Annotated in this window: 49 protein-coding genes (2 of these 49 running past the window's edge); 22 read left to right on the forward strand and 27 right to left on the reverse strand. The window is 34.3% G+C overall.

Features of this window, described 5'->3' with window-relative positions:
• Positions 1–628: the 3' end of a galactose-binding domain-containing protein gene (locus tag HGP29_RS01930; RefSeq protein WP_168880624.1), read on the forward strand. It extends 2,219 nt beyond the left edge of the window; the window shows 628 of its 2,847 coding nt (coding positions 2,220–2,847); its start codon lies beyond the left edge, outside the window; its stop codon occupies positions 626–628.
• A 67-nt stretch (positions 629–695) separates the two neighbouring features.
• Here HGP29_RS01930 and HGP29_RS01935 read toward each other — a convergent pair whose 3' ends face one another.
• Both HGP29_RS01935 and HGP29_RS01940 read right to left on the reverse strand, forming a co-directional pair.
• Positions 696–2,246, reverse strand: a complete 1,551-nt coding sequence (locus HGP29_RS01935) for a DUF6377 domain-containing protein (RefSeq protein WP_211093173.1) — start codon at positions 2,244–2,246, stop codon at positions 696–698.
• A gap of 199 nt (positions 2,247–2,445) precedes the next feature.
• A complete protein-coding gene (locus HGP29_RS01940; protein ID WP_168880626.1) occupies positions 2,446–3,507 on the reverse strand; it encodes a metal-dependent hydrolase in 1,062 nt (353 codons plus the stop codon).
• 219 nt (positions 3,508–3,726) lie between these two features.
• Between HGP29_RS01940 and HGP29_RS01945 the strand changes: the two genes are divergently transcribed.
• The gene (locus HGP29_RS01945) at positions 3,727–3,933 is read left to right on the forward strand and encodes a hypothetical protein (protein ID WP_168880627.1); all 207 of its coding nucleotides are present in this window, start codon (positions 3,727–3,729) and stop codon (positions 3,931–3,933) included.
• Positions 3,934–4,248: 315 nt separating this feature from the next.
• Positions 4,249–6,732 (forward strand): TonB-dependent receptor family protein, encoded by a 2,484-nt coding sequence (locus tag HGP29_RS01950; RefSeq protein WP_168880628.1) that lies wholly within the window; start codon positions 4,249–4,251, stop codon positions 6,730–6,732.
• A gap of 60 nt (positions 6,733–6,792) precedes the next feature.
• On the opposite strand, the gene HGP29_RS01955 is transcribed toward HGP29_RS01950, so the two are convergent.
• Complete coding sequence (locus HGP29_RS01955) at positions 6,793–7,581, reverse strand: enoyl-CoA hydratase/isomerase family protein (RefSeq protein WP_168880629.1); 789 nt, start codon at positions 7,579–7,581, stop codon at positions 6,793–6,795.
• Between the two features lie 118 nt (positions 7,582–7,699).
• Between HGP29_RS01955 and HGP29_RS01960 the strand changes: the two genes are divergently transcribed.
• Positions 7,700–9,370 (forward strand): formate--tetrahydrofolate ligase, encoded by a 1,671-nt coding sequence (locus HGP29_RS01960; protein WP_168880630.1) that lies wholly within the window; start codon positions 7,700–7,702, stop codon positions 9,368–9,370.
• Between the two features lie 56 nt (positions 9,371–9,426).
• Here HGP29_RS01960 and HGP29_RS01965 read toward each other — a convergent pair whose 3' ends face one another.
• The 6 genes from HGP29_RS01965 to HGP29_RS01990 form a co-directional block, all read right to left on the reverse strand.
• Positions 9,427–10,044 carry a TerD family protein gene (locus tag HGP29_RS01965; protein ID WP_168880631.1) on the reverse strand — a complete coding sequence of 206 codons (618 nt, stop codon included), beginning with the start codon at positions 10,042–10,044 and terminating at the stop codon, positions 9,427–9,429.
• A gap of 41 nt (positions 10,045–10,085) precedes the next feature.
• Positions 10,086–10,652, reverse strand: coding sequence for a TerD family protein (locus HGP29_RS01970; RefSeq protein WP_168880632.1), 567 nt, complete (start codon positions 10,650–10,652; stop codon positions 10,086–10,088).
• 84 nt (positions 10,653–10,736) lie between these two features.
• Positions 10,737–11,477, reverse strand: a complete 741-nt coding sequence (locus tag HGP29_RS01975; protein ID WP_168880633.1) for a hypothetical protein — start codon at positions 11,475–11,477, stop codon at positions 10,737–10,739.
• A 28-nt stretch (positions 11,478–11,505) separates the two neighbouring features.
• Positions 11,506–12,315, reverse strand: a complete 810-nt coding sequence (locus tag HGP29_RS01980; RefSeq protein WP_168880634.1) for a patatin-like phospholipase family protein — start codon at positions 12,313–12,315, stop codon at positions 11,506–11,508.
• Positions 12,299–13,663 carry a 1-acyl-sn-glycerol-3-phosphate acyltransferase gene (locus HGP29_RS01985; RefSeq protein WP_168880635.1) on the reverse strand — a complete coding sequence of 455 codons (1,365 nt, stop codon included), beginning with the start codon at positions 13,661–13,663 and terminating at the stop codon, positions 12,299–12,301. The genes HGP29_RS01980 and HGP29_RS01985 overlap by 17 nt, the downstream gene beginning before the upstream one ends.
• A gap of 12 nt (positions 13,664–13,675) precedes the next feature.
• The gene (locus tag HGP29_RS01990; protein WP_168880636.1) at positions 13,676–14,515 is read right to left on the reverse strand and encodes an exonuclease domain-containing protein; all 840 of its coding nucleotides are present in this window, start codon (positions 14,513–14,515) and stop codon (positions 13,676–13,678) included.
• 198 nt (positions 14,516–14,713) lie between these two features.
• On the opposite strand from HGP29_RS01990, the gene HGP29_RS01995 reads away from it, so the two are divergent.
• Positions 14,714–14,968, forward strand: a complete 255-nt coding sequence (locus tag HGP29_RS01995) for an autorepressor SdpR family transcription factor (RefSeq protein WP_168880637.1) — start codon at positions 14,714–14,716, stop codon at positions 14,966–14,968.
• Positions 14,969–14,973: 5 nt separating this feature from the next.
• Positions 14,974–15,630, forward strand: a complete 657-nt coding sequence (locus tag HGP29_RS02000) for an SdpI family protein (RefSeq protein ID WP_168880638.1) — start codon at positions 14,974–14,976, stop codon at positions 15,628–15,630.
• Between the two features lie 136 nt (positions 15,631–15,766).
• Here the strand turns inward: HGP29_RS02000 and cysS are convergent, their stop codons facing one another.
• A complete protein-coding gene (cysS, locus tag HGP29_RS02005; protein ID WP_168880639.1) occupies positions 15,767–17,272 on the reverse strand; it encodes a cysteine--tRNA ligase in 1,506 nt (501 codons plus the stop codon).
• Positions 17,273–17,552: 280 nt separating this feature from the next.
• Between cysS and HGP29_RS02010 the strand changes: the two genes are divergently transcribed.
• The gene (locus HGP29_RS02010) at positions 17,553–18,245 is read left to right on the forward strand and encodes a Dph6-related ATP pyrophosphatase (RefSeq protein ID WP_168880640.1); all 693 of its coding nucleotides are present in this window, start codon (positions 17,553–17,555) and stop codon (positions 18,243–18,245) included.
• A 12-nt stretch (positions 18,246–18,257) separates the two neighbouring features.
• Here HGP29_RS02010 and HGP29_RS02015 read toward each other — a convergent pair whose 3' ends face one another.
• Both HGP29_RS02015 and HGP29_RS02020 read right to left on the reverse strand, forming a co-directional pair.
• Entirely contained in the window at positions 18,258–19,136 is an 879-nt protein-coding gene (locus HGP29_RS02015; RefSeq protein WP_168880641.1) for an NmrA family NAD(P)-binding protein, read from the reverse strand.
• Positions 19,137–19,372: 236 nt separating this feature from the next.
• On the reverse strand, positions 19,373–22,306 hold the full coding sequence (locus HGP29_RS02020; RefSeq protein ID WP_168880642.1) for an FAD-binding and (Fe-S)-binding domain-containing protein: 2,934 nt from the start codon (positions 22,304–22,306) through the stop codon (positions 19,373–19,375).
• 261 nt (positions 22,307–22,567) lie between these two features.
• Between HGP29_RS02020 and HGP29_RS02025 the strand changes: the two genes are divergently transcribed.
• On the forward strand, positions 22,568–23,113 hold the full coding sequence (locus HGP29_RS02025; protein WP_168880643.1) for a hypothetical protein: 546 nt from the start codon (positions 22,568–22,570) through the stop codon (positions 23,111–23,113).
• 43 nt (positions 23,114–23,156) lie between these two features.
• On the opposite strand, the gene HGP29_RS02030 is transcribed toward HGP29_RS02025, so the two are convergent.
• Positions 23,157–24,101, reverse strand: coding sequence for a hydrogen peroxide-inducible genes activator (locus HGP29_RS02030; RefSeq protein WP_168880644.1), 945 nt, complete (start codon positions 24,099–24,101; stop codon positions 23,157–23,159).
• 299 nt (positions 24,102–24,400) lie between these two features.
• Here HGP29_RS02030 and HGP29_RS02035 point away from each other — a divergent pair, with 299 nt between their 5' ends.
• The 4 genes from HGP29_RS02035 (at position 24,401) to HGP29_RS02050 (ending at position 26,754) form a co-directional block, all read left to right on the forward strand.
• Positions 24,401–24,811, forward strand: coding sequence for a 6-pyruvoyl trahydropterin synthase family protein (locus tag HGP29_RS02035; protein WP_168880645.1), 411 nt, complete (start codon positions 24,401–24,403; stop codon positions 24,809–24,811).
• Complete coding sequence (gene folE, locus HGP29_RS02040) at positions 24,771–25,502, forward strand: GTP cyclohydrolase I FolE (RefSeq protein ID WP_168880646.1); 732 nt, start codon at positions 24,771–24,773, stop codon at positions 25,500–25,502. Before HGP29_RS02035 ends, folE begins: the two co-directional genes overlap by 41 nt.
• A 160-nt stretch (positions 25,503–25,662) precedes the next feature.
• Positions 25,663–26,202 carry a hypothetical protein gene (locus HGP29_RS02045; RefSeq protein WP_168880647.1) on the forward strand — a complete coding sequence of 180 codons (540 nt, stop codon included), beginning with the start codon at positions 25,663–25,665 and terminating at the stop codon, positions 26,200–26,202.
• A 36-nt stretch (positions 26,203–26,238) separates the two neighbouring features.
• The gene (locus HGP29_RS02050) at positions 26,239–26,754 is read left to right on the forward strand and encodes a hypothetical protein (protein WP_168880648.1); all 516 of its coding nucleotides are present in this window, start codon (positions 26,239–26,241) and stop codon (positions 26,752–26,754) included.
• A 318-nt stretch (positions 26,755–27,072) separates the two neighbouring features.
• Here the strand turns inward: HGP29_RS02050 and HGP29_RS02055 are convergent, their stop codons facing one another.
• On the reverse strand, positions 27,073–27,888 hold the full coding sequence (locus HGP29_RS02055; protein WP_168880649.1) for an alpha/beta fold hydrolase: 816 nt from the start codon (positions 27,886–27,888) through the stop codon (positions 27,073–27,075).
• Positions 27,889–28,086: 198 nt separating this feature from the next.
• Here HGP29_RS02055 and HGP29_RS02060 point away from each other — a divergent pair, with 198 nt between their 5' ends.
• Genes HGP29_RS02060 through HGP29_RS02085 form a run of 6 tightly spaced genes read left to right on the forward strand, consistent with a single transcriptional unit; the run spans position 28,087 to position 36,796 of the window.
• Positions 28,087–29,133 (forward strand): hypothetical protein, encoded by a 1,047-nt coding sequence (locus HGP29_RS02060; RefSeq protein WP_168880650.1) that lies wholly within the window; start codon positions 28,087–28,089, stop codon positions 29,131–29,133.
• 29 nt (positions 29,134–29,162) lie between these two features.
• Positions 29,163–30,533: a C4-dicarboxylate transporter DcuC gene (dcuC, locus tag HGP29_RS02065; RefSeq protein WP_168880651.1), complete on the forward strand. Its 1,371-nt coding sequence runs from the start codon at positions 29,163–29,165 to the stop codon at positions 30,531–30,533.
• On the forward strand, positions 30,533–31,870 hold the full coding sequence (locus HGP29_RS02070; protein WP_168880652.1) for a porin: 1,338 nt from the start codon (positions 30,533–30,535) through the stop codon (positions 31,868–31,870). The genes dcuC and HGP29_RS02070 overlap by 1 nt, the downstream gene beginning before the upstream one ends.
• Before the next feature lie 11 nt (positions 31,871–31,881).
• The gene (locus HGP29_RS02075; protein ID WP_168880653.1) at positions 31,882–33,435 is read left to right on the forward strand and encodes a M14 family zinc carboxypeptidase; all 1,554 of its coding nucleotides are present in this window, start codon (positions 31,882–31,884) and stop codon (positions 33,433–33,435) included.
• Between the two features lie 11 nt (positions 33,436–33,446).
• A complete protein-coding gene (locus tag HGP29_RS02080) occupies positions 33,447–34,748 on the forward strand; it encodes a hypothetical protein (RefSeq protein WP_168880654.1) in 1,302 nt (433 codons plus the stop codon).
• Positions 34,749–34,765: 17 nt separating this feature from the next.
• Positions 34,766–36,796 (forward strand): lamin tail domain-containing protein, encoded by a 2,031-nt coding sequence (locus HGP29_RS02085; RefSeq protein WP_168880655.1) that lies wholly within the window; start codon positions 34,766–34,768, stop codon positions 36,794–36,796.
• An 88-nt stretch (positions 36,797–36,884) separates the two neighbouring features.
• On the opposite strand, the gene HGP29_RS02090 is transcribed toward HGP29_RS02085, so the two are convergent.
• The 3 genes from HGP29_RS02090 to HGP29_RS02100 all read right to left on the reverse strand — a co-directional run bounded on the left by HGP29_RS02090 (position 36,885) and on the right by HGP29_RS02100 (position 39,740).
• Positions 36,885–38,189, reverse strand: coding sequence for a hypothetical protein (locus HGP29_RS02090; protein ID WP_168880656.1), 1,305 nt, complete (start codon positions 38,187–38,189; stop codon positions 36,885–36,887).
• A gap of 93 nt (positions 38,190–38,282) precedes the next feature.
• The gene (radC, locus tag HGP29_RS02095) at positions 38,283–38,987 is read right to left on the reverse strand and encodes a RadC family protein (protein ID WP_168880657.1); all 705 of its coding nucleotides are present in this window, start codon (positions 38,985–38,987) and stop codon (positions 38,283–38,285) included.
• A gap of 138 nt (positions 38,988–39,125) precedes the next feature.
• Positions 39,126–39,740, reverse strand: a complete 615-nt coding sequence (locus tag HGP29_RS02100) for a hypothetical protein (RefSeq protein ID WP_168880658.1) — start codon at positions 39,738–39,740, stop codon at positions 39,126–39,128.
• 1,064 nt (positions 39,741–40,804) lie between these two features.
• Between HGP29_RS02100 and ctlX the strand changes: the two genes are divergently transcribed.
• On the forward strand, positions 40,805–41,746 hold the full coding sequence (gene ctlX, locus HGP29_RS02105) for a citrulline utilization hydrolase CtlX (RefSeq protein WP_211093174.1): 942 nt from the start codon (positions 40,805–40,807) through the stop codon (positions 41,744–41,746).
• Here ctlX and HGP29_RS02110 read toward each other — a convergent pair.
• From HGP29_RS02110 to HGP29_RS02140, 7 genes are all read right to left on the reverse strand, one after another.
• Positions 41,719–42,993 carry a hypothetical protein gene (locus tag HGP29_RS02110; protein ID WP_168880659.1) on the reverse strand — a complete coding sequence of 425 codons (1,275 nt, stop codon included), beginning with the start codon at positions 42,991–42,993 and terminating at the stop codon, positions 41,719–41,721. The genes ctlX and HGP29_RS02110 overlap by 28 nt on opposite strands.
• Before the next feature lie 64 nt (positions 42,994–43,057).
• Positions 43,058–44,017 (reverse strand): methylenetetrahydrofolate reductase [NAD(P)H], encoded by a 960-nt coding sequence (metF, locus tag HGP29_RS02115; RefSeq protein ID WP_168880660.1) that lies wholly within the window; start codon positions 44,015–44,017, stop codon positions 43,058–43,060.
• Between the two features lie 202 nt (positions 44,018–44,219).
• The gene (locus tag HGP29_RS02120; protein ID WP_168880661.1) at positions 44,220–44,921 is read right to left on the reverse strand and encodes a phosphatase; all 702 of its coding nucleotides are present in this window, start codon (positions 44,919–44,921) and stop codon (positions 44,220–44,222) included.
• A 9-nt stretch (positions 44,922–44,930) separates the two neighbouring features.
• Entirely contained in the window at positions 44,931–45,947 is a 1,017-nt protein-coding gene (locus HGP29_RS02125; RefSeq protein ID WP_168880662.1) for a transaldolase family protein, read from the reverse strand.
• Positions 45,948–45,998: 51 nt separating this feature from the next.
• On the reverse strand, positions 45,999–46,832 hold the full coding sequence (gene kdsA / locus HGP29_RS02130) for a 3-deoxy-8-phosphooctulonate synthase (RefSeq protein ID WP_168880663.1): 834 nt from the start codon (positions 46,830–46,832) through the stop codon (positions 45,999–46,001).
• Positions 46,833–46,953: 121 nt separating this feature from the next.
• Positions 46,954–47,709 (reverse strand): 3-deoxy-manno-octulosonate cytidylyltransferase, encoded by a 756-nt coding sequence (gene kdsB, locus HGP29_RS02135; protein WP_168880664.1) that lies wholly within the window; start codon positions 47,707–47,709, stop codon positions 46,954–46,956.
• A gap of 126 nt (positions 47,710–47,835) precedes the next feature.
• The gene (locus tag HGP29_RS02140) at positions 47,836–51,381 is read right to left on the reverse strand and encodes a S8 family serine peptidase (protein WP_168880665.1); all 3,546 of its coding nucleotides are present in this window, start codon (positions 51,379–51,381) and stop codon (positions 47,836–47,838) included.
• 400 nt (positions 51,382–51,781) lie between these two features.
• Here HGP29_RS02140 and HGP29_RS02145 point away from each other — a divergent pair, with 400 nt between their 5' ends.
• Positions 51,782–53,002 (forward strand): Nramp family divalent metal transporter, encoded by a 1,221-nt coding sequence (locus HGP29_RS02145; RefSeq protein ID WP_168880666.1) that lies wholly within the window; start codon positions 51,782–51,784, stop codon positions 53,000–53,002.
• 9 nt (positions 53,003–53,011) lie between these two features.
• Positions 53,012–53,896 carry a cation diffusion facilitator family transporter gene (locus HGP29_RS02150; RefSeq protein WP_168880667.1) on the forward strand — a complete coding sequence of 295 codons (885 nt, stop codon included), beginning with the start codon at positions 53,012–53,014 and terminating at the stop codon, positions 53,894–53,896.
• Here HGP29_RS02150 and HGP29_RS02155 read toward each other — a convergent pair.
• The gene (locus HGP29_RS02155; protein ID WP_168880668.1) at positions 53,893–54,576 is read right to left on the reverse strand and encodes a PD-(D/E)XK nuclease-like domain-containing protein; all 684 of its coding nucleotides are present in this window, start codon (positions 54,574–54,576) and stop codon (positions 53,893–53,895) included. The two genes, HGP29_RS02150 and HGP29_RS02155, sit on opposite strands and share 4 nt — an antisense overlap.
• Before the next feature lie 199 nt (positions 54,577–54,775).
• On the opposite strand from HGP29_RS02155, the gene HGP29_RS02160 reads away from it, so the two are divergent.
• On the forward strand, positions 54,776–55,843 hold the full coding sequence (locus tag HGP29_RS02160; protein WP_168880669.1) for a hypothetical protein: 1,068 nt from the start codon (positions 54,776–54,778) through the stop codon (positions 55,841–55,843).
• A 43-nt stretch (positions 55,844–55,886) separates the two neighbouring features.
• On the opposite strand, the gene HGP29_RS02165 is transcribed toward HGP29_RS02160, so the two are convergent.
• Both HGP29_RS02165 and ricT read right to left on the reverse strand, forming a co-directional pair.
• Positions 55,887–56,408, reverse strand: coding sequence for a gliding motility lipoprotein GldH (locus HGP29_RS02165; RefSeq protein WP_168880670.1), 522 nt, complete (start codon positions 56,406–56,408; stop codon positions 55,887–55,889).
• On the reverse strand, positions 56,401–57,671 hold the 3' portion of the coding sequence (ricT, locus tag HGP29_RS02170) for a PSP1 domain-containing protein (RefSeq protein WP_168880671.1). Its footprint extends 187 nt past the window's final position; only the last 1,271 of its 1,458 coding nucleotides appear in the window; the start codon falls outside the window, past its right edge; it ends in the stop codon at positions 56,401–56,403. The genes HGP29_RS02165 and ricT overlap by 8 nt, the downstream gene beginning before the upstream one ends.

The following is a 57,671-nucleotide window of genomic DNA, read 5'->3' on the forward strand; positions in this document are numbered from 1 at the left end:
GAGTGTTTCTCAAGGAAATCAAGGCAGTAATGCGGTTGATGGTGATGGAAACACACGTTGGGAATCGAATCATTCCGATAATGAGTGGTTGTATGTCGATTTGGGAGCATCTTACGATTTAAGTAAAGTAGAAATCGATTGGGAAGCTGCCTATTCTTCTTCTTATAAAATCGAATTATCCAATGATGCAAGCAATTGGACAGAAGTGTATAGTACCTCTTCTGGAAACGGTGGATCAGAACAAATTACAATATCAGGAAGTGGTCGATATGTTCGTTTATACGGACAACAAAGAGCCACAGGCTGGGGACATTCTTTGTATGAAATTAGAGTCTATGGAAATCCACTTTCAAACACAAGAACGATTCCTCATCAGGTTACAGGTGAACCAGTGTTTAAAGTTTTCCCTAACCCAGCTTCTACTCATTTAACGATAAAAACATCCCTTCATGAAGCATCTCAAAAAATAGCAAAGTTAATCAACTTCCAAGGAGCTTTAGTTGCACAAATGCCTATTGAAATGGAAATAACTGAACTAGATGTGAATGATATTCCTGATGGAGTATATATTCTATTAATTGAGCGAAATGGTGAAATAGAAAGTAGACAGAAGATAATAATAAAATAGCTGTGTGATATATATTCTTTGGCGTAAGTGTCAAAAGGCTATCTCTTTTTTTGAGATAGCCTTTCTTTTATTTAAAAGTTCCGATTTCTTTCACATCTTCTTCAAAATTGTCTCTTATTTCTTTAGCATTATTCTTCACTTTCGCTCTATAATTATAGATGGTATTTACAGAGTAACGAAGCAAATGGGCAATCTTAGAACTATCAGTAATACCTATGCGGATCAAGGCAAAAATTCGAAGTTCTGTATTCAACATTTGTCCTTTTTTAAGGGTGATTTGTGCATCATCTTTAAGGAGGCTATTGAATTCCTCAACAAACTCAGGATAGATATCCAAGAAGGCCTTATCAAATATAGAATAGAATTTATTGATCTCGATTTCTATATGTTCGTCGTTTTTAGAAATGTTCAATAGTTCCTGATGTTTCTTAGCGACTACTAAACTTTTTACCTTCAATCGATAATCATTTAGCTTGTCGATAAACTCAGAATAGATCTTGATAAAGTTACCGATATAAGCCTCCTTCACACTATTTGATTCTGAAATACGATTGTAGGAATTTTTTAGTTGTAACATCGTATTTTCTAACTGATCGTTTACCTCTTTTAATTGGGAATTGATATCTGTTAGTTCATTTCTTGCCTTGGCAATATTTTGTTTCTGACGGAACAAAGAAATCAAACTCAAGGCCAATATTATTGCAAGGATAGTGATGATCCCCATCACAAGGTATAAGCTCTTTTGCTGTTCTGTTTTCTTTAATTGAAATGCTTCTAGTATTAATGAAAACAACTTGGTTATTTCTGTAGATCTTACTTTTGAATTAAAGAAAATTGCATCTTCAAATGAAAATTTAATGTATTCATAGGCTTCATCTACCTTTTGTTCGTAATAGATAATTTTAGCCAATTTTGTTAGAGATATATTATCTTTTCTAGCGGCTTTAATATCAGAAATAGCCGAAATAATCAGGTATTTTTTCTCCTTTTCTCTCATTCTTGCCATTTCATAGATTAAGGCCCTTTGAAAAGTGACATATGAGAATTTTTCTGTTCCCATCTCGGCATCAGCCAAACGTACAGAATTAACAGCTAACGATTCTTTATATTTTTTCTGATCGAGTAATTCCCATTCTTTCGAGTAAAGGTATTCATCAGTTTGTTTTTCCAATAAGGCTATCAAAGAGTCAGTATAAAGCTTGTATTCATAGGCATAAGCTTTTCGAGCATCATAGGTAAATGAAAAGTAGTCCAAATCAGAATATACTTTTCGGTAGCAGTTATAATATAGTTTAAGTAGTTCTTTGTTTAATTCAGAAGAATTAATTTTTAATAATAAATCCTCTGATTGTTTATAATGTCCAGAAGACGCTAAACTATATGCCAGCTGTAGCCTTGTCTCGTTTATAAGAAGTTGATTATTAAGTGCTTTTGCAACTTTCTTATTATGTTCAATATACCTAAGTGTAGAATCAAAAGAATAGGCGGAGTATTCTTTAATGATTTTTTTATTGATTTGATAAAGTTGTTCATTCGAAAGATCACTTTCTTGTTTTAACTGCTTTAACTCATTGATCTTATTTTTTCTGATGTTGTCGTAATATTCCCTTTTTTGCATGTTTTGTTCTAAAACAACAAGTAAGGAATCAATTTCTTTTTGATCAGCAAGAATGGTGAATGGTAAAAAAAATAATGATAGTAGTATTAATAGTATCTTATTTAAATATTTCATCTATTATCTAAAAAATGAGATGTACATCTCTATGTATAATTCAAAAAGTATCATTTCTAATTAGATCAAAGATAACGTATTCTTATTATTTGACCGCTGAATCCCTATACTTTACACCATAAACTCTACTGAAATATTGCTTAAAGTAGTCCAATCCTTCAATTTTTTTATAACTCTTTTGTGTGAATTGTTGTACATACTGACCAGGACGATGAGGATCTTCGGTTAAATTCATTTGATAAACAAACACAATTTTTCCTTCGCCTTTGCCTTTCCATCCATCAAAACTACCAAAACGTAAATCGTTAATATTATATGTAGTATCATCTATTTTTTCTACAGTATAATACCCTTTAGTCACATAAAGAAGATCTTTTAGCTTTGGAGTTAACTCTATATTATTTAAGAGATCATGGTGTTTGGGAGAGGAGCTAAAAGTTACCTCTTCATCGTTATCAAAAACGGAATAGAACCCTGTATAATATTCATCTTCTGAGTTTACACTGGCAGACCATAGCCAAATATTCATCGGAGTGGTTTTTACAATCATGTCACTATATTGAATATTTTCTTCTTGTAATGCTTGTGTAAAAACATTCTTCGCTTTGTGTTGCATGACAAAACCTAATGCTAAATACGAAGTGCTAATGATTAAGCCGGCATAATTCAATTGTCTTCTGATTTTACTTCTTTTAGGTTTACATAATGACCATATCAGAAGTATCATAAAAGGCAATGTGTAATGTGGATCTACAACAAATACAGAATAAGTGGCAAAACCATAAGATGAAAATGGATATAAAAGTTGTGTGCCCCAAGTAGTACATGTATCCAACATAGAGTGAGTTAGAAACCCTAAGAAAAATAACAAAGTCCAGTCTTTGAAAGTATCTTGATCTTTACCATAAATTCTATGCAGTAAATAGCCAAAAAGAGGGGAAGCCAGGAAACAGAAAAGTAATGAGTGGGTGATACTTCTATGGAAAGTAAGTTCCCCGACGGTATCTAAAAAAGGATTAGCCAGAACATCTAAATCTGGGATGGTGCCTGCTATTGCTCCAAAAATACTTGCCCTAATTCCAATTTTTTTTCCTAGTACTGCTTCGCCAACCGATGCCCCTAATACTACTTGTGTTAGTGAGTCCATTTACACTTGTTAAACATTATTAAATTAAAGTCCTGATTTTCACATATAAAAAGATAACATGATGTACTTTTTTTATGCTCAAAATTTAGGAGGAATATTTGTTTTGCTAACGCTGTTGTTAGTTAAGTAAATTTTTTAAATAATCAATTTTCTTTTTCAATCATACTTAGTTCTTACTAGCAACTTAAATCAATTTTCAATCTAACTAATGCTATTATTATGAAATTTAGTCAATTCATCATCGCGACAATCTTTACTATCAGTGCAGTATCATGTGCACAAGAAGCCAAAAAAGAAGAAGTAAAAGAAGTAGAAACAGAGGTAGAGGTAGTTGAAGTGAAAGAAGAAGTTGTTGTTGAAAACGATTCTGCTGCAGTGGTTGCAGAAGAAGTAGTCGTTGAAACAGAGGAAGTAAAATCTGAGTAATTATCATTACTAATAATCAAATGATAACACATCAAGTATTTTTTAATTTAAGGTTTATATAAGGGATACATACTTGATGTTGCTCAATGAAGAGAAGTCAGTAATCGACTTCTCTTTTTTTGTTTTTTATAATGTGTGTGGTGTTAATCGAAGAACCAATTGATGTAAATGGAGGAAAAATCGCCGTTGGTTGAATAAATCCGAACTTTTATTGAATTTATTTTTTCTAAAGCTTTGAAAGGTAAATCTTTGCAGTAGAAAACATAACTTTCACGACCTAATTTATTTATAAAGCGCCTTATTCTATCAAGAGCAATGAAACTGAAGATATTAATCACATTATTAATCTTACCAACCCTAGTATTTTCACAAAGACCCGATGGTGGTAAAAATGGAAAAAATGGGCAACGTCCTAAAATTGGAACTGTTACCGGTAAAATTTCAGATGCAGATACTCAAGATAATCTTGAATTTGTAACTGTTGCACTCTACGCTGTTAGAGACACTTCATTTATTACTGGAGCATCGTCCGATCAACAAGGTCGCTTTAAAGTGAGTGAGGTACCTGCAGGTAAAATGTTTGCAAAGATCTCTTTTATAGGGTATGATGAATACATTTCAGAACCCTTTATCATAAAACCTGATCAAAAGGATAAGTTTCTTGGGAATATCACTTTACAATCTTCTGCTAAAAGTTTAGACGAAGTAACAGTAACAGCAGAGAGAGATGTAATGGAGTTAGGTATTGATAGAAAAACATTTAATGTGAGTCAGGACCTTAATTCGGTAGGAGGTTCTATGACTGATGCCTTAAAAAATATTCCTTCAATAGATGTAGATTCTGAAGGAACATTAAGCCTTAGAGGTAGCGAAAATGTGACTATTTTTATTGATGGTAAACCTTCAAACTTAACCAGTTCTTCTGATGCTGATATATTGGATCAAATTCCGGCGAGTTCTATTGAAAGAGTTGAAGTGATTACCAATCCATCTGCAAAGTATGATCCTGAAGGCACAAGTGGTATTATCAATATTATTTTAAAGAAAGATAGAAAAGGAGGAATTAATGGTAATGTTTCAGCTAGTGTCGGTAACAATAATAAATATAATCTTTCTGCAGGTGTGAATGCCAGAGTGAGTAAAGTAAATGTTTACGCAAATTATTCAGGCAGATACCAAGAGCGCTATGTAGATAAAACACAACATCAGAATAATCTTGATGCTAACGGTAATATCACTGACTATAACAATCAGACATCACATAGAGATGACCAGAGGTATTCTCACTTATTTAAAGGGGGAATAGATTACGATATCAATGATTACAATAATGTATACTTTTCTGCTACTTATAATACAGGATATAATAACAAAAATGAGCAGTTGAATTTGGATTATTTTAATGCTGATGGTTCGGTAATAGATAAAGTATATAGAGTCAACGAAACCAATAGAAATTCTGAAAATCAAGAATATAATTTTGGGTACCGAAAGACCTTTGTTAACCCAGGTCAAAGCTTGGATATCTCCGGACAATATTCTGATGGTTTAAGAACTACAGATGGTTTTTATACAGAGTATGATAACACAAATGGGTTAGTCTCTGACCCTATGTTTGAGCAACGCAATAATAGCCCTGAAAGAAATAAAATCTACTTAGGACAAATTGATTATGTACAACCTATTGGAGAGAAAGGAACGCTAGAAACGGGTTGGAGATCAACAGGAAGAGATATTGAAACAGACTTCTTTTCTGAAAGTATGAATGGTGGAATGTGGACTCCTGATGATTCCTTGAACAATAATTTTAACTACAGCGAACAAGTACATGCGTTGTATGTAATGTATCGACATGACTTTGGTAATTGGGGATTACAAGGTGGTTTAAGAGCGGAACAGGCGTATACAACATCTCAACTTGAAGATAATGCAGTAACTGAAGCACAGACAGTTCATAACGACTATTTTGCTTTATATCCGACATTACATATCGCTTATAAATTCTCTGATATGCGTGAAGCATCTATTGGTTATAGCCGTAGAGTAAATCGTCCAAGGGGTAGAACATTAAATCCATTTCCCGATTACTCAAACCCACAATCACTGAGACAAGGTAACCCTTATCTACAGCCAGAATTTATTGATGCATTAGAAGCTACTTACCAGCATGGTTGGGAAAATATTACACTTACGGGTAGTCTTTATTATAGATATACACATGATGCCATTCAGAGAGTACAGTCTGCTAGACCAGATGGTGTGATGGTCATGACTTGGGATAATGTGGATAACTCACAAAGTTATGGAGCAGAAGCGATTGCCACATACAATATGACAAGTTGGTGGAAGTTTACAGGTAGTGCCAATGTTTATAATCTTATTATTTCTGGTGATGCCGGAGATTTAGATCTATCCAATCAAGCTTGGGCAATGACAGGTAAATTGATGTCATCAACTAATTTAACCAAGACGCTATCTTTACAAGTAACAGGAAGATTTAGCTCGAAAAGAGCAACAGCACAAGGATATATTGCTCCGATGGGAGGAGTAGATATGGCTGTTTCTCAAAAATTATTTAAAGGCAAGGGTACTTTACAAGCGAGGGTGACCGATGTATTCAATACTTATAAATTCAACGTTTACAGCGAAGGTATCGGATTTAATTCAGATATGACTTACGATTGGGAATCGAGAGTAGGCTATCTAACTTTCTCTTATAGATTTGGTCAGGCAGCGAAGAAGCCAAAGAAAAAGGGGAAAAGCTCAAGTTCAGAAGACTCCATGGATATGATGGATTAATCTTACCAATGGATCAAAACAAAAAAAGCTCATGAGGAAAACCATGAGCTTTTTTTGTGACTATTCATCCCATTGTAATTTTTCCTTATTTAAGAAGGAGGCAATACCTTTTTTACAGTCATCGGTAGCCCTTGCAGCAGCATTTGCTTTAACAGCCACATTGAGAGCGTCTTCGATCGGTAAATGCCATGTGGTATGTATAAGATGTTTAGTATTTGCTTTGGCTTCCATTGAGGTTTCTTTAATTAACTTCTTAGCAAAAGCAACCACTTCATCTTCTAAATCTTCATCCGAACAAATACCGTTGATAAGACCATATTCTAAAGCCTTATTTGCCATAATAATTTGTCCAGAAAGCAATAGTTGCATGGCTTTTCCTTCTCCTACTTTTCTAGTAAGAAAAATACTAACTATGGCAGGGATGAATCCTATTTTTACTTCAGAATAACTGAACTTTGTACTTTCCGATGCAAAAGCAAAATCGCATAAAGTAGCCAACCCACAACCACCGGCTATAGCAGCTCCATGTACTTGAGAGATGATTACTTTTGGAAAGGAGTAAATGCTTAGAAATAGCTCTTTCAAAGCTTCTGAATCTGCTAAGTTTTCCTCATAAGAAAACTTCTGAAGGTCTTGGATGTATTGTAAATCTGCTCCTGCACAAAATACTTTTCCTTCTCCTTTTAGGATGACAACCTGCACAGAATCATCATTTTCTATTTCAGATAAGACCAATGTGAGTTCCTGAACCATCTGTGCATTAAGTGCATTTCTTTTTTCAGGACGGTTTAATTGAATTATACCAATACGTTCTGTTTTATTATAAATAATAGTTTGGTATTGAGACATGCGTTTAAGTAAGTTTATGGTGTATAAATGGTTAGCTGTTTATATCTACTAATATCAAAGTTTTAGAACCCTATTCAAAGAATAAAAATTAAAAACCTATCTAGGCACATACTTACATATGAAAACAGACATACAAATTGCTCGCGAAACCAAATTAAAAAGAATCAGTGAAATAGCGTCTTCAGTAGGAATTACTGATGAAAATTTAATCCCATATGGACATCATATGGCAAAAATTCCTTACTCAGCTATTGATGAAGAAAAGGTAAAAAAGAGTAAGCTAATTCTTGTTACTGCCATTACACCAACAAGGGCTGGAATTGGAAAAACGACAACCTCGGTAGGTTTAGCATTAGGCTTACAAAAAATAGGAAAGAACGCAATTCCTGCATTAAGAGAGCCTTCTTTAGGGGTTTGTTTTGGGATGAAAGGCGGGGCTGCCGGTGGTGGTCATGCTCAAGTTTTACCGATGGAAGACATCAACCTTCATTTTACCGGAGATTTTCATGCAGTGACCTCTGCTAATAATATGATTTCTGCATTGGTAGATAACCATCAACATTTTCATAGAGCAGAAGGCAAACATCTTAAAAATGTACTTTGGAGAAGAGTATTGGATGTAAATGATAGAAGTTTACGAAATATCGTTACGGGCCTTGGAGGTTTTGTCAATGGTGAAGTGGCTGAAGCGGGCTTTGATATCACTCCGGCTTCTGAATTAATGGCAATTCTTTGTCTTGCTAAAGACAGAGAGGATTTACAAGAGAGAGTAGGGAATATCTATTTAGGTTTTGATCATGATAATCAACCAGTATACGTTAGAGATCTAGGTATTGAGGGAGCTATTGCAGTATTAATGAAGGATGCGATTAACCCTAACTTAGTACAGACCACTGAAAATACGCCTGCATTTATTCATGGTGGACCTTTTGCAAATATCGCTCATGGTTGTAATTCAATATTAGCCACAAAAATGTGTATGTCTCATGCGGATTATACAATTACAGAGGCAGGATTTGGAGCTGATTTAGGAGCAGAAAAATTCTTTAATATCAAGTGTAGAAATGCTGGAATTAGTCCTGCACTAACAGTTATTGTTGCTACATCACAAGCATTAAAGTTACATGGTGGAGTTGCACTAGAAGATATTAAGGAACCAAATTTAGAAGGTCTAAAAGCAGGATTACCAAACCTTAAACGTCATATTGAAAATATGAAAGGATTTGGTCAAACTGTATTGGTAACTTTCAATCAATATGCATTTGATACAAAGGAGGAAATGACTTTTGTAGAAGGCTGGTGTAAAGAACAAGGAGTGGAGTTTGCCATCAATAACAGTTTTGTTGAAGGAGGAGAAGGTGCAGTAGACCTTGCGAATAAAGTAGTAGATTTAATCGAGAAAAAAACTTCTGGTCCATTGCAATTTACTTATGATTTGGAAGATAGTATCTATGATAAACTAGATAAAATTGCCAAAAATATCTATAAAGCAGATGGAATAAAATTGGACAACAAAGCCAGGTTAAAGCTAAAGAGAATTGAAAAGTACGGTTTAACAAACTTACCGGTTTGTATCGCTAAAACACAAAGTTCGTTTACCGATAATGCGAAGATATTAAATGCACCAGAAGGAGGATTCGATATTCATTTTGAAGATCTTATTATTAACTCTGGAGCTGGGTTTATTGTAGCTAGAGCGGGTAGTATTATGCGTATGCCAGGATTACCAAAAGTACCTCAGGCCAATCAAATCAGATTTGTAGATGGTGAAATTGAAGGGCTGTCTTAAATAAAAAAATCGCTAGTAATAAGTAGGAAGTACTACTATTTACTAGCGATTTATCTTTATCCGAATTTTATCTGTAAATAAGTGATCGTCCCTTCAATATCCTTCGATTGGATCGGTTCACCTAGTGCTTCAAACTTCCAGTTACCTTCAATCTTATACAGTCTACCCATAATCATTGAAACGTAGCCTGCATAATCCGGATTAGATGCCATATTGAATGTGGCCAATACATCATTTTTTGTATACATTCTTACTTCTGCAAAAGGGATAGTGGCAAAATCTTGCTTTTTGTAAGAGTTAAGATATAAGAAAATCTGATCTACATCCGGTTGTACTTCATTAAGATGAATCTGAATGGTTTCGTTGTCTAATCCATCATCTTCTCCTGCATCACCCACTAAGTCATCTCCTGTATGTGTGACAGCACCGTCAGGCGATACAAGTTCATTGTAATAGACAGTATAAATTTCATTCATCTCTCTATCAAAAGCACTAATAGATGCATCTAAATCTACATTTACCTGATGGTTGATAAGTCCAAATAGTGCTTTACCTTGAATAGCTCCCCAGTTTACACCTACGCGTAGGTATTCTAGTTTACCGCCATCATCTTTTAGCAAGGAAATTTTACTTCCTTTCTTCAGAGAGATTCCAGAACTTTTACTCAGTTCCATATGTTTTATTCAGTTTAAAAGTACAAGTTTAAAAAAGATATTTAGGTAGTATATTGATCTACATAACCTTGTAAACCAATTTTTGAGCCACTTCCAGAAGCAATGAAATTCCATTCGTTATTTACTCGTTTAAGCCTACCAAATTCCATATCAGTAAACTTATCGAAATTCTTTTTATCTAAGTCATAGCGACAAATTTCTCTGTGTGTGTCAATATCTACAATTCGAATGTAAGCATTCTGAAGCATTCCAAAGTGGTGCCTCAATACTTCTGAATTATGAATGGTTACTACAAAGATAAGTTCGTCAATGACATCTGAAATTTTTGATAGATGAGCAAGAATCATTTCATCATCTCCATCACCCTTACCGGTTCTGTTATCTCCTGTGTGTTCAATACTTTGGTCGGGTGATTTTAGGTTATTAAAGAAAACGAAAAATTCATCAGCAGGGATCTTTCCTTTATTATTGATCATGAATACAGATGCATCCAAATCTAAGGTATTGCCTGGAATCAAATCCCAACCTAACCCTAACATAATTTTATCTAATGAGGAAGAATCTTTAGAAAGATTGAATTTACCGCCTTTTGAGAGGTTGATACCCATGAGTATAGTGAATTTTTGAAAATTAAGTTTGTTCTATAAGAACGTCTTTACTATAAAGTTATTGTTTTATTATTGTTGTGTCAACTAATCTTTTCTATTAAAAAAGTCATCAATCTTTTTTTGCTTTTCCTTTTCAGCATCCGTGGTAAAGAAGTTGCTAAACTTGTTGCTACTCGTTTGATTATTAGGAGTATGGTGGTTTTGGAAAAACTGATTGATTTTCTCTTGTTTCTCTTGAATAGAATGTATTGTTGCAGATTGTTGGGTAGAGAACGGATTGAAAATAGAATGAGTACTTTCTTTATTTTCAAGTGCTAACGTGATTTCCATATTTACAAGGTCATTATCTTCTGACGTCGCATTGAGGGCATCCGTATAGATTTTATCTAAAAACTCCTCGACACTAAAAGATTCAATGGGGCAATCTTTGGGTAATAGAAGTAATTGTGTCGCTAAACTTTCTTTTTGATGATTGAGCCTAGATTGATCTTTTCGAACTCCTAATAACTCATTTTCAATAGTATGTGCTAGAGTTTCGTAATTGGTGAGCTCATTTTGTAAGGTACTAACGTAAGCATTCAGATGAACAGCTCTTTCCTGATTGTTTTGTGTGAGTTGACCTTTTAATTCAAACAAAGATTTTTTTAACTCCTTATTTGTAGTTTGATATTGTTCTTTGAGGTTTTTCAGTTTTGAAATCAGTCGGAATTTTTGGTCATCAAGACGTAGTCCTTGAAGTTCAAGCTTATCTTGAGCCTCAAGAAGTAATAGATTGGCAGTTTTGTTCTCTTTCTTAGAGCGATTTTTTTTAAAAGGTCTCCACATGTTAATCAGTGAAAATAACAGCAGTGTATTATTGCTGTAATTCTTTTCTCAGGTGAATCAATTTGTCGTGATGTTTTTCCGCTTCCTCATAACCGATTTCTACGATATCATATAATTTCTTAGAATCGGTGTCGAATGTGCTAAATTTAATCAAATCTTGAGGGAATATTGCTATATCACAGTCATTTAATTTCGCTAATTCGGCCTTGTCACCTTTTAAAGACATCGCTCTCAATGCAATTTGTTGTACATTTTGAAGTTCATCTTTTTCGTAAACGCGAATAGGAGAGACATATACTCCAATAATTTTTTCACATTGTTCTCTCAAAACATCTACCGGAAAATGATTTAGGATACCACCATCACTGTAAATAGCACCATCAATTTCAACGGGAGCAAAAACAAAGGGATAGGCACTAGAGGCCAATACAGCTTCTGTAATAGACCCTGATGTGAAGACTTTTTCCTCGGCAGTTTGCATATTGGTTGCTACAACATAAAGGTCTTTTTGTGTTTTGGAGAAGTCATCATGAGGAATCATTTTTTGAAGCTGATCTTTAAAAGATCGAGGGTCTACAATTCCTTTTACGCTAAAATTATTTCTAAAGAAACCTCTTGCCTTCCATTGAAATAAGTCCGTTTCATGAAAGAAATTATGCATCTGCGTTAATGGAGTGCCATAAGCATACATGGCAGCAACCATAGAGCCTGCACTAGTTCCTGCAATAGCATCAGGTACAATTCCCAACTCTTTTAAGTAAAATAAAACACCAATATGGGCTAACCCTTTAGCTCCTCCTCCAGACAGAACTAATCCTAGTTTATACTTTTTCTTCATCTTCAGTGGCATCAATAATGGTATTAATATTGGAAATAATCCTTTCTCTTAAAGTAGCGATGGAGTTAAATTCATTCTTTTTATTGTATGACAAATATGCTAAGCGTACATCAGAAAATAGTTTTTTCTGTGTTTCATGCATAAAGAAAGATACATAAGTAAAGAAAGGGAAAAGTACTAGTAGCACAATTCTAACCCACCAAGATAACGGATAAAAGTAATGGATTACTCCAATAGTAATTACGTAAGTAATACTAAAAAAGAAAGCCAAGAAGACAATCAAATTTGCTCCCCAAACTTCTACCTCTTTAGATGTTTTTTGAGCTAAAAACTTGCTAAACTTATAAGGAAAATAATTAAATAACCAACTACTTGCTTGGATAGGCAATACAACAAGATGAAGCACCATTCTTAGCAATAAAGTAATGGGAGCGGTCCAGCTTACTCTCGTTTTCCACAAACTAAAATCTTGTATTTTCCTTTTTTTAAGCTGATGATTGTAGTTTATAATGTTTTCTTTTAAAGCATTTAAAGTGGATTGATCTTTAGTATTTTGGATGATATGCTCGGCGGCAATCAATCGATCAAAATACTTTTTTAATGAGTTTTTCCTAGACCATCCTTCTTTAGGCGTTTCATTATACATCACAACAGCATCTTTAATTAAATCTTCATGTGATGAATCTTCAATCGTAAAATATCGCTCAAGAATACGTTCTCTAATTGTTGTGGTGATTTCCTTAGCCACTAAGGATGGATTTTCCTTGAATTGCTCTTTGTGTTGATTTACTTCTATAGCAGGAGCTACATCAATGGAAACACTAGGGAAATAAGACGTAACATAAGTATAATTTAAGGCGACAGGTACGATATGAACACCTAGATTAAAATCATTCTCATTTTCAGCTTCTAAAGCGATTCTAGCTGTCCCCGTCTTTAATTCTCTTAGTTTTCTTTCCCAAATACTAGTGCCTTCAGAAAATATTAGGATACAATTGTTCTGCTCTAACGTTTTTATACAATTGATAAACATGTCTTTATTGGAAAACTTTCCTCCCTTAGGGCCATCTTGTTTTCTAACTACAGGGATCATGTTCATTTTACCAAACAGCCATCTTTTAAATTTTGTATTGAAAACAGTTGATTTGGTAATAAAGTGTAGCGGTCTATTAAAAGAACAACCAAGTACCACAGCATCCACATACATAAGAGGATGTGTTACAGCAAAGATAATAGGTTTGTTATCGGGAATATTTTCCCAACCGTTCTTCTCAATTTTGTAGAATACAAATTTCAGATACAAGTACTTGATTAAATTCTTTACAACAGAATATAATCCAAGGTTCATTTTTAATAGTATTTACTCTTCTAAGACTTCAAAAATTTCTTTGATGTCTTGCTCATTTAATTTTTGGATATGTTTACCTTGTTGGTTGTACATATCCACTTTTTTTAGCTTACTAGGTCCAGGATCGCTCCCTACCAATACCATATTGGTCTGACCAGAAATATTCGTATTTATTTTTGCACCTAGCCCTTTTAATTTATAAGCTAGTTCGTAGCGTTCCCATTGGTTAAAAAGTCCAGTAATGACTACTTTCTGTTTGTAGAAAGGACTCTCTGGATCTGCATTTTCAAAATCAGGTTTTAAGATATCTCCAGACAATTGAGTTCTGAATGGATTCGTACCTTTTTTCTTTTTAAATGGATTTTTTTCGAATACAGGTAATTCTCTTTCCCTGTGTAATTCTATATACAATTTAGCACATGCTTCTGCATCTGCCAAAGCATCATGGTGTTTTAACTCCCAACCGAAGGTATAGCAAACATCATCCAATGCTACTCCTGTTCTTTTGTAAGTACAGTCGTAGTCAAAAACGGGAATGTCAATATCGTATAATTCCAATGTTTGTTCTAAAGCACTTACATCAAAACCAGCATTATGGGCAACAATCAACTGACCTTCAATGTATGGGATGATTTCATCCCAAACCTGATAGAAGCTAGGGGCATCTATTGTCATTTCTGGTGTAATACCATGTATAGATGTATTAAAAGAATGGTATCGGTTATCTGGCGGACGAATTAATGATTCGTATCGGTCAACAATAACCCCATTTTTTACTTTTACTATACCTACCTGACAAATACTCCACCTAGCACCATGTGCCGTTTCAAAGTCGATTGCTGTAAATTCCATAAATAATTTCCAATGAGTCTGCAAAGAAAAAGATTTTGTGTGAATTATAACAATGACAATTGACAAGTTATAGATGTATTGTCGATAATGATTGATAATAATTATTGCACTTAGAAAAGAAAGTACGTCAATCTGATTTTAATTATTTGCTTTTTTATTTAGATAATTAGATATTTATCTAAATATTTAAATTAATCTATGAATCAGATTTTCAAAGCATTAAATGATCAGACGAGAAGAGATATCATTGAAATGCTGAAAGAAAAAGATATGAATGCTGGTGAAATTGCTAATGCGTTTAATATTTCAAAACCGAGCATATCTCATCATTTAGATATACTTAAAAGAGCAGATCTTATTGTGGGGGTAAAGAAAGGTCAGTTTGTTGAATATTCTTTGAACACTACAATTGTGGAGGAGCTGCTTTCCTGGGTGCTTACACTTAAAAAATAACTATCATGAAAACTCTAAAAAAAGACTTGCTATTGCTCTTAGTTGTTATCGCTCCTATGGCGTATACCGCTTTTATATGGGATAAATTACCAGAAAAAGTACCAATGCATTGGAATGTTTATGGAGAAGTAGATCGATATGGAGAAAGATCAGAATTAGCAGCATTAGTGGTGATATTACCATTGATCTCTTACTTATTATTTTTAGTAATACCCTATATAGATCCAAAGAAGAGAATTAAGGAAATGGGAGGGAAGTATAACTCTTTGAATTGGATTATTACAGGAACGATGTCGTGGATTTCATTTATGATTATTTATCATGCAATCAATGAATCAACAAACCTTGGTAGTGGTATTTTTATTGGTATCGGAATTATGATTATGCTGCTTGGAAATTACTTCAAGACCATTAGGCCTAATTACTTTGTTGGAATCCGTACACCTTGGACCTTAGAAAGTGATCAGGTGTGGAAAGAAACTCATGCATTATCAGGTAAAATATGGATGGTAGGAGGAGTAGTTTTGATACTCACAGCTTTAATTCCTAATAAAATAATAAGCTTTACTCTGTTTATGTTAACTATCGCAGTTATTGTAATTATCCCTTTTGTTTATTCTTACCGCAGATATAAAAAAGAAATGGAATTGAAGCATGAATAATTTAACAATTATGGACTTGTGATTTCATTATTCAGTTCATAGATTTGGCGATGTATTTTCACCTATACACAAAAAAACGAGTCCTAGAATATTAATTCCAGAACTCGTTTTTTATTTATTCTATTTATGATAAAGACTAAGCTTCGTCATAAGACCATTCTACACCATTTTTAGTGTCTTTAGCTACTACACCCATGTCTTTTAACTGAGCGCGGATAGCATCCACTTTATCATAGTCTCGAACTTCTTTTGCTTTCGCATAATCTTGAAGAATATATTCTAAAGCACTGAAGAAGTGATCAGGAGTTTCCTCTTTCAAGCCTAGTACATCCTCAATAAAGGTGATATAATAATAGATCATATCATTAAAAGCTTGTTCTCCTAATTGAGCAGCAGGAATATTACCCGCATGAACAGCATTGATTTTCTTTAATAAATTGAAAATACCCGCCATTGCTACTGCAGTATTAAAATCATCATTCATACCTCTATAAATAGAGTTGATAATGCTTTCAATATTTTTAGCCTGTTTTTCATTTACTTCCACAGATTCGTCAGCAGTATATTTCATGCTTTTTGCTAAACGAAGACCGTTCATTACTTTTCTATATCCTTTGCGGGCAGCTTGAAGTGCCTCATTAGAGAAGTCTAAAGTACTACGGTATTGTGCTTGTAAAATAAAGAAACGGATAGTCATTGGTGAATAAGCTTCCTCTAGTAACTTATGTTTGCCTTCGAATAACTCTTCTAAAGTGATAAAGTTACCCAAAGACTTACCCATCTTCTGACCGTTGATCGTAATGAGGTTATTGTGTAACCAATACTTCGCAGGCTCTACATGATTACAAGCATTAGACTGAGCAATTTCAGCTTCGTGGTGTGGGAACTTGAGATCCATTCCGCCCCCATGAATATCAAAATGTTTGCCTAAGTACTTAGCAGACATTGCAGAACATTCTAGATGCCACCCAGGGAAACCCTCAGACCATGGAGAATTCCAACGCATAATGTGCTCTGGTTCAGCTTTTTTCCAAAGTGCAAAATCCACTTGGTTTTTCTTATCACTTACACCATCTAGGTTACGAGTTCCCTCTAGCATTTCATCGATATTTCTACCCGATAGAGCACCGTACTCTTTGTCTTGATTGTATTTTACAACATCGAAATAGACCGATCCATTAGACTCATAAGCATACCCTGATTCCATGATTTTTTGAATCATTTCTATTTGCTCGATAATGTGGCCTGTAGCTCTTGGTTCGATACTAGGAGGAAGAACATTTAAAGCATCCATATCTCTGTGGTAACGATCAGTATAGTACTGTACCACTTCCATAGGCTCAATTTGTTCTAACTTTGCTTTTTTAGCGATTTTATCTTCTCCTTCATCAGCATCACCTACCAAGTGTCCTACATCAGTAATATTACGAACATAGCGTACCTTAAGGTCTTGGTGTTTTAAATATCTAAAGATAACATCAAAGGTAATGGCAGGACGGGCATGTCCTAAGTGTGCATCACCGTATACGGTAGGGCCACAGACATACATTCCTACGAAAGGAGGATTAAGAGGTTCAAAAAGCTCTTTCTTTCTTGAAAGTGTGTTATAAACTTTTAGTTTTTTTCTTAAATCTGGTTGCATGTTCGCAATTTTTATATGGTAGATTCTATTAGAATTGACACAAAGCTGTAAAGAAAGACTCAAACCGAGAGGCTTCTTTTAAGTGTTTTCCAATAAAAAGTATAATTTCTAAAATTTAGGGAATGGTAATTTTTACTTGACATAAGGGATCAAGTATTGATTTCTGAGAATCAACAACATCGTAATAAGATGATATATCTTGGGGTGATATTTAAGATGCTTTTCATAAATTACCGTCAATTTGATGATCAAAATTAGAAATAAATAATTGATATAGGAAATGAAAAGAGCACTATTTCAATGGAGTGGGGGAAAAGATTCGTCATTTGCATTGTTTAAGGCCATGAAAGAGTGGAATATCGAAGGATTATTCACATCATTATCAGCAGAATTCAAAAGAATAAGTATGCATGGTGTAAGAGAAGAACTGCTGGATTTACAGGCAGAATCTATCGGTTTGCCATTGCATAAAATGTTTTTAGAAGAAGATGCCACTCACGACACTTATGATAGAGAATTAGCGGTTCACCTTAAACCTTTTATTAACGATGGAATCAAAGACCTTATTTTAGGTGATATCTATTTAGAAGATTTGCGAAAGTACAGAGAGGACCAAATGGGAGCAATTGGTTTAACATGTAATTTTCCATTATGGGGAGGCGATACTCATCAGTTGTTTAAAGATTTTGTAGATGCAGGCTTTAAAGCGGTAACAGTAGCTGTAAATGATGAGTTGGGTGAGAAATTTATTGGAAGAACATTGGACATGGACTTTTATAATGAACTTCCTGACGGTGTAGATCCTTGTGGAGAAAAAGGAGAGTTTCACACCTTTGTTTACGATGGACCTATCTTTTCAAAACCTATTCCATTTAAAATTGGAGATAAGTTGGTAAGAGAATACAATTACAAAGATGCAGACGGAAATCATATTCATTCCAAATTTCATTTTTGTGATTTAGAAATGAAATAATATCAAAAAAGCTTACAGTAATGTAAGCTTTTTTGTTTTCTCTTTTTCAGGCATCAACTCGGGGAGTTTTCTCATAATAAACTCACTTAATGTTCGAGGTGGTCGTCCTGTAATTTCTTCAAATTGATTAGTTGGCTTTACTTTTTTAGAAATTAAAATCAATGCAGGAAGAAAAAATAAAATCAATTTATCTTTCCAAGACTTTCCCCTTAAAGAGGTCGGTAACTTATTGCTGTGTTCAATTTCAAAAGGTAGTGATGCGGTAAGTTTAGCCGTCACTTCCATAAAGTTTTTATTCTGAGGTCCAGTGATAGTTACAATCTCATTTTTAAACAATTGATGATCACTCGCCGCCATTAATATCACTTTTGCAACATCTAAGGCATCAATCCAATTTAACTTGGTCTGATAGTTAGGAACAAACAATTTTTGATCTTTTGTGATGTCACTTTTAAAGTAAGTAATCAGGTTCTGCATAAATACCGTACTTCTGATTATACTATAGTTTAACTGACTTTCTTCTAGCATTTTTTCAACATTCCCAATAGGTAAATACCATGTTTTTTGGGCGTTAAAAATAGAAGACATCACTATTTTTTTAATGTTTGATAGTTCACAAGCTTTGATGAAGTTTTGATAGTGAATTTTATCAAATGAGCTGTAAGAATCTGGCACACACAGAAATACTACATCGATATCTTTTAAAGCATCTCGATAAGTAAAGGCTTGATGAAAGTCTAGAGTTCTAAACGTAACATCTTTATTGGAGATTACACTTCGCTGTCCAGTAAATACATTAAAGTCATCACTTCTGATGGCTCTATGCATTACCGAAGCACTAATGATACTCCTGGGGGCAGTAATTAGTATGTTCTGTTTTTCTATATCCATTCCAAAGAATCAAAGGCAGTATTTTTAATAGGTCCACAAAAGTAAAAAAGCAACACTGATACACTTGTGTTTATTAACGCATATAAACATCCTTTTTTTGTTCTTTTTGGTGAATAAATATCAATTGATCGTATATATATTGTTACCTATATAATGTTAATCAATAGGTTGAATTTAGAGCAATAAAAAAGGCGATCAACTGACCGCCTTTCTATATAAATATATTTTGTATTCAATTATTTTATTGCGTCTAGAAGGATTTCTACTGGGTGCAGTGCCGTTCTTTCTGTACCATCCTTGATTTGGTGTCTACAACTTGTACCTGCAGCTGCAATGATTACGTCTTCAGGTTGCTGTCTTACAGTTGGGAACAATACCAATTCACCTACTTGCATAGAGATTTCGTAGTGCTCTTTTTCGTAACCAAAAGATCCCGCCATACCACAACATCCAGACGGAATAATCTGAACTTTGTAATTCTTTGGTAAGCTCAACATTTGCTTTCCTGTTACCTGAGTACCTGTTGCTTTTTGTTGACAGTGAGTATGTAGCTTAATCAACTTTTCCTCCTCTGTAAACTGGTCTGCAGTGATTCTTCCTGCTTTCATTTCTCTAGCAATAAACTCATCGATCATTAATGCGTTTTCAGCTAAATTCTTAGCATCATCTTTTTGATGAGCATGAACAATCGAAGGATATTCATCTCTAAAAGTCATAATCGTAGAAGGTTCGATACCAATAAGTGGTGTCTCTTCTGTGATGTAGTCTTTTAGCATCTCGATATTTTTACAAGCTAAATCTTTAGCTTCTGTAAGGAATCCTTTTGAGATATATGTTCTACCACTATCAACATGTGGTTGCCAGTGTACTTCGTATCCAAGCTTTTCTAACAGCTCAATTGTTTTCAATCCAATTTCTGTATCGTTGAAGTTAGTAAACTCATCACAGAAAATGTAAACCATTTTCTTCTCAGATTTCTTTTGAGTTCTTTTCTTCAACCAGCTTTTGAAAGTGAATTTATGAACTTTTGGAACAGAACGTTCCTGAGCAAAACCAGTGATTGATTTGAAAATACTTCCTGTAAGTGGATTACTAATCATAAGATTAAATAAACCAGGAGTAAGCATTGCTAATTGTGTCAAATTAGGGAAATTAGCAATCAATTTAGCTCTTAAAGGAGCACCGTTTGCTTGGTAATATTGATGTAAGAACTCTGCCTTCAATTTTGCAATATCTACATTTGAAGGACACTCAGATTTACAGCCTTTACAAGATAAGCAAAGGTCCATCACCTCATAAATTTCATCGTGGTTGAAACGATTGATTTCATAAGGAGCTCTTAAGTATTCTCTTAATATATTGGCTCTTGCTCTTGTTGTATTCTTTTCATTTCTAGTAGCCATGTACGAAGGGCACATGGTACCACCAGTTTTTTCTGTTTTACGGCAAGCTCCAGCACCATTACAGAACTCAGCGGCTCTAATAATGCCTTGTTCGTATGAAAAGTCTAGTGTTGTTTTAATTTCTGGTGTTTCGATACCAGGCATAAAACGAAGACTCTCATTCATAGGAGGAGTATCGACAATTTTATTAGGATTGAAAATATTGTCATTATCCCAAGAACGTTTCACTCTTTCAATAAGTTTAAAGTTCTTTTCTCCTACCATGAATTCAATGAACTCACCTCTCAAACGACCATCGCCATGCTCACCGCTAAGAGAACCTCTGTATTTCTTAACAAGTTTTGCAATCTCTTCGGCAATGGTTTTAAACATTTTATTCCCTTCTTCTACTTTCAAGTCAAGAATAGGGCGAAGGTGTAATTCTCCAGAACCAGCATGTGCATAATGCACACAAGTCAGGTTATATTTATCTAAAGTTTTATTGAATTCGGCAATAAACGCAGGTAAGTCCTCTACATCTACAGCAGTATCTTCAATTACAGGAGCTGCTTTAGGATCACCGGGTACATTTGATAATAAACCAAGCCCAGCTTTTCTTAGGTCCCATACTCTTTTAACATCACTACCTTCTACTAATTTGTAGTAATGTCCCATACCTGCTGCTTTAAAAGCTTCTTCCAGTTCTTTGGCGACTTTTCTCATTTCCTCTTCAGAGTCTCTTGAGATTTCAGTTACCAATACTGCTGCAGGATCACCGTCTAAGAAAAAACGATTTTTACTATGCTCGATACTGTTTTTTGTACAATCAAGAACATATTTATCCATCAATTCGACCGCTGTTGGGTCAAATTTTAGTGAAATAAGGTTGGCTTTTAATGATTCGTCAATTGAATCAAATTGTGCACAAAGTACACCTTTATATTTTGGTGGTGTTGGGTTACAGTGAAGCTTAATTTCAGTAATGAATATTAAAGTTCCTTCTGACCCAGCAATCAATTCGCAGAAGTTAAAAGGCTTGCCATTCGGATCGAAAGGTTGCATTCTTGCTAATAGATCTATGGCATATCCTGTATTTCTTCTTGGAATTGAAGGTTTTGGAAATTCTTTTGCGATTTCTTCTCTTACGTCGGCAGGAGCAAGCATCTCCTGTACATCTTTATAAAGACGTCCTTCAAGAGTATCTAATTTGGTTTTAGCTTCAAACTCTTCTAGAGTCACTTCTTTAAAGACAGCTTCTGAACCATCACTTAAAAAGCCTCGAACTTCTAATAAGTGATCTCTGGCACTTCCGTACTTTACAGAGTTAGATCCACATGAGTTATTTCCAACCATACCACCTACCATTGCTCTATTGGCAGTAGATGTTTCTGGTCCGAAGAATAAATCATAGTCTTTAAGATGTTTGTTTAACTCATCTCTAATCACACCTGGCTGTAACCTTACCCAGCCTTCTTCTTTATTTACTTCAAGAATGTTGGTAAATGTTCTCGATACGTCAACAACAATACCATGTCCCACTACCTGACCAGCAAGAGAAGTACCTGCTGTTCTAGGGATTAATGAAGTATTATTCTCGTTGGCAAACTGAATTAGTGTTTTAATGTCCTCTTCGTCTTGAGGAAATGCGACAGCCAAAGGCATCTCTCTGTAAGCAGAGGCATCCGTAGCATATAATGTCTTCATCACATCATCAAAATGTAGTTGACCTTTTAGAGCCATATTCAATTTTTGAAGATGTCTGTTGCTAATATTCACTTTTGCTGTCATTTGATATTAAATTTTGAATGTTTGGAACGATTCCTTATAAAAAATCTGTTAGTTCTGTTATTCTTTTACAAATATAATATTCGTTCAGTAAATATGTTTCACTGAGGGCGTTGAATTTATAAATCAATTTGAAAAACTAATTTTTTATGTTTGGCATTATTTTTCGATTTTTGTTATTATGTACATGAGTTCAATGAAACTCAACTTACAGTTTTAGTGTATACATTAATACGGAAGTACCTATTTTTTAATTGTATGAGTATGAATAATAGTCTATTTAAGTTAATTGCGACTGTTTGTGGCATGTGGATTTTATCCATGTCTTCTGCTCATGCTCAATATTATGACGATTCTCAAATGATTGAAGATCCGTTGGTGAAGCCTACGATTTGGGCTAAACTGAAAGAAGCACCTACGGATGAGCATTTATGGGAAATGTACTTTGGGAAGAATCTATTTGATATTACTCCAGAGGAATATCAGCTGTATGAAGTGCTGAAAAGTGATTTGATGAAAGTTGATCTAGGTTTTCAGAACGAACAGGAGCAAGCTAGGATTAATAGAACTTTAGCACAGCAGGCAGTAACACAAAGTGACTACGAAAGTTGGACAAGGAATATCAGTTTGAATTTTGGACAGATAGAACTTTACTTTACAGAAAGGTTTAAATCATTAGGAAGTGAATATGTTCCTTATCATGAATTGTACCCTGACGATGAGTACAACTTAACAAAGTGGGTCGATGAGCATGAATCTCGTCTCGAAGAGTTAGAAGATCTTAATGCTATTAATAACGGAGATTATTAATACAAAAAGGGCAACTTTTAGAAAGAAAGTTGCCCTTTTTATTTTATCTCCATTCTACAACAGTACCTCTGTTTCTTGTCAACATTTCTTGAGGTACGCTATCTTTAATACTTGTTTCTAATGCATCAATTAAGCTTGCCTTTGCAAAATTTCTTGCATGGATTAAACTCACTTCTCTCATTGGCCTTTCTTCTGCGAAAGTTCTTATTTGATCTTTTGCATCTTCGGGAAGAAGGTCTGTAGCTAGTTCTGGTAGTAACGTAAAGCCACCTTCTCGGTCAACTAGGCGAATGAGCGTTTCAAGCGAACCACTTTCATACGAAATAGGTAAACTACTATTCATCTTATTTGTCCTTTGGTAAGAGCAAAGGTTAATCATTTGATCTCTAAAGCAATGCCCAGCGCTCAATAACCATATATCGGGAGAAGCAACATCATTAAGACTTACTTCTAATTGATTTTCAAATTTATAGGTGGGATTGGTATACACCATAATCTCTTCATAGAATAAAGGACGCTCCGAAATTCCAGCTTCATTAATTGGAGTCACTAACAATCCGACATCAATTAGGTCTTTATTCAACTGATGGATAATCTCTTCAGATTGTAATTCTTTTACAGTAAGCTGAAGATTTGGGAACTTCCTTGAGATTTCACCAACAAATAACGGTAGGAGGTATGGAGCCAACGTAGGAATTACTCCTAGTTTAAGTTCACCACTTATTTCCCCTTTATGTTGTAAAATGATATCATCAATCTTTTTGGATTCAGCTAATACTATCTTTCCTTGTTCAATTATTTTTTTACCAATTTCTGTGGGAATAATAGGTTGCTTTCCTCTATCAAAAATAACTACATCTAAGGTTTCTTCGAGCTTCTTAATTTGCATACTCAGTGTTGGTTGAGTGACAAAACAAGCATCGGCAGCTGCAGAAAAACTTTGATATTGATCTACAGCAATAATATATTCTATTTGTGTGATAGTCATTTGCTACGTAATTTGTGTGCACAAAAATACCAACTAAACACTTCGATGAAAAATTATAATTATTGTTTTAACTAAACAATTTATTTTTTCTACGGTTATGGTTATTGAAAGGGAGATTTTTAAAGTATAACAGAAGTATTATACGTTATTTTTATGTGTTGCAACATCATTTGTGATAATGTTCTTAAACTAATTTAGATTGTTTATAGATAATTGCTTCTTCTCTTGTAACTTTGTGAATTCCTTTTTGATACATAATTTTTCGTCGTATATCCTACAAGGAGATTACAAAAGATTTAATGAAAGTAACAGTATCAAGAACGGCACATTTTAATGCGGCACATCGTCTTCATAACCCGAATTTATCTGCAGAAGAAAATGCAAAGATCTTCGGTAAATGTAATAACCCGTATTATCATGGTCATAATTATAACCTCACCGTAAAAGTAACGGGAGAGATTGACCCTATCACAGGATATGTAATTGATATGAAAGTTCTTAGAGACATTATTCAAGAACATGTTTTGGATAAATTTGATCATAAAAATTTAAACGAAGAGTTGGACGAGTTTTCTTCAATTAATCCAACAGCAGAAAATATTTGTGTTGTGATTTGGAAGATCTTGAAAGATCAGCTTGAAGATAAATTTGACCTAAAAGTAATTTTATATGAAACAGAACGGAACTTCGTTGAATACCCTTCAATCTGATTTGATTGAAAGAAATGGTATTGAGACATATAGAGAATCAGATATAGATGAAATTGGGGATAATCACATAGGAACGTCTTATGATACTCCTATGAAGAAAGACGCTTTTGAATTATCTGATGAAGAGAAGATCAAGAAAATTTCTTCTCACTTTAAGGAAATTATGGACGTTTTGGGACTAGACTTAACTGACGACAGTTTAAGAGGAACTCCAAATCGTGTAGCAAAAATGTATGTAAAAGAAATTTTCAGTGGTTTAAACCCTGAGAATAGACCAGATATTAAGTTATTCGATAATAAGTACAAGTACGATGAAATGTTAATTGAAAAGAACATTCATTTTTACTCTAACTGTGAGCATCACTTTGTACCTATTATTGGTTTTGCACATGTTGCTTATATCTCTAATGGTAAGGTAATCGGATTATCGAAAATCAATAGAATAGTGCAGCATTATGCTAAAAGACCTCAAGTACAAGAGCGTTTGACAGTACAAATTGCTGAAGACTTGAAGAAAACTTTAGGAACAGAAGATGTTGCTGTACTTATTGATGCAAAACACTTATGTGTATCTATGAGAGGTATTGAAGATACTTACAGTGCAACTGTTACTTCTCATTTTTCTGGTAAGTTTAAGGAAGAAGCAACTCGCAAAGAGTTCTTAAGCCTTGTTCCGAAATCATCAGAATAAAATATATTTCAAAAATATTCTAGGAAAGAGATGGATACTACTGTGTTCATCTCTTTTCTTTTTAAGGAAATACTTTTAATTTGTATTAGAGTATTTAAAGCAAACCCTTTTCAATGCTAGATACTGTCTATAAGCTATAAACCCTTCTCTTCATAAAAACATGAAAAAATATTTATTACTCCTTCCATTCTTATTCTTCTTTCATTTATCGAATGCTCAATTTCATTTCGGAATTGGTGGTGGTGGTAGTTGGGGAGTAGGCGACTTGTCTCCTTTTTCAAGTACAGGTTTTAATGCTTATATAGAACTTTCTCATGAATTTAATGATAAGATGGAGGCAGGGTTAATGGCCAATATCAATGGTTTTGTCGCTATCCCATTGGATGCATCATTATCACAGGCCTGGTATCAGGTACCTATCATGGTAAATGGTAGATATCTATTGATTTCAAGAGATAAGGAAAAGCTATTTCACCCTTATGTTCAAGCAGGTTTAGGTGCAGTTAAATCCTATTACTTGAAAGGTTCAGGCCCAAATTTAGATCCGGAATTAGTAGATGATTTCTGGAAATTTGGTTTTAGAGGTGGATTTGGAGCAAAAGTATATATGTTCAACTTACAAATTAACTATCTTTACGGAGGTAAATTTGATGAGTATGTTTTAGGAGGGATGGAATTAACCGTCGGATTATACTTCTAATATCAAACTCTATTTCTCTTTCATTCAACTTTATCCATGAAAAAACTAACACTAACTTTTTTCTTCATTCTAGGAATTATTCTGACCTGCCAAGCCCAGTTTCGTATGGGATTAGGCGGAGGCGTCACCAATTTGAACAATAAAAGTGAAAATGGTGAGACTATGGGAGCATATTTCTTTTTAGCTCCTACCTATCAAATTCAACCAAAATTGGATCTTCTTTTTCAGGTAGATGTAGCACTAGATTTATCAGGAACAGAAGCAGACATGATGTATACATCTTTGACCCCTATAGTGAGATACTATCCATGGGAGTCGACTGTACGTCCGTTTATACATGGAGGTGTCGGTGCGTTTATTACCCCAGAAAAGACTCTAGATTATGGAACTGTTATAGAGGATAAGAACGCAGTAGATTTTGGTGTAAAAGTGGGTTTTGGCTTTCTTTTCAAAGCAATCCTTGTGAGCTGTAATTACTCTTCTGCATATACAACTTTTGTTGATTCCTCCTCTAAAGGATATGTAGATCTATCGGTAGGATTTAGATTTTAGACATAAAAAAACAGGAGTCACAATGTAACACCTGTTTAATCCAATTTTCAGTTCAATATAAATAAGTCTTTATATTCTTATTCAATAGAAATTGATTTTGAATAAAATAATGGGTTAATATTATCTTGAGTCAATTTCTACGTTGTGAAACAAATTAGGATCTAACAGAAAAGAACGAGATAGCCGAAACTTTTTCAAGCACTAATGCTATCTACAGTTTAATTTCACGCGTTATTTTTCAATTTGTTCACTTCATTTATACTTATTAAATAAAGAGTCATTCTAATGTGATAAGTCTATCTTAGAATGATTTTTTTATTACTTACAGAATTTTTTTATGGTTTCATTATATTCTTCCGGTAACTCGTAATAAGGAGAATGTGCTGTACCCTCAAATACCTTTAATTCTGATTTTGTGATCAGTGAATGGATTTTCTTGATCCATTCCGGAGGGAAAGTAATATCTTCTGATCCTGTACAAAAAAGCATCGGCACTTTCTCATTTAACGCATTTACTTGATCTACAGAATAGAAAGTTTCTCTAATCATTTTGCGCATATCGGATGGAGCAGGTGGACACATTGTTCCAATTTGAAGGTATAAATAGGCGATTTCAGGTTTCCGCTCATAGAACCCGTCTGCTAAACCAAAGTGTTTACCTAAGGGTAAACTTGATACAGGTGGTCTAGGAGCAGGAATTTCATAAAAGTGTTTGATATCTTCCTGATAAATGCCCGCTAAAGAATTACTAAATACAATAGATAGTGCTCTTTCTGGATAATTCATGGCAAAATCGATCATGCACCAACCTCCCATAGACTGACCAACTAAATGAGCTTTTTTTACATCTAGGTGATCCATAATAGCTTTCATGTCTTCAGCAGCTGTATGAGGAGAATGTTTTAGGTGCTGATTGGTAGAGTTTCCAAATCCTCTTTGATCAAAAGTTATCACTCTGTACTTTTTCGCTAATTGGGGAACTTGTTGGAAAAATATGGCATGGCTTCCACCTAATCCATGACCAAAAATTATGGGTGTACCTTCACCAACACTTTCGTAATAGATCTTTTCACCCTCTCTTTCAATATAACCTTGTCCGGTTTTTTTTGGGCGATCAGCAAATGGGTCTTTCATAACTGAAGATGAGTTTTAAGGTAAACGAGTTCATTAAGAATCAGTTAAATATGTATAACAAAAAGTACAATCCAAAATCAATTTTAGTACTATTATTTGAATTTGTTTCAAGAATCAAATAATATGAAACTTAAAACAGATGGGTAAGAAAATCAGTTATTAATTTATGTAAATCCATATCTATCACTATTACTCATTATGAACAAAAGCAATTTTTGGGTGTGGTTATCCTTTATGACAGTTTTTCTTTCATCATGTGTATATGAGGCAGAAAAACCTCCTTCATATATTGTTTCCGATGGTACAACAATGAATACATATGTTAAAGTCAATTTGGATAATTCCCAATCTTCAAGAACTACTACTTTCTTTACATCAATAGACCTAAATGATAGCACTTCAATCTCAGAAATCACATCATTAGCATTAGTAGTACATGGCTTAGGATATGATTACCAAAATCAGTTTCAAAGTATCTACAATAGCATTTATGACATTGGTAAAATCAGTTCAACACTAGTTGTTGCTCCTTATTTTAGTAATAGTAGTGCAGATAATAATATCTATTGGACAGGAGCTTTATGGAGGATTGGTGCAAATTCCGTCGATGAGCAAAGTTCCTATCTACTCTTGGAGAAGTTTCTAAAAGAATATGTTTTTGAAGGGAAGTTTCCCAACCTGAAGGAAGTACTCTTGTTAGGTCACTCAGCTGGCGGACAGTTTGTTCAGCGATATGCGGCACTGAATAACCTCGAACAAGCTTATGATAACTATACATTTAAATATGTAGTGAGTGATCCATCTTCTTACCTGTATATCAATAATATGAGATTTTCAGATTCAGATGGTCTATATGTTGTTCCCGATGATTGTGAAGGATATAATAATTACCATTACGGTTTAGCCGATATATCTTCATTTACAGATTATAGAACAGATTTAGATTCAACAACAATTGTCGAACAAGATGTCTCTCGATTGGTTACATATGCAACAGGTACCGAAGATCTTGATAACTCAGATGAGAGTTGTCAGGCGAATTGGGAAGGTGGCGGATCAGATATTGTAAGTACAAGTCAGAACTCAAGGTATAAGCGAGCATTGTACATGCAAATGTTTTATGATTCTTTATATTCTGGAGAACATGAACATCGATTATTTGAAATAGAAGGAATTGATCATGATGCCGCAGGAATATATCGCTCTATTGAGTTTATGGATTGGCTAAGAGCAAATCTTTACTAAAAAGAAAACCCAAAAATTAACTATATAAAATGATATTCATAAGCGTCCTCATCACATTAGTAATGATAGGAGGGGTGGCGTATTTACTCACCAACAAATATAACCCACAAGCAGTATTGCTATTTAGTGGTTTATTAATGATGGTGTTTGCCCTATTGTTGGGATTGAATTTACCCACAATGAAACAAAATACGGGGCTTCCTTTCTTTGATCTTTTTGCGATGACCAAAGAGGTTTTAGCAGATAAAGGAGCAAAAGTAGGTTTAATGATCATGACCATAGGTGGTTTTGTTGCCTACATGCGACATATTGGTGCTAGTGATGCATTGGTATATGTCTGTATCAAGCCATTAAAATTGATGCGTAAAACTCCCTATTTCGCAGCTTCTTGCGTTATTCCAATTGGACAATTTTTATTTATGTGTACCCCTTCTGCAACAGGGCTAGGGTTACTATTAATGGCTTCAATTTATCCTGTTTTGGTCAGATTGGGTATTAGTAAAGTATCTGCAGTATCTGTGATAACAGCTTGCACTGTTTTTGATATGGGGCCTGCATCCGCAAATACTGCTCAGGCTTCTCATCAGGTAGAAATGGAGGCAGTACAGTATTTTCTTCATCATCAATTACCTCTTACCATTCCCATGACTATCATTTTGATGATCGTATATTTCTTTATCAACAGGTTTTATGATACTAAACAAGGACTTAGAGATGAAGTAGAATTGGTAGACGGGGAAGACTTTACAGTAAGTGCTCCTTTATATTATGCCTTTTTACCTGTGATGCCTTTGGTGTTATTGATGATTTTTTCTCCAACATTCAAATTATTTGATCCACCTATCACTCTGGATACCACAACTGCAATGTTGATTTGTACCATAACAGGTATGTCTTTAGAGTTAATCAGAAAAAAAAACTTGAAAGATATTATGGGATCAATGAAAATATTTTGGGAAGGAATGGGAAAAGTCTTTGCAAGTGTTGTGACATTGATTGTCTGTGCACAAATGTTTTCAAAAGGTCTCATTTCATTGGGATTTATCGACAATCTTGTGAATGCCTCTCAGAGTTTGGGTTTGGGGTTTGAAGGTGTCTCTATATTAATGACAGTAATGATTTTTCTAGCTTCTATGTTAATGGGTAGTGGAAATGCATCTTTCTTCTCCTTTGGTCCATTAGTTCCTCATATCGCAGCACAACTTGGTGGCAATAAAGTAGGTATGATCCTATCTATGCAACTAGCATCTAGTATGGGACGAGCTACTTCTCCTATTGCAGGAGTAATCATTGCCACTTCTGAACTTGCAGGAATTTCCTCATTCGATTTAGCAAAAAGAAATCTTATTCCACTTGTTGTGGGGTTGATTTCAATGTTCATACTTAAAACCGTCTTCTAATGAGAAAGACAATTACTACACTATTATGCATTCTTACTTTGTGTTTTTATGGGCATCAAATAAAAGCACAAGAGAAATCGTCTAGTCCTCCTTTTTATATCCAAGATTATCAGTTGGGTAAAGGAATACGTTTTTCAGGGCCCAATGGAGGGTATTTCATGAAAATACGGAGTTATGTACAATCTTTCGCAGAAGTGAGAACAACCAATAATTGGGATGATCCTGAAGCTCGTTTCAGAGTTAGAAGAGCTAGGTTTGATGTAGAAGGAAAGTCTGCAAAAGAAAAGTTCAGTTACCGCTTAAGAGTAGATTTTGCAATACCGAATAATACAGACGGAGACGACCTTTATTCAGGGACACTCCTTGATGCTTTTATTACATATCGACCAACGAAAAATTGGAAATTTACCTTTGGTCAGAGGTCTACAATGACAGATAATAGAGAAATGCGTATTCCATCTGATCAGCTCCAATTGGTAGAGCGTTCTCGTGTGACTTCGGCATTCGCAGCAGTAAGAGACTTTGGTTTATTTATCGAGGGGAAAGAACGATTGGGTAGTTGGTATGTTAAACCCGGTGTAGCTATTACCGCAGGAGATGGGCAAAATGCTTTTAAAAACAGAGGAGGTTTAAAGTATGGAGGTCGAATTGATTTCCTGCCTTTTGGTCTTTTTAGAAATATGGGAGAGTTTTCTGAAGTGGATTTTGCGAGGCAGCTTACCCCTAAATTGATCTTTGGAGCAGCATATAGTTATAATGTTGGAATAAGCAGTCGTAGAGGTAGAGGAAGTGGCGATATTATTTACTTAGGAAGTGATGGTGTCACTGAAGAACTACCGGATTATGGTAAACTCTGCACTGACTTTATGTTTAAATACCAAGGTTGGACAGTATTGGGTGAGTTTACATGGGCTTATGCGAATGTAAACTCACCAGATATATTTTATAGAGTAAGAAATGATGGTTCAACAGCCAATCTGCGCTCAGATGATGGGTTAAATAATGCATCAATTATTGATTATGTAGCAGGAAGAATGATGGTCGGTCGTGGTTATAATATTCAAGGAGGGTACCTCTTTAAGTCTGGATATTCCATCGATGGTAGATTTACTTATCTAGATCCTGATAACAACTCTTTCTTAAATAATGAGCAGTTCTACAATAGAGATAAATATTACACACTAGGTTTTGCAAAGTACCTGATGAGTGATGCAGCAAAAGTACAATTAAGTTTTACATATGTAGATGCATTGCCAGGTTCTAAAGGTAGTGATGGAGAGGTGATCAATGCCGATGCAGAATTGTTAGGACGGTTGATGTTCCAAGTTTCATTTTAAACAGTTTAGAGATGATCAAGAAATTAATATTACTACTTAGCTCTCTGTTAATTGTTTACAATGTAAGTGCACAAACAAGAGCATTAGAGGAAAAGTTTTTTCCTGAACCTGATATCGAAATACCAACTCCTGCTTTTCAAAAGTCAGAGTTGTTGGGTTTTACAAAGTACAAAGAAATGGTAAAGTATGTTACTTTACTGACTGAGGGTAACGACTTTGTAAAATTGGACGAAATAGGAGAAAGCCAAAAGGGACGGGATATTATTCGATTAAGAATTAATAAACCATCAAATAATAAAAAAATTAGGGTATGGCTACAAGGGGGGCTTCATGGAAATGAGCCTGCTAGCTCTGAAGGGGTTATGTTTATTCTTTATTCGTTATTGAAAAACCCCGACTATGCATACTTATTAGATCGATTGGATATTATGGTACTTCCTATGGCAAATGCGGATGGCTTTAATAACCAAAATAGGTTTTCAGCTAATGGTCTAGATCTAAATAGAGATTTTATTAAAATGGAAGCTCCAGAAACAAATGCGATTAGAAAAGCCTTTTCAGAGTTTTCCCCTCAAGTTGCTATCGATTTTCATGAATATAATCCATATCGTACTCATTTTACCTATTTCGGAGAAAGAGGAATTACTACCTATTATGATGCATTTTTCTTGTATTCTAACAACCTGAATGTTAATCCTATTATTAGAGAAACTACTAAAAGTTTATTAGTAAATAATGCCAAGCAAGAGTTGATAGAAAATGGTAGGCATGTTTCGGATTATTCGAGCACAAAAATTAAACATGGACATATTCATTTTAATCAAGGAGGTTCAAGTCCAAGATCAACATCAACAAACTACGCTCTGAGTAACTGTTTAGCTGTTTTGATGGAAATAAGAGGAGTTAACCTAAAAAGAATATCATTTAAACGAAGAGTACAAACCACTTTTTTAGCGGGTATGTCTTATTTAAAAACAGCCTATGAGCATGGTGATTCAATACGTTCAGTTATTGAAAGAGCGAATATCAGTACAGCTAATTTAAACGAACCTGTTGTGATCAAACAAAAAAAGCCAATTGTAGAATCAGAATATACTTGTATCGATTTAGCAACAGAAGAAAAGGAAGTGATAAAAGTAGCGATGACAGATGGTCTAATGATGGAAATAGAAGAATCTAGAACTAGACCTTTTGCATATATTTTACTTCCTGAAGAAGAAAAAGCAGTAGAGAAGTTGAAAAAATTAGGATGCACTGTAGATCAGTTATCGACTAATAAAACCATAAAAGTAGAGGCGTATCAAGTCCTTAAAAATAATGAATCGGTCATTAAATGGGAAAAGATATATTTAAGGTCGTTAAAGACAAAAGTAGAAGAAACTACGAAAGACTTCCCTAAAGGATCATTTATAGTTTATATGACGCAAGAACATGCAAATATTTTACCTTCTGCTTTGGAACCCGAAAATGACAATTCCTTTTTCACTTTTAGAGTAATTGATGGAGCCTTTACCAAAGGTGATGAATTACCTGTTTATAGATATATGATGAAGCAAAAAATATAGATAAATACACAATGAAAAAATTAACTCATTACTTATATTTTCTCGCATTGATGTGGTTATCTCCTACCATATTATTTGCCCAAGATATTGAAGATGATCAAACGGATGATGTTGATCTCATTGATAATACCAATACCTCAACTTTTGAGTTAGGCAATGGGCTTAACTTGAATATGAATGATGGTGATTATTCGTTTAAACTAAGTGGTATGTTACGACCTGCTTATGGATGGGATAAATTAGATAAAGATACCACAGGCAGTAATTACCTTTATGTAGGTGCAGCAAGGGTAAATTTCGAAGGTGTTGCCGTACAAGAAAAGGTGAGCTTCTTTATCGAAGCTGATTTTGTGAATTCCTTTACTTTATATGAAGCTTGGGTAGCGTATCACTTTTCAGAAACCATGAAACTATCATTTGGACAAAAATTAACCTTTACAAATGATAGGGCATTTACTATAAATGAATCACAATTATCAATGGTTGAAAGAGGACCATTATCCAATGCTTTTACTACTAATGGTAGAGAGTTTGGACTATTCTTCGAATCATCTTTTGATGTAGGTGGCATCTATATCAATCCTTCTGCTGCAATAACTTCCGGAGACGGTATGAATTCTTTTGGTAATAATTCGATAGATGTAGATAAAGGTGGTTTAAAATATGGAGGGCGTTTAGAAGTTATGCCCTTGGGTAAATTCAAAGGAAAAGATGGACATCGGCATGTAGTAGATTTTGATAGAGAAGAATCATTGAAACTATCCGTTAGTGGAGCTTTTAGTTACAATGTTGGAGCTTCGAATCAGACAGGGGACGGTCATGGAGATTTTGAATTATATGATGAGGATGGAGCTGAAAAATATCCTAATTATGGTAAGTATTATATAGACCTTTTATTAAAGTATAATGGATTTTCTTTCTCAGCTGATTATGTACAAAGTTACGCTCAATCTAAGAAAGATATCTATTCCTCTCCTCAAGCTGTCATTCGTTTTACCGGTGAAGAAGTAAGTTCATTATATGTTCTTGGTAGTGCGTTTGATGCCCAACTCGATTACCTATTCGAAAATCAATGGGGAATCAATTTTAGATATTCACAGTTGATGCCAGAGTATGAAGATTATAATGAAAGTATTTTACAAAAAGAGGAGTGGTACACTTTGGGAGTAGGAAAATATTTCAAAAGAGATGCATTAAAACTCCAGGCTATGGGTTCATATATTGATGGTAAAGATAAAGTTGACCCTGTGGATAATGCTACAGATAGCAATAACAGATATGAAGTTAGGGTGGTAGCTCAAGTGATCTTCTAACAACAAAAAATATCAAAATGAAAAGTTTTAATAAATATGCAACTATCACATTGGCTATACTTTTTCTAGTAGGTTGTACTAGTCAGGTGGGGGAAGACTCAGGTTCCGGAGGAGGACAAAAAATATTTTTATATGATAACCCAATTCTTGGTCATGATTTGTATGTTCTTAACTATGGTCATAGAGAAGTAGATGGTTTAGATACCAATTATTATATCATACCTAATGAAGTGGCGAGAGTCAAAGACTTAGATGTTGCAAAAAATAGTTCCGCAGCCAATGGTGATATATTATCTCCAGAAAAATTAACGGAGTTTGAAGAACTAATCTATTTTACAGGATTGGAAACTTTTAGAGCGACATCTAATGAGTTGACAACATTAGATTTTTCTAAATGTGTCAAGCTGAAAGGAATATATATCAATAACAACTGGCTTGAAGTTCTTAATGTTGATTCTTTACCATTACTGGAGGAAATAGAATTTTCATCTTCATCTAGAGCTCCAGGTCTTATTACTTCCATGAACCTTACTAATAATATTAATCTAATTGTATTTGAATTAGAGGATCATGGTTTAACAGCATTGGATGTCTCTAAAAATGTGAACTTAGATGAAATAAATGTTTCGGGAAACACAGGTGATCCTATTACCATTGATTCTTTGATATATGATCAACTTTCTGTTGCAGAGGGTGTAGTAAGAGAAGAACCTACAGTTGAATTACCCGATGATGGAGTAGTCATTCAAGATGTAAACTTTGGTAGAGTACTTGATTCTCTAGGTTATGCAAATGGTCCTTTATCTACAGGGAAATATTACCTCATTCCTGATGATGTTGCAGGAGTAACAACATTAGATATAAGCAATAAAGGGATTTCTAAAATTAGTGAGATTTCTTATTTCACAAGCTTAGAAAGTTTAGATGCTTCAGCAAATAGTATTGATACTATAGATGTAAGTACAAATAACAGTTTGACTATACTTACTGCAGATCATAGTGGTAGTGGTTTAGGAGAGCTAGTGTCATTGTCACTACCTGCCAGTATAGATTCTGTGGATATTTATAGATTTGCAGGAGCTACTGTTGATATTACCTCTTGTCCTAATTTAGTGAGATTTGATGCTGAACAATCTACGATCACTTCTATAGATTTATCTGGAAATCCTGAATTAAAAATATTCAGAGTTAGACAATATAATTCAGGGCAGTGGGATGCAGGTTTAGGTTTGACCACAATAGATTTTTCAAATAACCCTAAGTTAGAAGATGTATACCTATTTAGAAATCAATTAGGTGCTTCTAATGATATAACATGGTGGGATGAAAGTGAAGGGTCAGTATTAACATCATTGGATTTAGGAAGTAATCCAAATGGAACAGAAGCAACTTTTGAAATTCCTGATTTTATCTTCTCAACTTTAACTGATAGATCGGGAAATGTTCAATCTGATGCTCCTCCAGTAGATAATTCTAATCTATTTATTTCCGAGTATGCATGTTCTTCATCAAAGGAGTCAGGTACTGATTTTAGAAATACTTACATAGAGATTTATAACCCAAGTACAACAGAAACAGCATATCTATCGAATTACACATTAGAATATTCATCCAATGGTGGTGATTGGGGAGGTGAACACACGTTCTCAACTCAAACCTTGGGTCCTGGAGAAGTACTAGTGATCGGAAGACCGGAAGTGAATCCAAGTAGAATTACAGTAGATGAAAGTTGGTCATCATTAACAGCAAATGGTGATGATGGAATAAGGTTGTTGAAAAATAATACTGTAACGGATGTAATTGGTACAAATTATAGTAGTTCTCCTCCTGTAGGAACAGATCCAGGTGATGGTTGGGAAGTTGCAGGAGTTACAGAAGCAACGAGGAATCTGGTATTATGGAGAAAAACAACCGTTACTACTCCAAATACAGATTGGGATGATTCTAGAGGTACAAATACAACAGACTCAGAATGGATCGTTTCGAATGTCAAAGAAGATTATGTAAATGCAGGTTCACCTACTGATGGTAACGTTCCTTCTCAATAGACATTGTATAAAATAATTATTAAAAAAGGCCACTCATTATTTGTATGAGTGGCCTTAATTTATGTTGTTGTACCATTCTGAAGTAATGTTATTCTTCTTCTACAACATTTACTTGACTATTTCTTATATCACCTCGACTCTTTGTTGCATAAATAATAACATTACCGGAATAGATTAATTTCTCTTTCTGTTTGACTTTCAAAATATAGGGACCGGCAGGGTAATGATGAACATCAAAAATAGCATTGCTTTCCTCAATATTAGGTTTAATATCCCATACAGACTCATTTTCTGTATGATGTAGTTTGATGTCTAAATCATCAGTTTGATCCATCTCCATATTTATTGTAAGCTTATAATTGGTTGGATTGGGATCTACCTTAGCAATACCATATTCTTCTTTATCACCATGTTCAGCAAGAAGATGTCTCACCCATACAAATTCTTCATTGTCGTTCTGAACCACTCTTAATCGATAATAAGTATCTTTTGAATCATTAAAACTAGAGTCTTGAAAATCGTAAGGTGTTACCTCTTTGGTATCTACACTTGCTTTTATCTGACCTAATTCTCTATAATTCTCTCCATCATTAGATTTTTCTAAAATAAAGTGAGAACTGTTTTTTTCGTTGGCTGTTTCCCAATATAAAAATGCTGTATTATCTTTTATTTCTATATCAAAAAAGTCAACAATAGTGGGTAAGGATAAACGATAGGGGGTAACCCATTTACAAAATTTATCAGTACCGTCGCAACTATAGGTTACAATATTGGAGATATCTCCAACAACATTATCCTTATATTTATTTTTTACGATAGTCTCACTTTGTACTCTAATATCAGCTTCATCCCCAATTCTAAGCGTTCCATCTTTACTATAGAAATGAAGGTCTAAATATGTAGTAGAGATATGTCCATTGATTTCAGCGTCGTAATTATCGATTTTGATAAAAAGTTCATGAGCATCGATTGTCCCAATACGTTCTAAAGTGAACTCTCCTGATGAACAATGAATCATAGCTTTTTGTACGGTTAACTTTCCTTCTACTATGATGGCACTTTTGGGATTAACAAAAAGTTCTTCCGTAATAAAAAGTGAACCTTTGGATGTAATAGTAAATTCTGACCCAGCAGGAACATCTACATTTTTGACAGAAATATGATGAGACCTTGTATTAAAGTCGATAATGAAAAACTTTTCCTTTACAGAAATAAAACTTTCTTTATTGGGTACCACCTTTGGAGACCAATTATTAGGGTTTTCCCAATCATCAATAGATGAATACCTTTCGAGTAAAGGTTTTACGTTATTATAGCTTTCGGCAAATGAAAAACTAAAGGAGAATAAAAAGCCTATTAGATAAATAGAAGAAATAGTTAAGAGCTTTTTCATAGTTATTATTATGTCAGTAACTGCTTATTATTTATATGGTAGTTTGAAAAACAGTATAATAATTTACTAATTTTTATGAACAAGACCAATGAACTATAATATTCCTTCATCTGCAAAACTAAAATAACTGTCATTTCCAAAGATGAGATGGTCGAGAAGTGGCATTTCTAAAAACTGAGCAGCATTCTTTACTTTTTTCGTTAATGATATATCGGCCTGACTAGGCTTGACATGTCCAGAAGGATGATTATGTGATAGAATAATAGAACAAGCCCCTTTTTCTAATGCTTTTTGAAAGATAATTTTAGGATCAGCTACAGTTCCTGTCATTCCTCCCATAGAAATCTTTTCTAAGGCGATTACATTATTCGACCTGCTCATAAGGACCACCCAAAGTTCTTCATGGTTTAAATCCAGTAAGTAAGGGGATAACAAAGCATAAATATCTTTAGAGCAACTGATTTTAGGACGAGTTGGCTTATCAGCCTCTTTACGTCTACGACCTAGTTCAATAGCTGCAGTAATAGTTACTGCTTTAGCATCTCCGATACCTTCTATTTTCTTTAATTCCTTAACAGAAAGTTGAGCTAATTTGTTAAGATCATTCTCACAATAGTTTAGGAGGAGCTGTGCGACCGAAATTGCAGATAACTTAGGAGTTCCAGAACCGATAAGAAGAGCAATTAATTCGGCATCTGTAAGAGCCTGTCTGCCTTTTAGAAGAAGCTTCTCTCTAGGTCTATCTTCTTCCGCTAGGTTTTTAATACTTAAAGAAGTATCAGTATAGTTAGTTTTCATCGTTAAGCTAGTTAGATGTAGAAAGACACAATTTAATAGAAATCTATAAGCAAAAAAAGAGGTTGCCACTGAATGACAACCTCTCCCAATAAAGTATGAAATGAAATGAATTATTACTTATTATTTATTATGTCTTTATTAAAGTACTGAGAATGAATCAGTGTAAGCAACACCGTCGATTACCATCTCAGCAAAGTAAGTACCTTTTGGTAGCTCTGATAAGTCAAAACGTTTTACGTTTTTCGCTCCAGCAACAAACTTAGTGTTGTAGATTTCGTCACCGTTATCAGCTTTAAGAGATAACTTTACAAAACCTTTAACATTGCTACCTACGATCATGTTTAATTGATCTTTTACTACAGATACTTTAAACTTTTGGTTTGAAGTAGCTAATTGATAGTTCATCATTACTGCTGTTTTATTAGAAGTAATATAGAAATCTCTAACCATCATTTTATCTTCAAACTGTAACTTAAAGTTATATTTTCCTTCAGGTAATGCTTTGAAATTAATGTCTTCTTTAACTTTTCCTGAAGCAATAACTGTTTTTGTCATAAATATTTTACCAGCTTCATTAGATATTGTGAAGTTAACTTCTTCTCCTTCTAAGTTATCTAATAATAATGTAGCTGAAGTTCCGTTTTCAGAAGTTTTAAAGAAATATGAAATTCCGTTAAATGGTAAATATAATTCTGAAGCGTAAGAACTAAATGTCAATAAGAAAGCAACGAATACTAATGTTAATTTTTTCATGATTTTTAAATTATATAATAATGATAATATGTTCTTCTTTATTTCCGTTCTCGTCATTGAGAACATTACAAAGGTGTGGTAAAAAATTCTTTCGTCAAAATGAATTTGAGTAAAATTTTATAAGTGTAAAACGCCTATTTAATTATTTATTATTCCGTTGTAAATACACTTATATATTTTTTATTTTATAAGTGTAATCTGATCCCGTAGTATGATTTTGAATTATTGATGAATCATCGACTTATATTTTATAAGTGTACGGAGCAACACTTAAATGAATAAATTTTAAAATAAAATGTTAATGAAATATAATGAAATTTTATTTTTAAAAATTATGTTGATTTACATCAAAAATAACCTCAATAAGTGTAAGATTTCCTATTTCTTATTTTGATTATAAATAAGTGAATAATTATTCGAAATGTTGATTTATAGTCTCTTATGAATTTAATGTTAAGTGACTATTGATTGAATATGAAGGGAATTGAATCTAGAATTTCTTACAAATTAAATTCTACTACTTCAGGGGAATGTCGACAATTAGGTTTGAGTTAAGATCTGAGTTGCTAAAAAAATGATATACAAAAAAGAGGTTGCCACTGAATGACAACCTCTCCCAATAAAGTATGAAATGAAATGAATTATTACTTATTTTTTACAGTCTTTTAAAACTGAAATATCTTTGATCATCTTTTAAAGATGAATTAATATCTATATAAACTCTCTGTCTGTTTAGATCAGAGAAACGTTTTTCTCTTTCGACATTACAAAGGTGCACTTTTATTTTATTCTGTCAAAATATTTTTAAACAAAATTTTATAAGTGTATATCAACACTTAATTAAAATAAATTTTGTATTAATCACACTTATTTAAAAAATATATATTAAGTGTAAACTTATCCTATGTATTCATGTTTGTAAATTTGTGTATTCCATATCGTTTATTCTAAAAGGTTGATATTGACACTTTAAGAAAAAAAGTTCTATTTTTTTTGAAAAAAATTTTTATTCTTCCTTTTTCAATAAGTATAATTGACACCAAAGACACACTAACCGAACGAATATGCATGAAATCAATAACTCAGCATCTCACATTTTAATGGTGAGACCCGCTTCATTTGGTTTTAATGAAGACACTGCTGTCGATAATAAGTTTCAGAATATTGATGCTTTGAAGAATTTAGAAGACATAGAAGTCAAAGCATTAGCAGAGTTTGACCAATACGTACAAACATTAAGAGATAACAATATTGATGTTATCGTTGTAGATGATACTCCGGAGCCATATACTCCAGATGCATTATTTCCAAACAATTGGTTTTCCACTCACACCGATGGAAAATTATATCTCTACCCTATGAAACCTCTAAATAGAAGGCTAGAAAAGAGAGAAGATGTTATAGAAATGTTGGATATGTGTTTTCATATTTCAGAAAAACTAGATTTATCTCATTTCGAGGATAAAGATATATTCTTGGAAGGTACAGGAAGTATTATTTTCGATAGAGTAAATAAAATAGGGTATGCTTGTGTATCACACAGAACGAATGAGCAATTATTTCATGATCATTTGGCTGAATTAGGGTATAAAGGAGTGCTATTTAATGCTGTTGATGATACTAATACTCCAATCTATCATACAAATGTGATGCTATCCATTGAGTCTGACTTTGTCGTAGTTTGTGGAGAATCTATCAAAGACGATAAAGAAAAGAGTAATTTATTTGAGAGCTTTACCCAAAATGGTAAGGAGATTATAGATGTCTCGTTGGATCAGATGAGAGCATTTACTTGCAATGTATTGGAAGTGACATCTCTAAAAGGAGATAAAGTGCTAACAATGTCTACTCAAGCATTTAATGCTTTTACCAATAAGCAGAGAGAAACAATGGAAAAGTATGTCAAACTGCTACACTCTCCAATAACTACTATCGAAACGGTATGTGGAGGGGGAACAAGATGTATGATGGCAGAAATTTACCTTGATGAAAAGTTCTTTGTATAATGTACCTCAATACTACTCAAAGACAATTGAAACAGTAAAACTACAGCTCCGATTTTATATCGGTTAAGTGAACCATAATTGGGGCTGGCAATAGCAAGAATCCCTATAAATAGAATAATTATTATTGATATATATATAAACGTCCATAATAGCCATGGGCGTTTTTTTATTGTATCGTTTTTTAAGAGGAAATAAAGCGATAATAAGTAACAACCGAGTACCAAGAAGTTCTCTATTTTGATGATTACATAAAAAATAGAACTCTCTGACGTGATTTTCGGAGAAGTAAAAGCTTTAATTATCGCTGTAGGTAATGATTGGATTAAGCCATTAATTGAATCATCGAACAGTGGTAAATAAATAGCATGTCCTTCAGTAGATGCAGAATATAATTTCTGATAATTTAAATAGATAGTATGTACTATTTGATGATAATTCAGATGATGATGTAAAAAGGGTAATGTCAGAATAACTAGAGTGATAAGAAAGCTAGGAAGTAATATCCATTTCCAGTTTTTAAATCTCATTTGATGTCGATACTTAAATACGATCATCATTGGTGACAAGGCAATAAAAAGAGCTCCGTAGTAGAATTTAATTTGAAAAAGAAGAAATAAGGAGATTACAGCTAATACCCAATTCCTTTTTTTGACTGTATTATGTGATAAGTAATCAATACAAATACTTAAAGTATAGAATAGAAAAGCCATAGATAGACATTCTTTGACAATACCACTACTCCACATTGAAAATGAGGGTAAGAAGAAAAAAGGAATAATTAAACTATACTTTAGTTTTGGATAGATTTGATAAACACTGTTGAGATATCTCCAGATACATATAAATGAGATAAAGCTTAAATATAGACTTGTGACCCAATAATTTCCACCTGTTAAAAGACTTACGAAACTTAATAGGATAGCAAAAATCGCAGTTGAGGCATTACTTTGAAGAAGCTTTGATTGAATTGCTTCGGGATATCGATAAGGTTTACTAAAGATATAATCGAGATAGTCTAATGGCTGGTTTATAGCAATATCTCTTAAAGTATTGGCGTCTTTGAATATCCCAAAAGTATCACCTCCTCGATAATAAAAAGAATATAATAATCCGATAGCAATACCTAATAAGAGTTTTACTATCAGTAGGTATGGGTAATATTTAGATATTGAAGTGCTGTGCTTTTGGTTGTTGGACCAATGCAGGAAAATAAAATAAAGTAAAAGTATACTGCTTAACCACTCCATAAAATAAAAAATGCAACAACCGGTGATACCAATTGTTGCATTAAGTTAGATATATTTTTAGATCCTAGAAAATTGCTTCGGCAATATCTTTTACTGAAGTAGATCTACCCATTGAGTAGAAGTGCATTCCAGGAACACCATATTCGATCAATTCTTTAGATTGTTGAATACCCCATTCGATACCCAATTTCTTGATTTCTTTATTATCCTTACACTTTTCAGCTTCTTTGATTAGTTCTTGAGGGAAATCAAGCTTAAAGATATTAGGTAATAGAGTTAACTGTTTCTTTGTAGTTAGCGGCTTAATACCAGGGATAATAGGTACAGTAATTCCTGCTGCTCTACATCTATCAACAAAATCAAAATACTTTTGGTTATCGAAGAACATTTGAGTAACGATATAATCAGCACCCAATTCAACTTTTTGTTTTAAGTATTTGATGTCTGTATCTAAGTTAGAAGCATCCATGTGTTTTTCAGGATAACCAGCAACACCAACTGAAAAACCAGTTTTAAAACCTGTGTTTTCACCGTACTTAAACTCACCATTGTTCATTGAAGTGATATGCTCTACTAAGTCAGAAGCATAGCCATAACCATCAGGGTGTGGTGTAAAGGCCGCTTCACCTTTTGCAGCATCTCCTCTTAATGCAAGGATATTTTCAATGCCTAGGAAGTTTAACTCAATAAGGATATTTTCAGTTTCTTCCTTAGAAAAGCCACCACAAATAATATGCGGTACAGTATCTACATTGTATTTGTGCATAATTGCAGCACAAACGGCAACAGTACCTGGTCTATGACGTTGTACTGACTTTTCGAATAAACCGTTAGGTAATTCTCTGTAGATGTATTCTTCTCTGTGATAGGTAACGTCCACAAAAGCAGGATTGAACTCCATTAGTGGATCAATAGCATCAAAAAGAGATTGGATACTTTTTCCTCTCACTGGAGGTAGTAATTCAAAAGAGAATAGCGTTTTTTTCTCTTCAGCAGCTTGCGTTAGACGATCTATTACTTTCAAAGGCTTAGTTATTTAAGGTTTGTTTGAAACATTAATCGGATAGCAAAGTTATTTTGATCCTAGCCTTTTTCCAATTTGTGGGCAATGAATTTTAGCTAATCGTCTCTTTTTGTTGATAAATTTTTAATATTTAGTATGTAGTATTCAATAATTAGTATTTTTTTAACTACTTAATTTAAAATACTACATACTAATTTATATTCTAGAGAGGGTTGCTTGGGTTGAAATCTCCACCTTCATTTTTGAAGTATTTGGTTTCAATTTCATTACGCATCTTGATATATTTTGCGTATTCTCCTTCAAATTCAACTCTTTTGTCGATGGTTTCATCAAAACGATCTAATAAACAAAGAGCTACTTCAGAGATTTCTCTAATAGCATTATTACTTCCAGAATTTCCTGTGATATAATCACAATGGCCATTCATTCTGCAATACTCAGTAAATAATGGACTTCCTGATCTTCCGACCATAAATCTACTGCCTACTTCTCTTGCTAGTGAGATATCTAAGATGTCATCAAAACAGAAAAGAATCTCTTCAGCTTTAACACCAGACATTTCATCAACTAAAGGAAGAACTTTTACTTTGTCTTTAACAAGGTAACATACAGCATCAAAGTGTTCTCTTTTCGCCCATTTGAAAGCTGCTTCATTGTATTCTCCTGTAACAATTGCAGTGAAAGGGATTTCACCATGTTCCAAGAAGTAACCAAAACGGAGCATGTTTACCCCCATTGAGTCTACTTCTGAGAATGGACTAGGCATAGCACCACCTTTAACACCTCCGTTAAATACGCCATCCCAGTCAAAGATTAGTCCTTTAATCTTCTTCAATTGCTGTATAAGAGAAGAGGAGGGTGTTACAAACACGCCTCCTCCTTCAATAAATAACTCTTCTCTCATAATTAGAGATTAGTATTTTACGATATCTTGAACGTCTAATAAACCGATAGCTTTACCGTCAAGTGTTACTACCAATTCATCAACTTGCTTTTCTTTGATAAGGTTTGATGCAGCGAATAATAATTCGTGAGCATCGATTGAGATAGGCTCTTTTAAACCTAATTCTTTTACTTGGATGTTAGAAACATCACCACCTTTTTCAGTTACTAAACGACGTAAGTCACCATCAGTAAAGATACCGATAGCAGCACCGTTAGCATCTACTACTGTAGCTGCACCAGTTTTGTTGTTAGTCATAACAACTAAAGCTTCAGCAACTGTAGACTCAGCAGTGATTGTAGGGTTAGCTTCAGCTAAAGCATCACCAACTCTAACAGTCATTAAACGAGTATCGTTTACGAACTGATCAGTACCGATTTTTGTGAAGTGGTTCTCAGTTAATTGAGACATGATCTTCCAAGGTACAGTAATTGTATGAACACCAGCTTCAACAGCATCACGTACGTGTTGGATAGTACGAACTGATGAGAACATGATTTTAGTATTGTAACCGTAGTAGTTTACAGCTTCAACACAATCTTCAACTAATGATAAAGCATTGTGACCTTGATCTTGTAAACGACCTACAAGTGGACATACATAAGTTGCACCAGCTTGCATTGCCATATAAGCTTGTTGTAAAGTGTATACAAGGTGAATGTTCACTTTGAAACCTTCTTTTACTAACATGCTACATGCTTTAAGACCTTCTTTAGAAACAGGTATTTTGTATACTGTTTTATCACGGTCTAAACCTAAAGCTTCTTGACGCTTAGCTTCAGCAACGATTTCTTCTGCTGTATCGCCTAAAGCTTCAATTTGAAGAATAGGTACAATTTTAGATAATTCAACAATAGTTCCGTCGATATCTGTGATACCGTGACGAGCCATGAATGTTGGAGTTGTTGTTAATCCCGTCATGAACGGAAGTTGATCAAATGAAGATTTGATCTCATTAATCTCTGCTGAATCTAAATATAATTCCATACTACTATTAAGTATATAATTTGCTAATTAATATCTACTTTGAAGAAGTAATTACTTGCGGTAACTAACTTCGATGTTGTGTAATTCAATAAGAGGTTTCATAAACTCTTCTAATTGATTTACATCTAATTGACTTGCAGCATCGCAAAGTGCTTCTGATGGGCAAGGGTGAGTTTCGATAAATAAACCATCGATACCTGCAGCCACACCAGCTCTAGCCAATGTTCCTAAGTACTGACGAGCACCACCGTTTGGATCCGCAGAAGGGATACCATATTTACGAATAGAGTGAGTTACGTCGAATACTACAGGGTAACCAGTTTTTCTCATTTCATAGAATGAACGAGGGTCAACAATCAAATCATTGTAACCGAAAGAATAACCTCTCTCTGTTAAGATGATGTTTTTGTTACCAGTTGATTCAATTTTTTGAGCTGGCTTGATCATGTTCTCAGGAGCTAAGAACTGACCGTGTTTTATGTTCACTACTTTACCTGTTTCTGCTGCACCAACAACTAAGTCAGTTTGCATACATAAGTAAGCAGGGATTTGTAAGATGTCTAATACTTCAGCAGCAGGCTTCACTTGATCAGGGTAATGAATATCTGACACTAATGAGAAACCAAATTCGTCTTTGACTTTTTGCATAATGCGTAAGCCTTCCTCGATACCAGGACCTCTATAAAAATCTACAGAAGAACGGTTATCTTTCTGGAAAGAAGCCTTATAGATCATCGGAATGTTTAAACGTTCCGTAACTTCTTTTAATTTCTCTGCTGTTTTCATCATGATGCTCTCGTCCTCGATAACACAAGGTCCAGAGATCAAGAATAATTCGTCGGCACCACAGTTGATGTCACCAACTTTTACAATGTTTTTACTCATCTGTATTCTATTGCTTATTTATCAGATATTTGTCTCACAATGAAACTCAATTTCCAATGAGGCGCAATTTAGTTTTTTTTTGAAATAACGACCAATGATTAACGTTAGCTATTTGTAAATTTTAGACTAACTCTTGCATAATGTTTCTCACACGTTCCAAATCTTCTTTGGTATCAACAGGAATACTATCGTGTTCTGTAATACCTACTTTAATTTGATAACCATGCTCAATCCATCTTAGCTGTTCTAATGACTCTAATTTTTCTAAAGTCGTAGGAGCTAACGATGAGAACTTTTTCAAGGCATCATTAGTATAAGCGTACAATCCTAAGTGTTTGTAAAATGTAGTATACTGCATCCAATCCTTACGTTTTTTACCTCTTACGGTTGGGATAACAGCTCTACTGAAATACAAAGCGTTTTTATTGTGATCAAAAGTAACAAAAACTTCGCTTTCATTCTCTAAGTCTTCTGCATGAACTACAGGAGTTACGAGAGTAGCAAAGTTTGTTTCTTCATCAAAACTGTTTACTAATTCAGTTAGTGTCGATGGCTCCAATAATGGTTCGTCTCCTTGAATGTTGACTACTGCATCAAATTGACCATCAGTTTGTTTGTTGACAAGCTCAAGTGCTTCAAGACAACGAGTAGTACCATTTTCATGGTCTGCTGAAGTCATGATTACTTTTCCTCCGAAAGACTCTACTGCTTCTACAATACGCTTATCATCTGTAGCGATATAAACATCATCTAAGGCAGCTTTGGCTCTTTCATACACATGTTGGATCATAGGTTTTCCACAAATATCAGCCAATGGCTTACCCTCTAACCTAGATGACCCATAGCGTGCAGGAATAAGTCCTAAAAACTTTCGCATATTACTATAGTTGGTTCTTTTTCAATTAGTGTGCAAATGTACGACTTTGTTTTGACTATTAATCAAAACATTAACACTATAAATGATAGTTTCTTGCCTCTAGAACAATTATCTCATGAATAGATGTTAATGTATAGCAATTTTCCATGTATTGCTTCCTCCGTCTGCCTGTCCTTTCAAAATATAGGTGTGTGATGGGATATGTTTTGGTAGGTGAATTTCGTAAGTATTACCATTAATTTTATAGGGTAAACTTTCTTCGATTTTCACACCTTCAACCGTATAAAGGTCGAATTTCATTTTCCCAACATTCTTCACCGTAGAGATATTTACTTGGTGGTTGACGACAGGATTAGGATACACTATGCTATTTTCCAAGATAGAGACCACTGAGCTTGAAACATTGTCAACAGAAACTTCAATTTCTTTTGATATAATGTAAGTACAGCCGGATAAGTTACTAGCAAAGAGACGTAACTGATGAGTGCCTGCCTCTGTAAATGAAGGAGTAATACTTATGTCGTCAGTATCGCCAACTTTTTCGCCATCCATATACCATGACCATGTTCTCGCTTTATCAATTTGGGTAAATTCTGCAGTGATACTTCCTCCAATATGAGAGGTACTATCTGATAAGCTGTAGTCGGTAATGACTTCATCTACTAAGATATCGACCTTAGTATAATCATTTTCACTAGTTAACTCTGCACAAGTAATATAGAAGAGTGTATCAGATGAGATATCTGTTAAGGTTAGTGTTTTGCCGCTATATAAAGGGGTTACTAATAGTTCATTATCATAAAAATTATAACTGTTACATCCAGCGGGAGCAATGATTACATTTGTATTCTTACAAACATTCATTGGGCTGGAAACAGATAATATAGGAATAGCATCTCCGGTTAATTGAATCAAGTCACCATTATAAACATATCTACCTTGAGATTGTACATAATAATGATCGATACTATCAATTAAGACTTGGAAGATTCTTCCTCTAGAAATCAATTCAGCATTGCTATTCGAAGACTCTTTTTTGTAAAGAGCTAAAGAATCAAAGTTTGATGTATGGATGTCTACATATTCACCTTGATGAGCAATCTGATGGGCCACAACAGGAGATGGACTTTTCAGCCAATATTGTGCTGTAACTTCAGTACTATCTAACTGTGTGATTAGTTCATCATATGAATCTGCTACTGAAACAAGGAAACCTACTCTAACTTCTTCATTGATTTTTACACTTGGAAGACTGACACCGATTACTGAGCTGACATTTGTTCCTGATGCACCATTACTAATATTAATCGTTCCTATACCTGAAGTAAGTGACTGAATTTTTTCTGCATCTGAAAATCCATCACTGATGTCTATATCACTAGTACCATCTTTTTGATCTAAACATTGTACGTGAACTTGCCCTTCATTAAGCAATCGAACGGCAGCATATCGAGTATCTCTTGCATGTTTGGCAATGATTGTTTGGGTTGTTGGATCATAAGAAATTTCACCACTATCTAAAGGGTAAGAAATACTAGATCCTTCAAAACTCATCATCCAATCGGTAAATAAACCAACTCTTACGGAATCGAATGTACCATTTCCTCTATTGGTGATTTTTAACTCAGTGAAAATAGATTTTTCTCTATCGATAATAAATCGGCCAAACAATTTCTGATCAATTTCAATACCTATAGGTTGATCAGCGTCTTCATCTGCAAAAGAAGTATTGTATTGGTAGATTGGGTAATTTTCATCTACAGTTGGAGCATACTCTAAAGCGATAGGGGTCGTTCCAACAAAGTCTGCACTTCTGATATCGCTTTCAGGGTTGGTGTAGGTTGCGTCCACTACTTTATTGTCGGCTACAACCATAAATCCAGCCTGTCTTGTAATTTGATGGCTATTATAATTAAGTCCATTTCTTGTACCTAAAGTACCTTCAGGCCTAAAGTAACCATAGAGGTAATTAAAGCTAATATATTGTTCTAAAGTGATATTTAGTTCAACATTTTGCCAGTCATGGTAATTATTTGCATCATCATAGAAATCAAGTCTGAAGTAATGGTTACTGTGTACAGACCCGGAAGGTTCTAGCTTAAATGTAAATGGGAAGCTACTATTGTTGGTGGTTTGTAACTCACTTAACTGACCTATGGAAATTTCATTCGAAATAGGTGTGAAATCATCACTGTAAGAAGAGATTTCTATTCTAAGATTGGAATTACCATTGAGTATATTTTGAAAATCAAACCAGACTTCCATCGTATCACCAGGAGTGATGGAAATATCGTCAGTGTTTAATTTACTCCATTTGATATTGCTAGCTCTAACAACGTGTATATTATCTCTTTGAGTAAGGGCTAGGTGTGCATCAACTATACCAAAACCTTGTAAATAGTTTAGGTTTTCGTTTCCAGTTTCGCTGTAAAAAGTAGAGTCTGAAGTAAAGCGAATCAATTCAGCTACTTGCTTGGCTGTAAGGTCAGGGTAGTGTGCCCTTACTAGTCCTGCTATACCAGCAACAGTTGGACTGGCATATGAAGTTCCTCCTCCATTACCATAGCTATTGTCTTTATGTGGTGCCAATGAGCCATCTGCTCCGGCAACATCAATTAAATAACCTCTTGTCCTATTTCTATTTACTCTATTTGCATCTACTCCAGTGACAGCCAGTACATTTTCATAACAAGCAGGGTAGTAGTCTGTAGGTACATTTCCATGCGTATTATTTCCGGCTGCTGCAACAAACAGAATATCATATTCAGCATCTTCAGCATAGAAGCTGATAATTTCTTGGTAGGCAATTGATTTTGTACTGTTGCTTCCCCAAGACATATTGATAATTTTTACTCCGGGTTGTTCTGCCACATATACAAGACTACTTAATGCACTTCTTACAGTAGGCAAGTAAGTGGTATGAAAACCAGATCCTGTAGTACCAATGTTGTTGTCAGAACTAGCAGTACCATTTCCAGCTACTGTTGTACCATGGTCAGTACCTGTTAAATCATTCGAATTTTTAGTGAAGTTCCAGCCATGGAAGTCATCAATATATCCATTGTTATCATCATCGACTCCATCAAATCCGTTTATTTCTGCAGTGTTTTCATAGAGGTTGTTGGTCAGGTCTTCATGGTCCACTTGGAAACCACTATCATGAAGACCAATTACAACGGACGGGTTACCTCTACTGATGTTCCAAGCTTCATAAAGGTTGTGTAATGAGATTGAGAATTGTTCTCCACTTCTTGGGTCATTTGGAATGTATTGAAGGTCATCCACAAAATCTTCTACTTCAACATATTCAACCAAAGGATGTTTTTTAAGCTCTATAATACTTTGTTCGACAGAAGCACCATCTTTCAAGTGAATCTCTAAGATGTCCGGTACCTCTCTTGGAAAAAAACGAGTATTTGAAAAAACAGAAGTTTTAGGGTGTAATAAATGCTTGTAGCTTGAAGGAGATAACATTTCTGCAGGGTAGTCTCTATCTTCAATATAAGTTCTTGACCAAGGCTGAAGTATGGAGGCAGAAGAACTTTTTAATTTAGCATAGATGACTTTCTTATTTCCTTTTGATTCTTGTGCCAGTGTATTGAATGCAGAAAGAATGAATAAAGGTATAAGTATAAGGTGATATATATATTTATGTATGTTGTTCCAACTCATGTTTCAAATAGATTTCAATACAGTTAAAAACGCTGGTTTCGTTTTCAGCCTGTCAACTACTACTAAAATAGTAAGTTCTTTAGAAGTAGCAGAATATAAAGTAGTTATCTATTAATCTGATACAGATTAGATTAAGTTTTATGATGATAGGGTTAAATCATTAATTTGTAAGTTACAAAGATAGGTTATTCTCCTGTAACCAAATAACTATCAACTAATGTAAAGATTTTTTGATTAAAGACATACCTTTTAGTGAGCATAACTATCAATAAACTTTCACTATAAATAAAAGCACTTCATTTTTTATATTTTTCAATCATTTATTTATAGAGAGTATATTCAATTACCTCGTATATAAAAGCTATTATCAATCTAAAAGGAGTGATTCAATCTGTTCACTATGAATAAATTAAAAAATAAATTAAAGTACGTTGGCGCTGGTCTGCTTGTAACAGTCGGTTTTATTGATCCAGGAAACTGGGCAACAAATGTAGAAGCGGGTAGTACATATGGTTATTCCTTATTATGGGTAATTACATTGTCCACAATAATGTTGATTGTTTTCCAGCATAATTCGGCTCATTTGGGTATTGCAAGTGGTTATTGTTTATCTGAATCTATAGGTAAATATATTCGTAAGCCATGGAAACAAATTTGGATAATTTCAGCAATTGGAGCAGCAATTTGTACTGCTTTGGCAGAGCTTTTAGGTGGAGCGATAGCCTTACAGATGTTGTTTGATATACCCATCAAAGCAGGAGCAGTGATGACAGGTATTCTAGTGATTACCGCTCTATTTGGTAGATCTTATGAAAAAGTAGAAATATGGATTGTGGGCATGGTTTCGATCATAGGGTTTGGATTTATTGTAGAATTGAATTTGGTCGATGTGGATTGGACAGCGTCTGCAGTTTCTTCTGTTCTTCCAACAATACCAATGGGTTCCGGTATTTTGATATTAGGCTTACTTGGTGCTGTTGTGATGCCTCATAATATGTTTTTACATTCTGATATTATACAGCAACAGCATTATTTCGATCAATCTGAGGTTGTCATCAAAAAGAAACTAAAATCGGAGTTTAAAGATACGATGCTTACCATGGTTATCGGTTGGGTGATTAACTCTGCTATGATTATTGTTGCAGCGGCGGCTTTCTACAATCATGTTGAAGTCACCGATTTGGTACAAGCAGAAAAGTTATTGGAACCTATAGCCGGTAAAGCATCTTCAATCATTTTTGCTGTCGCCTTATTATTAGCAGGGGTTTCTTCTTCTGTGACTGCAGGTATGGCAGGTGGTACTATTTATTCTGGACTGTATCAAAAATCTTATGATAGTAATGATAAAGATTCAAGAATTGGGATTCTTATTACCATACTTGGAGGAGTAATTCTAATCTTTTTTATAGGAGACCCTTTTCAGGCTTTGATCTATTCGCAGATGATGTTAAGCTTTCAGTTACCTATCACAATAATCTTATTGATATACCTAACTTCCTCAAAAAAGGTGATGGGTAAATTCATCAATAAAGGACTCGAAAAATATGCACTTTATTTCTTTGCATCTGTTGTCATCTTTCTCAATGTTTTGATTCTCATTCTTCAATTTACAGGAAGCTAAATCATACTTATGGAAAAGAAAATAGATAAAAAAAAGGAGACATTAAAAGCGAGTATGTTTAGCATTATCGGTAATACGCTTTTGGCAGGGATTAAAGGTACAGCTGGAGTTTTAGGGCATTCCTATGCTTTGATTGCCGATGCTATAGAATCAACAACTGATATTGTTTCTTCTATTATCGTATTGTTTGGTGTACAATATGCTCAGAAAAGCCCTGACGTAAAACACCCTTATGGTTATGGGAAAATAGAACCTGTGATGACCATTTTTATTGGTTTACTATTGGTTTTTTCTGGTTGCTTTATTGGGTATAATAGTATCGAAAATATAGTATCGCCAGAAGTAATGGTACCTGAAAAGTGGACGTTATTTGTTATAGGTCCTATTATTCTTTGGAAAGAATTGTCTTTTCAGTGGGTGATGAGGAAAGCGAAGAAAACTCAAAGTACTTCATTAAAAGCAGATGCTTGGCATCATAGAGCAGATGCAGTAACGTCACTAACTGCTTTTATAGGTATCTCCATATCATTGTACTTTGGAGAAAGTTTCCATCATGCTGATAGCTATGCAGCATTGTTTGCAGCAGCGTTTATTTTATGGAATAGTTATAGGTTAATTAAGCCAGCTGTGGATGAACTATTGGACAAACAAATCTACAATAGTGTGATAGACCATATTGGTCAGATTGCTAAACGCAACAAGCAAATAGACAATATGGAAAAATGCTTGGTGAGAAAATCAGGTATGTTTTATAGTATTGACCTACATATTAGAGTCAACCCAAGGTTTACAGTAAAAAAAGGCCATGAGATTGCTCATGAATTGAAGCATGAGATAATGAGTGAAATCCCCAATATCATTGATGTTTTAATCCATGTGGAGCCCACCTATTAGATTCTCTTTTTAAATGATCTAAGGTTTATCGCTTGTTCGATCAATTCAGGTGTGTCAGCTAATTTCTTTAATAAAATATCAGCTTTTTCTTTTCCAGCTTTTAAATAGGGATCATCTTTTTCCCATTCCAATCGGAATAATCTACCTTTAGAAACTTTACTTACGCCAATAACTCTTGCAATTGGTGCTTCAAGTGGGATATTGTAAAAAGCGATTTGTCGATCGAAATCATTTCTTAAAACTTGCTTTTCAAAAGCATCTCTCCATGTTCTTGAAGTCGTTTTTAAATCTACGACAACTTCGCCTTCAATAAATAAATCGGGCTTGGCTTTACATTCAAGTCCTGTGATGGGGTCTTTCCAAAATACACATTTTTCAATTTGTACTTTAGGATGTTCTAGAAGCTCTGAAAGCAACGGATAATTTAGTGCCGTTTTAGCGATTCTATCAATTCGTGATGCTTGTTTGTCTGGAACTCTTTTACCCATTTGTTCCCATACATGAGGTTCAAGTATTGCGGCATGCAACATCGTTCCTTCCCTTAATGCTTTTTTAGGAGTATGTGGTTGTTTACCCAATAGTAATAATTGAGCATTTTTAATATCTGTATTGGCTAAAGCAGGATGGTTTCTGTATTCTGCTTCTTCCATTTCTATAATTTCGTAGGGAACTGTTGACATATTTATGGAATGAATGAAACGCAAAGATGCATTACTAAAAAAAGACTATCAAGAAAGATGTTGTCAATTCTGAGATTATTAGATTTCATTCATTATTTCCATAGAAATCTGATTTTATAAGGATTAAAAAATCCGTACTTTTAAGGTATCAAAAATTGAAAAAGAATAACTTTTATCTGCTTTATTCAAAGCGAAATATATGGCATTAATCAGTAAGAAAAAGGTTCCATATCCAGTAACTGAACCTCTAGAATACTTCTTAGATCAATATGATAGGGTGTCTCCTGTAAATATCAAATACGAAGATCTATGTCGTTTTAATAGTGCAATTCCATTATACGATTCCAATGGAGAAGATACACTGTGGATTACAGTATTCTACGCTCAAGAAGACATGGAGGAGCTGTATAAAACACTGAAAAAATTATATGCTTCATTAAGAGCAGATGGTAACCTTACAGTCATGGAACACCTTTTTATTGATAGGGTAGACATGTGTACGTATGGTAATACTAAGCCTTTTAGAATTAGAGTAGTTAACCGTATAAATGATAACTTCGACTACTTTTATGTGAAAGTAGCGGATGCATCACGTATTTACGGATTAGAGTTAGAAGATATACTTTCTCCAAATAAAGTAAGTTACCTAGTTACTGATCAAACGCTTATTGAAGAGCATATTCCAGGTATACCAGGAGATATGTTTATCAATAGCTACTTGGAGGATGGTCATCAAAATAAAACCCGTTTAACGAAAGAATTTGTTAAGTTCAACGAACGTTGTTTTGTACAACTACTAGGAGACATGCACTCTTCGAACTGGGTAGTTTTAATGGTGCCGGATTTTGATGAAATTAACTATAGAATCCGACCAATTGACTTTGATCAGCAAAGTTATGAGGGAAGAAGAAATATATACATGCCTCAATTCTATCGTCAGAACAACTCTATATTAAAACTGATGATGGGTAAAATCTCTTGGGAGTCTGTACGACAGTATCAAGCCGAGGAACGTTTTATGATTGCGACAAGGGTGATGGGCTTTAGACATAGAGCAAAAGACATTCTAAAGACGATGCGTAAAGACATTATTGCTCCAAAAGAAAATGTGATGTCTCTTCGACAAGACCTGTCAGATCATTACAAAAGTTCTAGGTTCCTTAAGTGTGAGAATATGGGAGAGATAGTCACTGAGTCTATCGAGCATGTATTAAGAAGGCAAGATAAATACAAGGATATGTTTGATTTCCAATCTCCATATACTTAGAAATAAAAAAGGAGAGTACACTAATTGTACTCTCCTTTTTTATTTATTCTGCAATCTCAATACGATAACCTATTCCCATAATTCCTTCTAGTGAATCAGGTCTCATATAGTGACTTATATTCAATTGATAACTTCCTTCTTCAGGGAATTTCATTTTCTTTTTTAATAGCAGAGGATGATTATAAACTGCACCAGTACTACTATTGCCTAAAGAGTTTTCTACTTCTCCAAAAGGTTCGCCCGTCTTCACTTCAAACAGCTGAAAGTCCGACATTTTATTAGCGATTAAGGTATCAGCAGCCAATGAATCTGCAGAGGTTAATTGATACTTTAGATAGATATTCTGAAAAGGATAATTCTCAGTATTTCTAACATAAGCGATCAAGTTGTATGCTTGACTTTTGTCTTCAATATCAAATTGAAAGGAAGCGATAGAATCTACCGGCCAAATCTCTTGATTGTAATCTACATATTCTTCATTTACCCTATTGGCATCACAAGAGAATAACAACGAGGCAACGAAAAGGCTACAAACAAATTGAAATAAATGATTCAGCTTAGTCATTATTGTTAGGTCTTTTACGTCTTTTTCCTTTGAAATTTGGTTTGAAAGAACGCTTTTGTCCTTCTTTTTTAGGAGCATTCTTAGGGTTTGTATTCTGCTGTTTCTTTCCTTCAGGAGTTGCCCCTTGATTTTGTTTCTGTTGGCTTGACTTCTGATTCGGATTGTTTTTGGCAGAAGGGTTGTTTCCCTTTTTAGGTCCATTTTTAGCCTGCTGCTTTTGTGGTTGAGGAACCTTAGGTCCCTTGTTTTGTGGTTGTCCACCTTTTTTGTTAGCAGGTTGATTTTTTGGTCCCTGTTTTTTCCTGTTGTCTTTTTGTTGAGGTTGTTGTTTTCCTCCTTTTTGATCACCGCCTTTTTTCTTGTTGCGTGATTTTTTAGGAGAGATAGGTTGCTTGTCAAGAATAGAACTTAATTTCTGTTCTTGTAAAGCAAGTGATTTATCTACATTGTCCTCTTCTAAAGTTTCAGGGAATTTCCCTTTAGCGTTCATCTTAGTGACTTCATCTACACGCTCTGTAGAGATGACATGCCATGTAGTTTCACCTTGGAAACTAAACCACATACGCTTACGGAAAATATCTACTTTTTGAAGTTGTGCTTCACCTTTTTGAGTTTGAAGATTTTTATCAATCATTGGAATATCTACCAATGCATCAATGTATGTTTCTAACTCGTAGTTTAGACAACATTTCAAACGTCCACATTGCCCAGATAACTTACTAGGGTTCAATGATAGGTTTTGATACCTAGCTGCTGATGTAGAAACACTCTTAAATTCAGTTAGCCATGTAGAGCAACATAATTCTCTACCACAAGAACCAATACCACCTAAACGGCTGGCTTCCTGACGTAAAGAAATCTGACGCATTTCTACTCGGATTTTAAACTCGCTGGCCAATACTTTAATCAGTTGACGGAAATCGACTCTGTCATCTGCAGAATAGTAAAATGTAGCTTTAGAATTGTCTGCTTGAAAATCAACATCAGACAATTTCATATCAAGATTTAAGTCCTGAATGATTTCACGAGTTTTATAGAGAGTAGGTATCTCTCTATTTTTTACCATAGCTAACTTTTCCAAGTCTTTTGGAGTAGCATGGCGAAGAATTGATAAGATGTTTTCGTCGTCTTCAATTCCTTTTTTGATCATTTGTAGATGTACAAGGTCTCCTTGTAAACTAACATGACCAATATGATGACCGTTTCCAGTATCTACAACAAGAGGGTCTCCAGTATATATTTCAAGGTGTTGGTCATTTTTGA

Source organism: Flammeovirga agarivorans, assembly GCF_012641475.1.
GTDB classification, from domain to species: domain Bacteria; phylum Bacteroidota; class Bacteroidia; order Cytophagales; family Flammeovirgaceae; genus Flammeovirga; species Flammeovirga agarivorans.

Excerpts from the sequence above, each read along its gene's own strand:
- HGP29_RS01935 (WP_211093173.1), bottom strand. The coding sequence starts at position 2,246 with ATGCAAAAAAGGGAATATTACGACAACATCAGAAAAAATAAGATCAAT.
- HGP29_RS01940 (WP_168880626.1), bottom strand. The coding sequence starts at position 3,507 with ATGGACTCACTAACACAAGTAGTATTAGGGGCATCGGTTGGCGAAGCA.
- HGP29_RS01945 (WP_168880627.1), top strand. The coding sequence starts at position 3,727 with ATGAAATTTAGTCAATTCATCATCGCGACAATCTTTACTATCAGTGCA.
- HGP29_RS01950 (WP_168880628.1), top strand. The coding sequence starts at position 4,249 with ATGAAACTGAAGATATTAATCACATTATTAATCTTACCAACCCTAGTA.
- HGP29_RS01955 (WP_168880629.1), bottom strand. The coding sequence starts at position 7,581 with ATGTCTCAATACCAAACTATTATTTATAATAAAACAGAACGTATTGGT.
- HGP29_RS01960 (WP_168880630.1), top strand. The coding sequence starts at position 7,700 with ATGAAAACAGACATACAAATTGCTCGCGAAACCAAATTAAAAAGAATC.
- HGP29_RS01965 (WP_168880631.1), bottom strand. The coding sequence starts at position 10,044 with ATGGAACTGAGTAAAAGTTCTGGAATCTCTCTGAAGAAAGGAAGTAAA.
- HGP29_RS01970 (WP_168880632.1), bottom strand. The coding sequence starts at position 10,652 with ATGGGTATCAACCTCTCAAAAGGCGGTAAATTCAATCTTTCTAAAGAT.
- HGP29_RS01975 (WP_168880633.1), bottom strand. The coding sequence starts at position 11,477 with ATGTGGAGACCTTTTAAAAAAAATCGCTCTAAGAAAGAGAACAAAACT.
- HGP29_RS01980 (WP_168880634.1), bottom strand. The coding sequence starts at position 12,315 with ATGAAGAAAAAGTATAAACTAGGATTAGTTCTGTCTGGAGGAGGAGCT.
- HGP29_RS01985 (WP_168880635.1), bottom strand. The coding sequence starts at position 13,663 with ATGAACCTTGGATTATATTCTGTTGTAAAGAATTTAATCAAGTACTTG.
- HGP29_RS01990 (WP_168880636.1), bottom strand. The coding sequence starts at position 14,515 with ATGGAATTTACAGCAATCGACTTTGAAACGGCACATGGTGCTAGGTGG.
- HGP29_RS01995 (WP_168880637.1), top strand. The coding sequence starts at position 14,714 with ATGAATCAGATTTTCAAAGCATTAAATGATCAGACGAGAAGAGATATC.
- HGP29_RS02000 (WP_168880638.1), top strand. The coding sequence starts at position 14,974 with ATGAAAACTCTAAAAAAAGACTTGCTATTGCTCTTAGTTGTTATCGCT.
- cysS (WP_168880639.1), bottom strand. The coding sequence starts at position 17,272 with ATGCAACCAGATTTAAGAAAAAAACTAAAAGTTTATAACACACTTTCA.
- HGP29_RS02010 (WP_168880640.1), top strand. The coding sequence starts at position 17,553 with ATGAAAAGAGCACTATTTCAATGGAGTGGGGGAAAAGATTCGTCATTT.
- HGP29_RS02015 (WP_168880641.1), bottom strand. The coding sequence starts at position 19,136 with ATGGATATAGAAAAACAGAACATACTAATTACTGCCCCCAGGAGTATC.
- HGP29_RS02020 (WP_168880642.1), bottom strand. The coding sequence starts at position 22,306 with ATGACAGCAAAAGTGAATATTAGCAACAGACATCTTCAAAAATTGAAT.
- HGP29_RS02025 (WP_168880643.1), top strand. The coding sequence starts at position 22,568 with ATGAATAATAGTCTATTTAAGTTAATTGCGACTGTTTGTGGCATGTGG.
- HGP29_RS02030 (WP_168880644.1), bottom strand. The coding sequence starts at position 24,101 with ATGACTATCACACAAATAGAATATATTATTGCTGTAGATCAATATCAA.
- HGP29_RS02035 (WP_168880645.1), top strand. The coding sequence starts at position 24,401 with ATGAAAGTAACAGTATCAAGAACGGCACATTTTAATGCGGCACATCGT.
- folE (WP_168880646.1), top strand. The coding sequence starts at position 24,771 with ATGAAACAGAACGGAACTTCGTTGAATACCCTTCAATCTGATTTGATT.
- HGP29_RS02045 (WP_168880647.1), top strand. The coding sequence starts at position 25,663 with ATGAAAAAATATTTATTACTCCTTCCATTCTTATTCTTCTTTCATTTA.
- HGP29_RS02050 (WP_168880648.1), top strand. The coding sequence starts at position 26,239 with ATGAAAAAACTAACACTAACTTTTTTCTTCATTCTAGGAATTATTCTG.
- HGP29_RS02055 (WP_168880649.1), bottom strand. The coding sequence starts at position 27,888 with ATGAAAGACCCATTTGCTGATCGCCCAAAAAAAACCGGACAAGGTTAT.
- HGP29_RS02060 (WP_168880650.1), top strand. The coding sequence starts at position 28,087 with ATGAACAAAAGCAATTTTTGGGTGTGGTTATCCTTTATGACAGTTTTT.
- dcuC (WP_168880651.1), top strand. The coding sequence starts at position 29,163 with ATGATATTCATAAGCGTCCTCATCACATTAGTAATGATAGGAGGGGTG.
- HGP29_RS02070 (WP_168880652.1), top strand. The coding sequence starts at position 30,533 with ATGAGAAAGACAATTACTACACTATTATGCATTCTTACTTTGTGTTTT.
- HGP29_RS02075 (WP_168880653.1), top strand. The coding sequence starts at position 31,882 with ATGATCAAGAAATTAATATTACTACTTAGCTCTCTGTTAATTGTTTAC.
- HGP29_RS02080 (WP_168880654.1), top strand. The coding sequence starts at position 33,447 with ATGAAAAAATTAACTCATTACTTATATTTTCTCGCATTGATGTGGTTA.
- HGP29_RS02085 (WP_168880655.1), top strand. The coding sequence starts at position 34,766 with ATGAAAAGTTTTAATAAATATGCAACTATCACATTGGCTATACTTTTT.
- HGP29_RS02090 (WP_168880656.1), bottom strand. The coding sequence starts at position 38,189 with ATGAAAAAGCTCTTAACTATTTCTTCTATTTATCTAATAGGCTTTTTA.
- radC (WP_168880657.1), bottom strand. The coding sequence starts at position 38,987 with ATGAAAACTAACTATACTGATACTTCTTTAAGTATTAAAAACCTAGCG.
- HGP29_RS02100 (WP_168880658.1), bottom strand. The coding sequence starts at position 39,740 with ATGAAAAAATTAACATTAGTATTCGTTGCTTTCTTATTGACATTTAGT.
- ctlX (WP_211093174.1), top strand. The coding sequence starts at position 40,805 with ATGCATGAAATCAATAACTCAGCATCTCACATTTTAATGGTGAGACCC.
- HGP29_RS02110 (WP_168880659.1), bottom strand. The coding sequence starts at position 42,993 with ATGGAGTGGTTAAGCAGTATACTTTTACTTTATTTTATTTTCCTGCAT.
- HGP29_RS02120 (WP_168880661.1), bottom strand. The coding sequence starts at position 44,921 with ATGAGAGAAGAGTTATTTATTGAAGGAGGAGGCGTGTTTGTAACACCC.
- HGP29_RS02125 (WP_168880662.1), bottom strand. The coding sequence starts at position 45,947 with ATGGAATTATATTTAGATTCAGCAGAGATTAATGAGATCAAATCTTCA.
- kdsA (WP_168880663.1), bottom strand. The coding sequence starts at position 46,832 with ATGAGTAAAAACATTGTAAAAGTTGGTGACATCAACTGTGGTGCCGAC.
- kdsB (WP_168880664.1), bottom strand. The coding sequence starts at position 47,709 with ATGCGAAAGTTTTTAGGACTTATTCCTGCACGCTATGGGTCATCTAGG.
- HGP29_RS02140 (WP_168880665.1), bottom strand. The coding sequence starts at position 51,381 with ATGAGTTGGAACAACATACATAAATATATATATCACCTTATACTTATA.
- HGP29_RS02145 (WP_168880666.1), top strand. The coding sequence starts at position 51,782 with ATGAATAAATTAAAAAATAAATTAAAGTACGTTGGCGCTGGTCTGCTT.
- HGP29_RS02150 (WP_168880667.1), top strand. The coding sequence starts at position 53,012 with ATGGAAAAGAAAATAGATAAAAAAAAGGAGACATTAAAAGCGAGTATG.
- HGP29_RS02155 (WP_168880668.1), bottom strand. The coding sequence starts at position 54,576 with ATGTCAACAGTTCCCTACGAAATTATAGAAATGGAAGAAGCAGAATAC.
- HGP29_RS02160 (WP_168880669.1), top strand. The coding sequence starts at position 54,776 with ATGGCATTAATCAGTAAGAAAAAGGTTCCATATCCAGTAACTGAACCT.
- HGP29_RS02165 (WP_168880670.1), bottom strand. The coding sequence starts at position 56,408 with ATGACTAAGCTGAATCATTTATTTCAATTTGTTTGTAGCCTTTTCGTT.